Origin of the sequence: Amycolatopsis albidoflavus (assembly GCF_039525725.1) — a bacterium.
Taxonomy (GTDB): Bacteria; Actinomycetota; Actinomycetes; order Mycobacteriales; family Pseudonocardiaceae; genus Amycolatopsis; species Amycolatopsis albidoflava.
The window spans coordinates 53,362-108,420 of the sequence record NZ_BAAAHV010000021.1 but is presented as its reverse complement, the minus strand read 5'-3'; the positions used below and the strand labels follow the sequence as shown (position 1 = coordinate 108,420).

Genomic DNA, 55,059 nt, shown 5'->3' with positions numbered 1-55,059 from the left:
TTCCGCGATCCGCTCGGCCAGCTCCACCTGCGAGCGGATCAGGTACAGCGTCGAGGTGTGCAGGACGCCGGTGTCCAGCTGCTTGCGGACGGCGTCGCTGATCGCGGAGATGTCGTAGCCCATGGCGTTGGTGAGCACGCCGGCGAAGAAGTCGAGGTAGGTGCGGCCGGTGGAATCGGTGAGACGGCGATCCTGCGCGTGCACGATTTCGATCGGCTCGTCGTACAGCAGGGACATCCAGGACGGGAGCACCGCGCGGTGGCGCGAGAGCAGGTCGTCGGTCATGTGAGTTCCCTCCGCTCCGGGTTCTAGCGAGTATGGGGAGCGCGGGAAACGGGCGACAACGATCAGACTGTCGGGTTGTCTTCGGGGCGCCGCACAGTGTGTACGGGAAACCGCGTCGAAGTCCCGGCTGGCCTGCGACTACCCTTCGGTGCGTGATTGACCCCAGGACTCTGCGCGAAGACCCGGAAGCCGTGCGCGCGTCGCAGCGTGCCCGTGGCGAGGACGAGGGAGTGGTCGACAAGCTGCTCGACCTCGACACGCGCCGCCGCTCTGCGATCGCCACCGCCGACAAGCTGCGGGCCGAGCAGAAGTCCGTGTCCAAGCAGGTGCCGAAGGCCTCTCCCGAGGACAAGCCCGCCCTGCTCGCCCGCGCCAAGGACCTGTCGGCGCAGGTCAAGGCCGCCGAGGTCGAGCAGAACGAGGCTTCCGAAGAGTTCGACCAGCTGTTCCGCATCCTGCCGAACCTGGTGCACCCGGACGCGCCGATCGGCGGCGAGGACGACTTCGCGGTGCTGAAGACCGTCGGCGAGGTGCCGTCGTTCGACTTCGCCCCGCGCGATCACCTCGAGCTGATGGAAGGCCTCGGCGCGCTCGACATGGAGCGCGGCGCGAAGGTGTCGGGCTCGCGGTTCTACTTCCTGTCCGGCGTCGGCGCGCAGCTGCAGCTGGCGCTGCTGAACATGGCCGTGGCGCGCGCGATGGCGAACGGCTTCACACCGATGATCACGCCGTCGCTGGTCCGCCCGGAGATCATGGCCGGCACCGGCTTCCTCGGCGCGCACTCGTCGGAGGTGTACCGGCTGCGCGACGACGACCTGTACCTCGTCGGCACGTCGGAGGTTCCGCTCGCGGGCTACCACTCGGACGAGATCCTCGACCTCGGCGCCGGTCCGCGCCGCTACGCCGGCTGGTCGTCGTGCTACCGCCGCGAGGCCGGGTCGTACGGCAAGGACACCCGCGGCATCATCCGCGTGCACCAGTTCGACAAGGTCGAGATGTTCGTCTTCGCCAAGCCCGAGGACGCCGAGTCCGAGCACGAGCGGCTGCTGGGCTGGGAAGAGGACATGCTGGCCGCGATCGAGGTCCCGTACCGGGTCATCGACACCGCGACCGGCGACCTCGGCACGTCCGCCTACCGCAAGTACGACTGCGAGGCGTGGGTCCCGACGCAGGAGACCTACCGCGAGCTGACGTCGACGTCCAACTGCACCACGTTCCAGGCCCGCCGGCTGTCCGTCCGCTACCGCGACGACAACGGCAAACCGCAGACGGCCGCCACGCTGAACGGCACGCTGGCGACCACGCGCTGGATCGTCGCGATCGTGGAGAACCACCAGCAGCCCGACGGTTCGGTCCGGGTGCCGGTCGCTCTGCGTCCGTTCCTCGGCGGGCTTGAGGTGCTGGAGCCGGTCAAGCGCTGAACTTCGCGAAGGCGAGACAACCTCAGATGGAATCCCACAGAGCCCTGGTCCCCGCGCTGCGCAAGGCGGGTCCACTGGCCACAGTGGACTACGCCCTGGCTTTCGCGGTGCTCGCGACCGCGGGCTGGCTGCTCTTCACCGCGGAGAAGGGGACGCACGCGTCGTTCCGGTTCGGGCTGATCGCGATCGGCGGCGCGGCGTTCTGCCTCGTCGTCAACGGGGTCATGCTGGTGCGGGGGAGGGACCGGCGGCCGATGTTCCGGTCCGCGGACGCGCAGTTCCTCACGACGCTTCGCCAAGGCGCGCTGCGGATCTGGCTGTTCGGGCTGCTGCTCGCGGCGATCGGTTCCGGTGTCGTGCTGCTGGTGCCGAACTCGCATCCGCTCCGGCCGCAGGTGAGCGGAACCACGATGGCCGTCGCGATCGCCGCCGCCGCGGTGGCCGTGGTGGCGTCCGGGGTGTCCGCGCTCGTCGTGCGGCGCGCGGTGCCGAAGCCGCCGGGTTGATCCTTCGCGTTCCGCGGGTGCCGAACCGCGCTGGTCAGTAGGGTGCGGAGCGGAGGAGGCAGCTGATGAGGTTCAAAGGAGCGGCGCTCGCCCTGGCGGCGGTCGCGATGCTGCTCGCCGGGTGCACGCAGCAGGTGAGCGGCGTGGCTTCGCCGGTGCCGGGGCAGGGGCCGGTCACGCCGGTCGTCGACCCGTGCGCGCTGCTCGACGCGAAGCAGCTCGCCGGGCTCGGCTACAAGCCGCAGGGCAGGTCGGTGAAGGCCAGCAAGGCGCAGCGCGCGCCCGCGATGTGCCTGTGGACCGCGACGGACACCGAGCACACGATCGTCATGTCCGTCGGCTGGTCGGTGGACCTGAGCCTCGACGACTACCTCCAGGGCGCCATCAAGAAGGCCGACCCGGTGCAGCTCGGCGGTTTTCCGTGGACGCGCTACGCCGGGTTCATGGGCGGCAGCTGCGACCTGTACACCACGCTCGGGCCGAAGTCGTTCGCCTTCGTGAGTGTGTCCTTTTCGGACGAAGCGCAGGCGTGCGAGCGCGCGAAGCAGGTCATCCCGCAGGCGGCCGCGCATCTGCCGGGCGGGCAGCCCGCGCCGCCGATCGCGCCGAGCACCCCGCCGGAGGGCACCGCGCCGACCGGGCCGCTCGCGTCGGTCAACCCGTGCCAGCTGCTGAAGCCGGAACAGGCGCAGCAGCTGAAGATGGTGCCGAACGGCGAACTGGACAGCTCCAAGGTCATCTCGCCGAACGTGACCTACTGCCTGTGGAAAGACACCGACGGCGACGGCGGGCAGAAGCCGTTCGAGGTCTGGGTCGGCCCGGACGTGCCGCTGAAACGCTGGCCTGGCATGGATGTCGCGCCGACCGAGCAGATCGACGCGAACGGCCGGAAGTGGTCGCTGTTCCCGAACTTCAACGATTCCGGCGGCGTGATCTGCGCGGCCGGGCTCGCGGTTTCGGACACCGCCTCGATCCAGATCGTCAGCGGGCAGCTGGCGGACAAGAACAAGGCGTGCGACGTCATCAAGGCCGGAATCCCGATGGTGTCGGGGAATCTGCCTAGCTGAACCGTCTACATCGGACGGTTCAGTCGGTCACCTGGTCGGCGATGTACTTGGCGATCTCCAGCGCGCTCGTCGCCGCCGGGCTCGGCGCGTTGAGCACGTGCACCTGGTCCTTTGTGGACTCGATGAGGAAATCGTCCACCAGGGAACCGTCCGGTCGCAGTGCCTGCGCCCGCACGCCGGAGCCGTGGCGCACGATGTCGTCCTCGGTGACCGCGGGCACGAGCTGCGCGAGGCTGGCGGCGAAGCGCTTCTTCGAGAACGACCGCAGCACCTCTTCGAGGCCGGTCGGGTACGCGTACTTGCGCGCGAGCTTCCACGCGCCGGGGAAGCGGGCGACGTCGGCGAGGTCCTTCACCGACACGTCCGCCCAGCGGTAACCCTCGCGGCGCAGCGCGAGCACGGCGTTCGGGCCCGCGTGGACGCTGCCGTCGAGCATGCGGGTCAGGTGCACGCCCAGGAACGGCAGTGTCGGGTCCGGCACCGGGTAGATCAGGCCGCGCACGAGGTGGCGGCGCTCGGGCTTCAGCTCGTAGTACTCGCCGCGGAACGGCACGATGCGCGCGCTCGGCGTGAGGCCGGCCAGTTCGGCGACGCGGTCCGCGTGCAGGCCGGCGCAGTTGACCAGCGCGTCCGCGTGCAGCACCTCGGAGCCGGTGGCCACCTCGACGCCGCCGCCGCGAGCCGGGCGGATGCCCAGCGCGGGCGTGTTCAGCCGCAGGTCCGCGTCCGCCTCGTCGAGCAGCCGCACGAGCGCCGCGCACACCGCCGGGAAGTCGATGATCCCGGTCGACTCGACGCGCAGCGCGGCGACGCAGGACACCTCCGGCTCGTACTCGCGGGCCTCCGCGGGGGTGATCCGCTTGGCGGGCACGCCATTGGCCTCGGCGCGCTCGGCGAGCGTGTCCAGCGCGGGGATCTCCTCCTCCCGCGTGGCCACCACGAGCTTGCCGCACACCTCGACCGGCACCCCGTACTGCCGGGCGAAATCCACAATGGACCGGTTGCCGCCGACCGACATCCGCGCCTTGAACGAGCCCGGCTTGTAGTAGAGCCCGGCGTGCACGACATTGGAGTTGTGCCCGGTCTGGTGCGCAGCCCAGCGAGCTTCCTTTTCGAGCACCGTCACGTCCTGACCGCGCTGGGACAGTTCCCACGCGACCGACAGCCCGACGATTCCCCCACCGATCACAACTACGTTCCGCACGGCAGGGAAGGCTACGCGCTTCGGTGCGGCGCTGCGTACCCCCCGACGGCGTGGTACCCGTTCACTGAACCGGGGACAATCCGGCCAACGCGAGCCGCTGGGGCGGTTCGAGCTGCTTACCGGCGGTGTAAGCGGCGGCGAACGCGTCGGCTCCGAGCGCCTTCTCCGCGGCCGCGGTGACCTGCGCGACATCGTGCTGTCCGGGCACGGCGGCCCCGCGCACCGCGGCTGCCGCGCCGAGCAGCGTCGCGGCGTCGGCGAATCGGCCCTCCTCGGCGAAGACCCCGGCGACGCCCTCGAACGCGACGGCCAGTGACCCGTGGTCATGCCAGCGGTGCGCGGTCTCGACCCCCAGCCGCATCCGGCGGCGGGCGTCCTCCGGGCGGTGCTCGGCGACGTCGATCCAGCCGAGCGCGATCGACGCGAGTGCCCGCACCATGGCGGCCGAGAACGAGTCCGCCGTGCACTCGGCAAGCGCTTGCTCGGCGAGAGCCCGCGCGCCGGCCAGATCGCCGGAGCGGCGGGCGAGGCCGGACAAGCCGACGTGACCGCTGCCTCGCGTCTCGGGCATCCCGGTGCGGTGGGCCAGCTCGACGGTGCGCTCGTAGTCGGCCTTCGCGCCCTTGAGATCGCCGCGCAACGCCCGGCTGTCGCCGCGACGGCACAGCAGGTCCGCGTAGTCGTCGGTCGCGCCGAGCGTCTGCATCAGCGACAGGGACTCGGTCATCGCGGCGAGTGCTTCCTCATGACGGCCTCGTAAAACCAGCAGTTGCGACAGGTGGTCGAGCGCCATCGACAGCCCCCAGCGTTCGCCGAGCGCTCGGTAACGCGCCTCGCCCTCTCGCAGGCCGCGCTCGGCTTCGTCGAGTTCCCCGGCGAGCATCGAACGCAGCCCGTCGCCCATCGGCACGAGCGCGGTGAGCCATGGGTCGGGGTGGTTTTGAAGCCCGGACAGCCGAAGCCGCGCTTCGTCGTCCTCCGGCGGCCCCAGCACGACACCGGACAGCATGAGCATCATCGGATGCTCCGGGATCCAGGAACTGTCCACTAGGTACTGCTCCACATAGGACCGATAGTTCGCCGACTCGGCGGCTTCGGGGGCGCCGGCCATCGCGGTCAGCAGGCACATGAGGAATTGCTCGCGGTGTCCTTCCGGCGGTTCCGCTTGGCAGTGGCGCACGATTTCCATCGACAGCGCCGCGCCTTCGTAACGTCGTCCGCGCAGCCACCAATACATCGACAGCGCGGTGGCGATCCGCAAGGCAGTCGAGGGATCCGCCGCGGCCGACCAACGGAGCGCGGCCACGATGTTGTCGTACTCAGCGTCGATTTTCCGCAGCCAGTCCAGCTGTTCGGAGGTACGCAGCTTCGGGTCGGCTTCTTCGGCGAGCCGCAGGAACGCTCGTGCGTGCGCGTGCCGGAAGCGGTCGGTCTCGCCTGCGGCGTCGAGCTTTTCCGCGCAGAACGCGCGGATCGTCTCCAGCATTCGGTAACGCCCGAGCGAAGGCTCCACGAGCGACTTGTCGGCGAGTTCGGGGAGCAGGTCGACCGGGACGTCGCATACCTGCTCGGCGTACGCGATCGTCGCGCCGCCGGTGAAGACAGTCAGCCGACGGGCGAGGCGGCGTTCGTCGTCATCGAGGAGATCCCAGCTCCATTCCACGACGCCGCGGAGCGACCGGTGCCGTTCGTCCGCGGTGCGGCTGCCTCGGGCGAGGAGCTGGAAGCGGTCGTCGAGCCGTGCGGCGATGTCGGCGACGGGCAGCGTGCGCACTCGGGCGGCGGCCAGTTCCAGGGCGAGCGGGAGGCCGTCGAGCGCGGTGCAGATCCGTACGACGTCGGCCGCGGTTTCGTCGGTCAGCCGGAATGCGGGGTCGCTCGCCCGAGCGCGATCGAGGAACAGCCGGACCGCGGGATAGGTCTCGACGGCTGGATCACCGGGCGGCGGAACGGCCAGCCGGGGGATCGGCGCGAGCTGCTCGCCGGTGATACCGAGCGGTTCCCGGCTCGTCGCGAGGACGCGCAGCCCGGGGCAAGCGGGCAGCAGTTGAGCGACCAACCGTGCGGCTGCGGCGATGACGTGTTCGCAGTTGTCCAGCACCAGCAACGTCGCCTGGTCGCGCAGCGCCGACACAAGCCGTTCGACGGGATCCTGGCGACCGCGAGCCCCCTCGCGCAGGCCGAGCGCGGTGAGGACGGCCTGCGGGACGTCGTCGGCGACATGCGGGGCCAGCTCCACGAAGACGCACGGCCCCGCATCCGCCGCGGCCTCGATGGCCAGCCGGGTCTTCCCGGTCCCGCCCGGACCGAGCAGCGTGACGAGCCGAGCCTGCCGCAGGAGACCCGCGACCTGCTTCAGCTCGTTGTCCCGGCCGACGAAGCTCGTGAGCTGTGCGGGCAACGGCGTCGCGGCGTTCGCGGACTCGCCGCGCAGAGCGGCCAGATGCGCCTCGGTGAGGTCTGGACCAGGGTCCGCGCCCAGTTCGTCGGCGAGCGTTCGGCGGGCGTCCTCGAAGGCGGCCAGCGCCTCGGCGGTCCGGCCAGCCGCGTGCAGCGCGCGCACCAACTGGGCCTGCGACCGTTCGCGCAAGGGGTTCTCGGCGACGGCGGTGCGCAGCTCGTCGAGAACGTCGGCGGCGCGGCCGAGCGAGATCTCCGCGTCGACTCGGTCGGCTGCGGCCTCGGCTCGGAGCTCGCTCAGCCGGGTGGTCTGCACTTCAGCGGTCGGGACGTCCGCGAACGCCGGTCCGCGCCACAACGCCAGCGCTTCGCCGAGCAGATCGCTGGCCCGCGTCGGGTCGCCCGCGGCCAGTTCGCGACGGCCTTCGGTGGCCAGTCGTTCGAAGCGATGGGCGTCCACTTCGTCCGGTTCGATCCGGAGGCGGTACCCCGCCGAGGTGAGTTCGATCGGCAGTTTCAGCGCGCTGCGCAGCCGCGAGACCTGCGATTGGAGCGCGTTGGCCGCGCTGTCCGGCGGGTCCTCGCCGTAGAGCCCGTCGATGAGCCGCTCGGCGGACACGAACCGCCCGGCGTCCGCCGCGAGCAAGGCGAGCAGCGCCCGGCCTCGCGGGCCGCCCACGGCGACCGTCCCGCCCGCGCCGTCCCACGCGACGACGGCCCCCAGTACCCCGATCCGCATTCCGTGAGCCTATGCCCCAATCGGGTGTTTACCCGTGGGTTCTGTCCCCGAAACAGGCGTCGAGCGCGACTTCTATACACTTCGGCGCGACCCCGCGCAATGCGGGACACCCCGATGCACAGGAGATCTACAGTGGGCGAACCCGTCCTGCTCGGGAAGCCGACCGTCGGCGACGAAGAGCTCGCAGCCGTCGCCGAAGTGTTCCGTTCCGGCTGGCTGGCCGGCGCGGGCCCGGCGTGCCGTCGCTTCGAGGAGCGGTTCGCGCAGCTGACCGGCACCGCGCACGCTCTGACCACCAGCAACTGCGGCTCCGCCCTGTTCCTGGGCCTGAAGGTGCTCGGCGTCCAGCCCGGCGACGAGGTGATCGTCGGCGACTACACCTTCCCGGCGACCGGCCACGCCGTGCTGCAGGCCGGCGCGAAGCCGGTCTTCGCCGACATCCGCCCGGACATCTTCAGCGCCGACCCGGCCGCGATCGAAGCGCTCATCACGCCGCGCACGGTCGGCATCCTGGCCGTCGACGTCGCGGGCCAGCCCGGCGACTTCGACGAGTACCGCGCGATCGCCGACAAGCACGGCCTGTGGCTGTTCGAGGACGCCGCCTGCTCCGCGGGCGCGACCTACCGCAACCGCGCGGCAGGCAGCCTCGCCGACCTCGCCGCGTTCTCCTTCCACGGCCGCAAGGGCATCACCGCGGGCGAGGGCGGCGCGCTGGTCTCGAACCGCGAGGACCTGATCGCGCACGCGCGCAAGATCCACACCTACGGCATCGAGCCGGCGTTCACCCGCGAGGGCTCGCAGGAACTGCCGATCCCGACGTTCCACGAGCTCGGCTGGAACTTCCGGCTGTCGGACATCCAGGCCGCGATCATGGGCGTGCAGCTCGACCGGCTGCCGGACCTGCTCTCCGCCCGCCGCTCGGTGGCCAAGCGCTACCACGAGGCGTTCGAGGATGTCGACGCGCTGACCGTGCCGGTCGAGGCGCCCGACCGCGAGCACCCGTGGCAGGCATACTTGATGACGGTGGCTCCGGAGATCAGCCGCGACGCGCTGGCGCTGCGGATCCGCGAGCAGGGCGTGCAGTGCAACTTCGGCACCTACGCCTCCCACTTGCAGCCGGTGTACGGCGAGCAGCAGCCGCTGCCCGTCTCCGCCGACGCGTTCCGTCGCCAGCTGGCGATCCCGATGCACGCGGAACTCACCGACAGCGAAGTCGAGCGCGTGGTCGCCACCGTGCGCGAAGCCGTGTCCGCCCTTTCCTGACCCGCCGACCTTCCTGAGGAGAACCCATGTCCGACAAGAAAGTTTTCTTCACCGGCGCCGGCGGTTTCATCGCCTCGCACGTGATCCCGCTGCTGCTCGAGAAGGACTACACGGTCCGCATCTTCGACAACATGACCCGCGGCGACCGTGACCGCGTCAACGAGTTCGTCGCCACCGGCAAGGTCGAACTGGTCGAGAAGGACGTGCGTTACGGCGTCGGCGTCCGCGAGGCCATCCGCGGCTGCACGCACGCGATCCACTTCGCCACCGTGTCGATCAACAAGTCGGTCGCGGACCCGGGCGAGTCGATCGACATCAACATGGTCGGCAACAACAACGTCTTCGCGGCCGCGGCCGACGAGGGCGTCGAGCGCCTGGTGTTCGCCTCCAGCGCCTCGGTGTACGGCGAGCCGGAGCGGCTGCCGATGCACGAGGACGACAAGCTGAACCCGCTCACCCCGTACTGCATTTCGAAGCGCGCGGGCGAGGACCTGCTGGGCTTCTACGAGCGCACCAAGGGCCTTTCCTGGAACGCGCTGCGCTTCTTCAACGTGTACGGCCCGGGCCAGAAGATCGAGGCGTACTACACCTCGGTCATCAACCACTTCATCCAGCGCCTGCGCGCCGGCCAGCCGCCGATCATCGACGGCGCGGGCGACCAGTCGATGGACTTCGTGCACGTGACCGACCTCGCCAAGGGTGTCGTCGCGGCGCTGGAGTCGGAGCAGTCGAACCTGCCGATCAACATCGGCACCGGCATCGACACCTCGATCGCCACGCTGGCGAAGATCCTGATCGAGGCCGTCGGCGTCGACGTCGAGCCGGTCTTCAACAAGCGCGACGTCCTCGTCTCCCGCCGCGCCGCGGACATCACCCGCGCCCGCGAGGTGCTCGGCTGGGAGCCGACCATCACCGTCGAAGAGGGCATGCGCGCTTTGGTGCGGGACTCCGAGTGAGTACTTCCGTCGGCGCGTCTTCCGAGGGGAATGCGTAATGAGCACTGCGGGCCCGGCAGAAGGAAAGCCCATGCGGATCGTGGTGGTGAACAACTTCTTCCCGCCGCGAGTGGGCGGAAGCGCGCACATGTCGGCTTCGCTGGCCGCGGAGTACGCGGCCGCCGGGAACGAAGTGCTGGCGATCACCGCTGCCTACGGTGACGCGCCGGCGGAAGAGGAGCGCGACGGATACCGCGTCGTGCGCCTGCCCGCGGTGAAAATGCCGCAGCTCGGCCTGTCGATCGACTTCGACATGACGTTCGCGTCGATGCGGCCGGGCAACTGGCGGCGGCTGTGGAAGCTGCTGAACGAGTTCAAACCGGACGCGGTGCACCTGCACGGGCAGTTCTTCGACCTGTCCTGGATGGTCGGCATCTACGCGCGCCGGCACAAGCTGCCCGTTCTGCTGACCATCCACACGCTGCTGATCAGCGAGAACAAGATGTACGGCCGGGTTTTCCGCGCGCTCGACGCGCTGCTGGTCAACCCGGTGCTGAAGTACCTGCGCCCGCGCTACATCATCCTCGACAAGCAGGGCGTGGACTACTGCGTCCAGCGCTACGGCACGAGCGACGACAACTCCGAGTACTTCCCGATCGCGGTGGACACCGGGCATTTCGCGAAGCCGGTGACCAAGGACGTGCGCGCGGAACTGGAAATCGGGGACGCGCCGCTGATCGTGTCGCTCGGGCACGTGATCCCGCTGCGCGACCGGCTGCCGCTGATCGAGGCGCTGCCCGCGATCCTGGAGCGGCACCCCGGGCTGCGCGTGGTGGTCGTCGGGCGGGTGTATCACGACGCTTTCCAGCAGCGGGCCAAGGAACTGGGCGTTTCCGACGCACTGATCGTCACCGGCGCGGTGCCGAAGGCGGACGTGCCCGCGTACTTCGCGGCCGCGGACATCGTCACGCACGACCTCAACGGCGGCTGCGGCACCGCGTCGCTGGAGGCGATGCTGTCCGGCACCGCGACCATCGCGTCGGTCACCGAGGACAACTACCCGGGCATCGAACTGCACAACGGCGAGAACATCCTGCTGGTGCGCCCCAACGATTCCGAGGCGGTCGCCACCACGGTGCTGTCCCTTTTGGACGATCCGAAGGAACGCGCGCGGATCGCCGAGCGGGAGGCGTCGATGGTCCGGGACAACTTCGGACTGGACGTAGTGACCGAGGAACACCTGCGGGTGCTCACGAAACTGGTGGCGGACAACTGATGTTCTTCGACGACGAGCGCAGCAACCGGCTGCGCCCGATGATCCTGAACGACCTCGTCACGCAGTACATGAACGACGCCGAGCGGGCCAAGTTTTTCGGCCTGCCGGAGTCGTGCCGCGTGCGGGAACGCGCCAAGATCGTCAGCCCGGACAACCTCGCGATGGGCGAACACTGCTGGGTCGGCGAGGGCGCGGTCCTCGACGCGAGCGGCGGGCTGGAAATCGGCGAACACACCAGCATCGGGCTGAATACCTTGGTGTTCACGCATTCGAGCTGGCTCGCGAACATGGCACTGGAAAACCATTCCGGCAGTGATCTGATCGAACGCAAGCCGGTGAAAATCGGCAAGGGCTGTTTCATCGGCGGCCTCGTGGTGATCATGCCCGGCGTCACGATCGGTGACTTCGCGACGGTGCAGCCGAACTCGGTGGTCGCGAAGGACGTCCCGGCGCGCTCGCTGGTAGCGGGCAACCCGGCGCGGGTGTTCCAGCGTTATGACGAGGAATACATCGAGTCGGAGGTCAAGCGGGTCCGCGAGGAAAACGCTCGCCGCCGCGCTTTGTCGGACGACCCGTCCGGCTGGGGCTCCCCGTCGGGTGACTTCAGCGGGAAGTGATTCGGACCTTGAATGGCCTCACCGTCTCCTGACCCTTGACGACTGGGCGGACCTTCCGGCGCACCCGGAGGTGCGGGTCGAGGTCGTTGACGGGGTTCTTGTCCCGTCGCCGCGTCCGATGTGGTTTCACCTGCGGTCAGTGACGCGGTTGGCGTTTCTACTCGACGAGCAGCTCTGCCCGGAGATGAGCGCCGGTGCCGAGGCGGAGCTGCTCCTGTGCGAGAGCCCGTTGACGATCCGCGTCCCGGATGTCGTCGTGACGGCATCTGAGGTCGCGGAAGCCAACCCGGCGCGCATCGCGGCAGCCGATGCCGAGTTGGTGATCGAGGTGCTCTCGCCGGGCACTAAGCATGTCGACCAGGGCGCGAAGCTGTTCGAGTATGCCGATGCGGGTATTGAGCATTACTGGATCGTCGATTTGGACCCACCGGTCAGCATGATCGCGTACCGGCTCATCGACGGCGATTACGAGAATTTCGGCGAGTACTCCGGCAGCGTCGAACTGGAAGTCGCGGGCGCGCCGGTGAAACTCGACCTCGCCGCACTCATCGACCCGCGAGCCCAAGGCTGACCCCGAGCACCTCCCCGAACACCATGCGTCGCCATTGAGACAAGACTGACCAGCCATTACATCGACGCACGTCTCCCGCCCCCGTAACCTGGACAGTGACGCCGAGACCGGGAAACAGGGGTGGGATGGTGCGCGGGGACGACGAGTTCGCCGACTTCGTGCGGTCCTGTTCTGCCCGGCTCACGCACGCCGCTTACCTGCTCACCGGCGATCGCCACCAGGCCGAGGACGCCGCGCAGACCGCCTTCACCCGCACGTACGCGGCCTGGCCTCGAGTCCGGCGGAAGAATCCCTACGCCTACGCTCGCCGCGTGCTGGCCAATCACGTCATCGACATCTGGCGCCGGCCGATCCGCGAATACGCCACCGAGGAGATGCCGGAACCGCCGAAGGTGCCGGACATCTCGCACGCCGTCGCGGATCGGGAATGGCTTTCCGACGCATTGGCCCGGCTCACCGCCCGGGAGCGCGCCGTCGTCGTGCTTCGGCATTTCTTCGATTTGCCGGAACATCAAGTCGCCGAGGAATTGGGCGTGTCCGTCGGCACGGTCAAGAGCACCAATTCTCGCGCGCTGGCGAAGTTGCGCGTCGACGGGGACGCGCTGGTCGGGGAGGTGAGCGCGTGACTGACGAACTCGACCGGTTGCGCGCCGCGCTCCAGGAAGCGCCCGCGGAACCCTTTGCTGAGCCCGATCTCGACCGCATCATCAAAGAAGGCGGCCGGATTCGGCGCAGGCGGCGGTTTCTGACTTCCTCCGGTGCGGCGGTGGCTGTGGTCGCCGTGGTGTTCGGTGCGACCTGGCTGCGTTCGCCGGGCAGTGCGCCGGAACAGGTGCACGCGGCGTTGGCACCACCGCCGATCGTGACGAGTGTGGCTTCGTCGACACCGGTCCCGGCGCCGACATCCGCGGAGAAGCCGCTCGGCGAAGTGATCTCCACCGGCACCTACACCGACGGCGCGGAACTTGTCTTCTACGCAACGGAAATCGATGACCCGGACAACCTGCCGACTGTCCAATTCGGACTGATGGCCAGCCTGTCCGAGCCGGACGGAAACCTGCGTCCGCTCTACCTCGCCAACGAATCCGACGGCAAGGACCGCTCGTTCGGCTTCCACGCGACGTCAGGCGGCACGACCGTCGCGGACATCTGGGTGCCGGTGTACGGCTATTTCAGCGGACCGGCCGCTCGCATCGAGACCACAGTGGACGGTCGCACGATTCCGGCGCACACGGCGCGCTGGAGCGAGGATCCGGGAGTGGTCGTGTTCTGGTTCGACCAGGACGACGTGCCGTCCGCCGAGCGGGCGACTCCGCTGGTCGCCTACTCCGCGGACGGCAAACGCCTCACCAAATAAATCAGGCGGCCTCAGTCAAAACCTGCGCGACAACCTCGTGCGACGGCAGGATCAGCGCGCGCTCGGCATCAGCGTCGACCTTGCCCTCAAGCAGATCCACGAACCGGTCCAGCTGGGTCGCCAGCGGTTCGCGCGCGGTGACCAGTTCCGGGATCTCGATGACGGTCTGCTGCCGGTAGCCGAGACCGTCGGGAGTGACCGAATCGTGCGAGACGTGCCGGTAGATCGTCACGTCGCGGCGCAGCAGGTCGATCTCCACCATGCGGTCCAGTTCGGACACCATCAGCGACCGGACCTTGCGCTGCGCCAGCCGCGAAGCCGACACCGTGGCCAGCCCGCTCGGGAACGACAGCACCGTCTCGATGGTGTCCTCGGCCCCGGTGACCGACTGCGGGTGGAAGTACCCCGCGCTGGAGGTGACCCGGCCCGGCGTGGCCCCGCCGAAGAACTGGATCGCCAGGTCGACGTCGTGCACCAGCAGGTCCCACGCGACCCCGGTCTTGATCCGCGGCGCGTACGGGCCGTGCCGGCGCGCCATCAGGTGCACCGGCTCGTTCACCAGCGCCCGCGCGGTCATCACGGCCGGGTTGTAGCGCTCCAGGAGCCCGCACATCAGCGGGACGTCCTTTTTCGCCGACAGGGCAACGATTTCCTGCGAGAACTCGAGGCTGTTGCACACCGGCTTCTCGACCAGCATCGGCTTGCCCTGGCCGAGAATCTCCTGTGCCAGTTCGTAATGCACCTCGGTGGCCGAGGCGAGCACCACAGCGTCCACATCGGACAGTGAGCCGATTTCCGGCGTCCACTGGGTTTCGTAGCGGTCGGCGACCGCGCGGCCCGCTTCCTCGCGCGGGTCGATGACGCGGGCCAGGTCCACCCGGTCGTTCTGCGACAGGACGCGCGCGTGCAGCGAGCCCATGTTGCCGGTGCCGACGAGTGCGATGCGGTGCGTCATGCGCCGAGTACCTCGCGAACAGTCTCGATGATCTGGTCAAGCTCGGACTCGGTCAGGTGCGGGTGCACCGGCAGCGAAAGCGCTTGCGCGGCAACGGCGCCCGCCACCGGGAAGTCCTCGACCCGGGCGTCCGGGATCAGCGGGTGCCCGCGGTAGCACTCGTAGTCGAAGACGATCTTCGGGTAGTAGATCCCGTTGCCGATGCCGCGTTCGGTCAGCGCGGAGGCGAACTCCTCGCGCGAGAGCATCGCGTGCGGGCCGACCAGCACGGTGTACTGGTGCCACACGTGTTCGCGGCCGGGCAGCACCTGCGGCACCTCGAGGCCCGGCGTTCCGGCGAGACCCTCGGACAGCCGCTTCGCGTTCGCCTGCCGGGCCGCGGTGAGCTGGTCGAGCTTCTCCAGCTGCGGGATGCCGACGGCGGCGTGCAGGTCGGTCATCCGGTAGTTGTGGCCGGCCATCTCGTACTGGTAGCGGGCCTTCATGCCCTGGTTGCGCATCACGCGCAGCTTGTCGGCGAGCGCGTCGTCGTCCGTGGTGATCACGCCGCCCTCGGCGGTGGTCACGTTCTTCGTCGCGTACAGCGAGAAGCAGCCGATGCCGTACGAGCCGGCCTTGCGGCCCTCGAACGAAGCGCCGACGGCCTGCGCGGAATCCTCGACCACGTGCAGCCCGTGCTCCGCGGCCAGCGGCGCGAGCTTGCCCATGTCGGCGGTCTGCCCGTAGAGGTGCACCGGCATGAGCACCTTGGTGCGCGGGCCGACGGCGGCCGCGACGGCGTCCGGGTCGATCGCGAAATCGTCGCGGCGGATGTCGGCGAACCGCACGGTCGCGCCGGCTTCCAGGATCGCGTTCAGCGTCGCGACGAAGGTGAACGGCGAGGTCACGACCTCGTCTCCGGGCTGCAGGTCGAGTGCCTGCAGGGACGCGACCAGCGCGGTCGTCCCGTTGTTCACGGCGATGGCGTGTTTCGTTCCGGAGACGTGTGCGAACGCGTCCTCGAAACGCTTTACCATCGGGCCCTGGGCGATAGCGCCGGATCGCAGCACTTCGACGACCAGGTCCTCCGCAGCACGGACGTCGACCACGGTAATGGGGATCATCTGCAGTCTCTCGCTCTCGGCGGGCACTTTCGGCGCGTCCGGTACAGTCTTGCCTCGGCATGGCACGAGCCCCGAGTTCGGTGCAGTCAGCACAGACGCGGGCGTCACGATACTCGCCGACCACAAGTGGGCTTCCGGCTACCGTCCCGGCTCCGGCGGGAACTGAACAGGTAAGGCTGAGAACACGCGAATGAGCAGCGCACGCATCCTCATCACCGGCGCCGGCGGATCCGCCGCCTACAACTTCCGGGACGCGCTCGCGGTCGCCGGAAACGACTACGAGGTCGTCGGCACTGACGTGAAGCCCTTCCACCTCGAACTCCTCGACGTCGAGGCCAAATACCTGGTCCCGCCGGTCAGCGACCCCGGGTACGCCGACGCGATCAACCGCGTCATCGAAGCCGAGCGCATCGATTTCGTGCACCCGCAGCCGGACGTCGAGGTCGGCTACCTCGCGGAGAACCGCGACAAGCTGAACGCGCCGACGTTCCTGCCGGACGCGCGCGCGATCGCGTTGTGCCACGACAAGATGGCGTTCAACGCGCACATGAAGGCGAACGGCGTCTCGGTGCCCGAAGCCATCAAGATCGACTCGCCGGACGACCTCAAGGGCGGGCTCGAGGAGCTGCTGAAGATCAACCCGCGGGTCTGGCTGCGCGCCATCCGCGGCGCCGGCTCCCGGGGCAGCCTCCCGATCAACTCCTTCTACCAGGGCGACGCCTGGATCGACTACTGGCGCGGCTTCCGCGGCCTCGACTACGGCGACTTCATGGCCAGCGAATACCTGCCGGGCGAGGAGTTCGCGTGGCAGAGCCTGTGGCACGAGGGCGAGCTGATCACCTCGCAGGCGCGCTCCCGCATCGAATACATCTTCGGCAACCTGACCCCGAGCGGGCAGAGCTCGTCGCCGTCGGTGGCCAAGACGGTCAACCGCGACGACGTGAACAAGATCGGCGAGTCCGCGGTGCGCGCGGTGTCCGACAAGCCGCACGGCGTGTTCTGCGTGGACATGAAGGAGAACGCCGCCGGGGTGCCGATGGTCACCGAGATCAACGTCGGCCGCTTCTTCACCACCAGCAACTTCTTCGCGCACGCCGGGCTGAACATGCCTGACATGTACATCCAGCTCGGCCTCGGCAACGAGCTGCCCGAGCGGCCCGAGGTCTACAACCCGCTGCCCGACGACCTGTACTGGGTCCGCATGATCGACATGGGCTATCGCTTGGTCAAGGAAGGCGAATGGGCGTCGAAGCGGATCTGACCGGGCGGAAGGTGCTGGCCTTCGACTTCGACGGCACGTTGTTCCGGCTGCCGGTCGACTTCGGGGGCCTGCGCGCCGAGCTGGGACTGTCCGCTGAGGACAAGCTCGGCGAGCTGTTCCAGCGCTGGCTCGACGAAGGCGACACCGCCCGGCTCGACGTCGTGACACGGTTCGAACGCGCCTCCGTGGCGCAGGGCGCATTCACCGACGGCGCGCGCGAACTGCTGGCGGAGCTGCCTTCCAGCTACCAGCTCGCGGTGGTGACGAGGAACTCACGGCTGTGCGTCGAGGACGCGCTGGGCAACCTCGCCCGGGGCCTGCACGTCATAGGGCGGGAGGACGTCCGCCGGCTCAAGCCGGATCCCGAGGGCGTGACCGCGGTGCTCCGGCACTTCGGCGCGGCTCCGGAGGAGGCGGTGCTCGTCGGCGACACCTTCCACGACGTGGAAGCCGCGCACGGCGCGGGCGTGCTCAGCGTGGTCGTGCGCAACGACTCGCTGAAGTTCCGTCCCGAGGGCGCGGACCATTACGTCGAGACGCTGCGTGAACTGCTGCCCGCACGCGCGGGCTGAAATCCCACGGTTGGTACCGTCGATAGTGGTCACCAGCCCCATTCGAGAAGGAAGTGCCGGGTAGACATGGCTGTGCAGGACAAGCTGAAGGAAGTCTTCATCGACGCTCTCCAGCTCGACGACGGGGTCGACGTCGAGAACCTGAAGTACCGCGACATCGAGGCGTGGGACTCGGTCGGGCACATGGCGCTGATCGCGGCCATCGAGGACGAGTTCGAGATCGAGTTCGACACCGACCAGGTCATCGACATGAGCAGCTTCAAGGTGGCCGTGGACATGGTCAAGGAGCTGCAGGAGAAGGCGTGAGCACGTTCGAGGGCAAGGTCGCCCTGGTCACCGGTGGTACCAGGGGCATCGGCCTGGCCACCGTCCGCGCGCTCGCCGAGGCCGGGGCCACCGTGGTGCTCACCGGCCGCGACGAGACCGCCGCCAAGGAGGCCGCCGCTTCGGTGGGGCCGCAGGTCAGCGGACGCGCGCTCGACATCACGGACGCGAAAGCCGTCGCCGCGCTGGTCAAGGAAGTGACCAAGGAGCACGGCAAGCTGGACGTCGCGGTCGCGAATGCCGGGATCATGGAGGGCGGCCTGCTCGGCATGATCCGCCCGGACGACGTCGACCGGACGCTGTCCACGAACGTCGCCGGCACGCTGCACACCGTGCAGGCGGCCGCGCGAGCCATGATGCGCAAGAAGACCGGCGCGATCGTGGTGCTGGCCTCGGTGGTCGGCGAATACGGCAGCGCGGGCCAGACGGTCTACGCGGCCTCGAAGGCGGCGGTGGCGAACATCGCGCGCTCGGCGGCGAAGGAACTCGGCCGCTCCGGCATCCGGGTCAACGCGGTCGCCCCCGGCGTGATCGAAACCGCGCTGACCGAAAGCCTGAGCGAGGACGCCCGCGCCTCGAACGTCGCCAAGACCCCGCTCGGCCGTCTCGGCCAGGCCGCGGAGGTCGCGGCGGTGATCCGGTTCCTGGCGAGCGACGAGGCGTCGTTCGTGACCGGGCAGGTATTGGGGATCGACGGAGGCTTGGTGCTGTGACTCTGGTGGGTGCGGGTTCCCGGCTGATCGACGTGGCCGGGGGCCGCACGCTGGACGACGCGGAACTGTCCGCGGAGATCGGCCGGAAGACGGACGCGCTGGCCTCGCTGCCGGTGGGCGTCGTTTTCGCGCGGATGTCGGTCGACCTCGACAGCGTGCTGACCTACCTCGGCGCGTTCGAGGGCCGCCGCGCGATCGCGCTGATCGACCCGGCGTTGGACGCCGACGTGCTGACCGGGCTGGTCGAGCGGTTCCGTCCGGCCGCCGTGCTCGCCGCGTCCGGCGACGCTCCGTCCGGGTACACCACCCGCGGTACCGACTGGGTGCGCGACTCCGCCGACGGCGTCGAGCCGCATCCTGACCTGGCGGTATTGCTGCCGACCAGCGGATCCACCGGGAATCCGAAGCTCGTCCGGCTGTCTCGCGAAGGGCTGCTGGCCAACGCCGAAGCCATCGCGCAGGTGCTGGAGATCGACGCGGACGAGGTCGCGCCGACCTGTCTGCCGCTGCATTACAGCTACGGCCTTTCGGTGCTGAATTCGCACCTTTTGCGCGGCGCGACTGTGGTTATCGAGCCTTCTGGCGTTTTGGGTCGCGGATTCTGGGACGCGGTGAAGGAACACGGCGTGACGTCGCTGTCCGGCGTGCCCTATCACTACGAAATGCTGCGCCGGCTCAAGTTCGATCCGGCGAAGTATCCGACCCTGCGCACTCTCACCCAGGCGGGCGGGAAACTGCGGGACGAACTGGTCGCGGAATTCAACGACAAGATGCTCGCGGTCGGCGGCCGGATGTACGTCATGTACGGCCAGACCGAGGCGTCCCCGCGGATGGCCACGGTGCCCGCCGAACGGCTCGCGGACAAGATCGGCTCGGCCGGTCCGGCGCTGCCCGGCGGCGCGTTCGCCATCCGCCGCGACGACGGCGAGGAAACCACGCATCCCAAAATTGTCGGTGAGGTCCTTTACCGTGGACCCAACGTGATGATGGGTTATGCCGAGGACGAAGCCGGGCTGAGCGCGGGCGACGAATACGGCGGAACGCTGGCCACCGGGGATCTCGGGTATCTCGACGACGAGGGGTACCTGTACATCACCGGCAGGCTCAAGCGGATCGGCAAGGTGTTCGGCAACCGGGTCAGCCTGGACGACCTGGAGCAGGCCGTGCGCACGGCCGCGGTGGGCATCGACGTGGTGGCCGCGGTGGCGGCGGGCGACAAGGTCGTGCTGTTCGCCGAACTGCCCGAGGGCGACGGCGCGAAGGCGATCTGCAAGGACGCGTCCCGGGCGCTGGCGGAGCGGCTGCACCTGCACGCCAGCGGATTCGACGTGCGTCCGATCGACACCGTGCCGCTGCTGGCCAGCGGCAAGATCGACTACCGGTCGCTGGAAGGACGGGTATGAGTGTGTTCACGCGCTCGCAGGCGGAGCGAGAGGCGGCGCTGCTTCCCGAGCTCGCGGAGCTGACCGCGCACCACCGGGCGAACTCCGCCGGGTACGAGCGCATCCTGTCCTCGCTCGGTTTCGCGCCGGACGCGTCGTTCGCGACGATCGCCGACCTGCCGTGGCTGCCGGTGCGGATGTTCAAAACGCACGACCTGAAGTCCATTCCGGACGACGAGGTCTTCAAAACCCTCACGTCCTCGGGAACGACCGGGGCCGGCGCGTCGCGGATCTACCTGGACAAGGAAGCGGCGGCCGCGCAGACGAAGCAGCTCGGCGCCACCCTGCAGGAGGTGCTGGGCGGCGAGCGGCTGCCGATGCTGATGGTCGACACCATCGGCATCATCAAGAACCGCCGGTCGTTCTCCGCGCGCGGCGCGGGCGTGCTCGGCATGGCGAATTTCGGCCGCAAGCACACCTACGTGCTGGACGAGAACGACAAGCCGGACGTCGAGGCCGTGCGGAAGTTCCTCGCCGAGTACGGGGACCGGCCGTTCCTGATCTTCGGCTTCACCTTCATGGTGTGGCAGTACCTGTACGAGGTCGCCCGCGAGCACAAGCTCGACCTGTCGAACGGCATCCTCATCCACTCCGGCGGCTGGAAGAAGCTGATCGACCGCGCGGTCGACAACAGCGAGTTCCGCCGCCGGTTCGCCGAGGACACCGGGCTCACCCGGATCCACAACTACTACGGGATGATCGAGCAGATCGGCACCGTGTTCCTCGAAGGCCCGTCCGGGAACTCGTTGTACTGCCCCGATTTCGCCGACGTCGTGATCCGCGACCCGGAGACCTGGGAAGAGCAGCCGGTCGGCAAGCCGGGCGTCATCGAGGTGGTGAGCACGCTGCCGCGGTCGTACCCGGGACACGTGCTGCTCACCGAGGATCTGGGTGTCTACAACGGAATCGACGACGGCGACTGGCCGGGCAAGCACTTCTCCGTGCTGGGCAGGCTGCCGAAGGCCGAGGCCCGCGGGTGCTCGGACACGTTCACCGGAGCGGCCGCGTGAGTGCGTTGGAACAGCGTTTTCCGCTGGGCGACTCGGTTTCGGCCGACGCGCTGCTGGACGAACTGCGCGAGGAACCGGCAGGCGGCAGGCTGACCGTCGGCGATCCGCGGGTGATCGAGTTCGTCACCAAGTTCGCGCGCAAGCTGCTCGCGCCCGCGCTGGCGCGTCGTTTCCCGGAGCTGGCCTCGCTGGGTTTCTTCCTGCGCAAGGGAGAACTCGCGAAGTCACTGTCCGCTTTGGAAACGAACGGTGATTCGCTGCGGTTCCCGCGCGGGCTCGTTTTCCACGTGCCGCCGGCCAATGTGGACACCATTTTCGTGTACTCATGGGCGCTGTCGGCGTTGGCGGGCAACAGCAACGTCGTGCGCGTGTCCTCGCGCTCGGCCGGTGCCGCCGAGGCCGTGCTGGAAGCGCTGAACGCGGCGCTCGAAGACGTGTCGCCGGAAACCGCGGCCGCCATCCGGGCCACCCAGCGCATGGTCACCTACGACCGCAGCGACGAGGTCAGCGGCGCGTTGTCGCTGGCCGCGGACCTGCGAGTGATCTGGGGCGGCGACGCTTCCGTGGCCGCGCTGCGGAAGTACCCGCTGGCCCCGCACGCGCGCGACCTCACGTTCCCGGACCGCTCGTCGTTCGCGATCGCGTCGGTGCGCGGCTGGCAGGAGGCCGCGCCGGAGCAGCGCCGGGCCGCCGCCGAGGGTTTCTACAACGACTCGTACTGGTTCGACCAGGCCGCCTGCTCATCGCCGCGCGCGATGTTCTGGGTCGGCGACGCGTCGGGCGCGCAGGCCGCCGGGAGTGAGTTCCGCGAGCTGCTCGCCCAGGTGCTGATGGCGAAACAGCACGTCACCGAGCCGGCGATGGCCGTGCAGAAGCGAGTGTCGGCGTACGGCGCGGCGGTCGACGGGCTGGTGTCGTCGATCCGCTTCGACGGCAACGCGCTGGCGACGCTCGAGCTGGCCGACGCCAAGGTGATGCCGCGCGAATGGCTGGGCGCGGGTACGTTCGCGAACGCCTCGGTGGCGTCGCTGGACGAATTGGTGCCGATCGTGGCGCGCAAAGACCAGACGGTGAGCCAGTTCGGGTTCACCCGCGAGGAACTGACCGGATTCGTGACGGCGCTCGCCGGACGCGGGGTGGACCGGGTCGTGCCCTTCGGGTCGGCCCTCACCTTCGCCGGGGTCTGGGACGGCTACGATCTGCTGTCCGAGTTCAGCCGGCTGGTCACGGTGCAGGCCTGAGGAGCTGAGAGGCAGTGACGACCGTTCGTACGCAGAGCCCGGGGGACGACGCCCCGTCCACTGAGGACGCCCCGACCACCGGAAAAGCCCGCAAGTCCACCAAGGCGCGGGTGCTCGACGTCGTGCGCTGGGTCGCCATCCTGTTGGTGATCGGCTTCGCGGCGAAGAGCCTGGCGTCCAACTGGGACGAGTTCTGGCGCACGCTGGACGACGTCGCCTGGCAGTCGTCGGTGCTCAGCCTCGTGGCGCTGATGGTGTCGATCCTCGTGTCCGTGTGGGGCTGGCAGATCCTGGTCGACCACCTCGGCGACAAACCGGTCGGCTACGCCCGCGGCGCGCAGATCTGCCTGGTCGGCTCGCTCGGGAAGTACGTCCCCGGTTCGGTGTGGGCGTACCTGCTGCAGATGGAGCTGGGCCGCAAGGCGGGCCTGGCCCGAGCCCGGATCTTCACCGGCTCGCTGATCCAGCTCGGCCTGGGCGTGGTGTCCGCGCTGGTCGTGTCGCTGCTGGCGGCCCCGGCGCTGTTCAGCAACAGCCCGCGCGCGATGTGGCTGTTCGTGCTGATCCCGGTCGGCCTCGCGCTGCTGCACCCGCGCATCCTGACCTGGGGCACGTCGCTGGTCCTGAAGATCCTCCGCCGCCCGCCACTGGCCGAACCGCTCGGCTGGGGAGTGGTGCTGAAGGCATTCGGCGCGTCCATGGGCGCCTGGGTGTTCCAGGGCGTGCACCTGTGGCTGCTGGCGAACTCGGTCGGCGCCCCCGGCTTCAACGGCCTGATCCTGTGCATCGGCGCGATGGCCGTCGCGATGACGGTCGGCACTTTCGCGTTCATCCTGCCCAGCGGCGTCGGTGTACGCGAGGTAGCCCAGGTCGCGGTGTTGACGGCGAGCGGCTTGACCGTCGGCCAGGCGACAGCGTTCGCGGTGGCTTCGCGGGTGATGTTCACGGTGGCCGACCTGCTGACAGCCGGATTCGCGGCGCTGGCGGCTAAGGTGGCGGCTCGGCGTACGGAAGCTGTTGACGCGGCCTGACTTCGGCTTGGCCTGACGAGGCCGCCCGGCTCAAGAGCCGGGCGGCCTTTGTCTATCGCATGGCCGCGTGCGGAGACAGCTGGGCAGCTCCGCACGCGACTCGTCAGGGAGCCAGTTGGCAGGAGTCCGGCGCTGCGGCGACGTGGATCTCGGTGTTCCAGCCGCTGCCTACGGGAACTCCGCCGCCGTCAGCGGCGGACGGCGCCCATGAGTCAGTGTTGGCCGAGTAGCGATACCAACGCAGGACCGGGCCGACCTGGCCGTCGAACGGGCTGTGCCCATAGGAACCGCGGCCGTAGAGAATGTCGGCGCCGGGCGAGAAGATTTCGCTGAACAGTTGCCAGCCGGTGCCGACGAGCTTGTCACGCTGAACCCACCGTGCCGACGCGAAGTCGTACTGGAAGCGATACAGGTTCCCGTCGGGCGTGCGAGCGTAGAGCACTCCATCGAGGCAAGCTCATTGATCATGAGACGGGATTTGCGGTGACCGATCCTTTTCGCTTTTACCGAGAGCAGCATCTGCACGACGGCCCGGTCTACCACGCGCCGAAAGACGCTGTGGCGAGTTGGCTGGAGCTCGCCGAGCAGGTGCGGGAAGAGCTCACCAGGATGGGATTCACCGCGCGTCCGTAGTTGCGGATGGCGATCCGCATGGGCTGCCGTTCGGGGCGCGGATCTGGGTGAATGCGATCGAGCCGTTCGGGGTCACTCTCGACTGGTCGCCTCCGGTGACGAAAATCCCCGAATACCGGGAAAAGGTGCTGAATCAGTCCTCCGGGTATTGAGCAGCGTGCTTCAGGAGGCGGGCTTCCGCGTTCTGGCCGACCACGTCGGTGGTGACGCCTACAATTACCGCGTCCTCGAGGCATCGCGGGTGGTCGGGGGTTGACGTACGTCAATGGCTTCAGAGTTTTTTGAGGCTAGGTGGTAAGAAAGATTGACGGCCGCCGCTCTGTCCGGCCTTCAGTTCACGGAACAGCCGGCACGAGTCCGGTGCCGCGGCGGGTACGTTGTCCATAGACTGAATGGCGCAATTTCGGCGACTGTGTCGATGCTGGCTTCCCCCTCGAAGTCGTCCGCGCGGGCCAATCCTTTTCGATTGACCGGACTGACTATCGATGGCTATGCGCAGGCATTACCCGGAAGAACCGTGACGCGGAACACTGTGCCGGTCAGCGGGAAATAAACAGCGGCAGGATTCCGAAAAACCCTGCCGCTGGAATCAAATAGCCTCAGCGATTCACCTGATAAATAACCGCATCCTCATTACGATAGACCTCTTTCAGGAACGGCAGCCCATCCAGCCCAATCAGCCCTTCATTCGCATACGCGGGCTTCGGCGGCGCCGCTGGGCGGCCCAGGATCACCCAGTGGACGTTGAGCCGCTCCACCGTGGCGCGGACTGCCGGGTTCGTTTCGTAGTCGCGGAAGTGCGCGGCGAGCAGCACCGCGTCCGATGGCGGGTTGGAGCCGTCGTCGTGGGCGGCGACGGTGCGGACACCGCTGAGCGCGTAGGTCCACGGCGTGCCGTCGTAGCGGTCGTTCATCGCCCATTGGCCGGGCTTCGCCAGCTTGCCCAGCTCGACCATCGCGCGTTCCTCGCCGGGCGTGATGTTCTGGTCGCGCGGGTCGGGGCTGTGGTAACCGCCCGCCACTATTTCGCTGTTGGTCCGGGTGTACAGGCCCTTCGTGACCCCTACGAACGCGAGCAGCACCACCGCGGCGAGCGCGGCTGGCGGCACGCGCGAGGGCAGCCGTTCCTTCAGCCATTCGTGCAGCGCCGCGACGCCGTGGCCCGCGATGAACGACAGCGGCACGATCGCCATCGTGATGAACCGGTACGGGTCGTCCCACCACGGCCGCGACAGGGCCATGACCAGTGGCGAGTCCGAGGACGCTACCGCCATGTAGAACAGGCCGGTGATCAGCGCGGTCAGCCCGATCCAGCGCAGGCCGCCGAGCCTGCGGAAGAAGATGAAGCCAACGAACAGCGCCGCCGACAGCCAGATCTGCGGATGCGGTTCGAAGTGCTGGAACCCGAGCAGCGCTCCGAGCGCCGTCGTCGCTCGCCATTCGCTCGGCCAGCCGAGGTAGCCCCAGCTGCTTGCCTGCCCCAGCGCGCCGAAGAGCTGCATCGACGCCACGAGCACCGACACCGCCGCGATCGGCAGCAGCGCCAGCAGGTCCTTGCCGATCGAACGCCACCGCTCGATCCAGCGCTGCACCAGCAGCGGCCCGGCGAACAGGATCGCGCCGAACAACGCGGACGAGTGGACGCACAGCAGGCCGATCGCCCCGAGCATCAGCACGAAACCGGTGTCCAGCGCGACCCGGTCGAGGTAGCGGCGCAGCACCACGGCGGCCAGCGGGGTGAGCGCGATGCCCACCAGGAACGGGAACAGCGGCCCGCGGTTCATCGACTCGTACAGGCCCATCACCGGCGCGGCCGACGCGAGCGCGACAGCGCCGGCCAGCACGGCGCGGCCGCGGAACGCCCGCACCATCACCGCGAGCGAAAGCGCCAGCAGACCCGGCAGCAGCGCGGTGTTCACGTCGAGGGTCAGCGGGATCGAACCGCCGCTGAGCGTGTACTGCACGGAGGCGAGCAGGTGGTAGGCGTTGGGGTAGAAGGGCGGTGAACCGTCGCCGTACCAGTTCAGCTTGCTCATGCCGAAGAGGCTGCCGTCGCCGCTTTCGGCGATGTAGCGGATGCCGTTGGCCGCGTACGGCGCGTCGCCGCCCTGGGCGATCGCGCCGAGGTGGCCCATGCCGTGAACCGCGGTGTAGAACCCGATCGCGGTCGCGAGGACGACACACGCGCCGACCGCCCAGTTCGCCCGCGGCTCCCAGGCCCGCGGTTCCGGCTCGTGCGGCCACCGGCGCACGGTCAGCCGCCGGAGTCCGAACGCGACAGCCGCGAAGATCACCGTGGTCAGTGCCAAGGTCCAAGCGTTGAACGGCAGCCCGATCGCCGCCGTCCACGGACCCGCGAGGCCGGCGATGGCGTAGCTCAGCAGCGGCGTCAGACCGGCCAGCAGCCAGCCGCGCAGACCGGCGGCGACACCGGTGATGAGCCCGGGAATTCCGAGCACGAGCAGACAGCAGGCAATGCTGACTGCCACGGACAGCAGGGTGGGTTCGCTCGGCACAGTCTTCCTCAGGTCACGGGACATCCGCCGGCCCCCGCCGTGGCGGATTGGAATCAAGCCCCAGACTAGCGGTCACCCATATACACCCGAACGGCTGATGTCGGCGGAGCGCGGCCGCGCGCTTGACTGGAACTGGTGAGGAGCGGTCCGCCAGGGGTCGGCCGGACGGGTGAGGGGCGCGGGAGGCTGGGGGCGCGTGGTTTACGCGGTCGTGGGGGGATGGCTGGCGCTGGCCGCGCTGGTCGTCGCCGCTTGGCGGCGGATCGGACACGACCGGCGGTGGCGCGTCGGAGTTCTTCTTCTCGTTCTCGCGTTTTCGCTCTTGCACCAGCTGTTGTTCGCCACTGCCACTGAAGACGCGTACGTCAGTTTCCGGTACGCGCAGAACATCGCTGACGGTATTGGACCGGTTTTCAACACTGGCGATCGCAGCGAGACGTACGCGAATTTCCTCTGGCTTGTGGTCATCGCATTGCCGCGCGGCGCATTCGGTGCGGAAGTGCCGTCCGCGGCCGTTGTATTGAGCGGCGCGGCCGCGTTGGGATGCGTGGTGCTGGCGTATTTCCTCGCCAATCGCATTGCCGCGCTCGCGTTGCCGGACGGGGTCGAGCCCCGGCGAGCGGCCGGGGTCGCGGCGGCGTTGCTGACCGCGGGGGCGAACGGGCTCGCGGTGTACGGGCTTTCGGGCACTGAGCTGCCGATGTTCGCGTTGCTCGTGCTCTGTGTCTCGTACGCGCTGGTGGCGGGCCGTCCGTTGGTCGCCGGGGTGCTCGTGGCCAGTGCGGTGATGACGCGGCCGGAAGGGCTCGTGCTCGCTGTCGTCGGCACGGGGTGGCTCGTTTTCGCGGCGGCGCGCGGGCGGCACACCTGGTGGGCGCCGGTCGGGTTTGTGCTGGGCGCGCTGGTGTTCCTGGCTCCGTGGACGGCTTGGCGCGTGACCTACTACGACCGTTTCGTGCCCGACGCGAGCCTGCCGCCCGGTCCCGATTGGTCCTACCTTGGCGGCTTCGCCTTGGCGCACTTGGGTTTTCTCGTCCCGGCCGTGGTCGTGGCGGGATTGGTGGCGAACCGGGGACGTGCGGCCGAAGCCCGGCCCGCGTTGTGGCTGCTGCTAGCGCTCGCCGTCGGGCACACCGCGTTCGTGGTGCTCTTCGAGGAGGATCCGGGGCTTTCGTGGCGGCTGCTCGTCCCGGTGCCGCCGTTGCTCGCGGTCGCCGCCGTGGCCGGATGCGGCGTGCTCACCTCGGTGCCGAGGCCGCGTGCGGCGTCCCGGGCAGTTCCGGCGGCCACCGCGGCGCTCACCGGGGTCGCGGTGGCGGTCTCCGTGCTCAGCCCCGAGGTGCTGGAGCGCGTGCAGGCCTGGAGTACACAGGGGGCGCAGCTGGCCGAGGTCGGCGACTGGCTCGCTCGTTACCTGCCGCCGGGGTCCGTCGTGAGCGCCGGATCGCCGGGGCTGCTCGCGAGCCGCGCCGGTTCGCAGGTGCTGGTGGTCGGGCTGGACGCGGAACGGTCGACGCTCGCCGTGCCCGGCCGTTCGGGGTACGCCAGCCGCCAGGATTGTGCCGACGACCTGCCCGCCTGGTACCGCGTCGCGACCTTCCGGCGCACCGGGACGCCGTTCTGGATCTCGGTCTACCCGCGCGCCGACGACGCGAGCCGGCTCGTCGACGAACTCGACCGCGCCCCGGACTTCCACTACGTGTCCTGCCCCTGAAGTGTGGCGGAGCCGACCCGCGCGACCTACCGGCGGGAAACCTACGGTCCCGTAGCCTTGGCGCATGGCTGACTTCGTGTACCCGCCCGTCCTGGTTGCCGCGCGGCTGATGTTCCGGCTGCTCGACAACCGCCTCCGGGTGACCGGGGCCGAGCACGTGCCCGCCCGCGGCGGTGCGGTGCTCGCCTGCACGCACGTCAGCTACCTGGACTTCATCTACTGCGGCCTCGGCGCCCGTCCGGCCAAGCGGCTGGTGCGGTTCATGGCCAAGCAGGAGATCTTCGGCAACCCGGTCGCCGGTCCGCTGATGCGCGGCATGCACCACATCCCGGTGGACCGCGCCGCCGGGCAGGCGTCCTACGACGAGGCGGTGGACCGGCTGCGCGCGGGCGAGGTCGTCGGCGTCTTCCCGGAGGCCACGATCAGCCGCTCGTTCACCGTGAAGGACATCAAGACCGGCGCGGTCCGGATGGCCGCTGAGGCGGGTGTCCCGGTGATCCCGATGGCGCTGTGGGGAACGCAGCGGCTGTGGACGAAGGGCCGTCCGAAGGACCTCACCCACCGGCACGTGCCGATTTCGGTGGTGATCGGCGAGCCGATGACCCCCGGCCCGGACGACTCGTGCGAGGCGCAGACGACGGACCTGCGCGCCCGGATGTCGGAGCTGCTGGAGAAGGCGCAGGCGGAGTACCCGGAGGCCCCGGAGAGCGACGCCGAGCGCTGGTGGATGCCCGCGCACCTCGGCGGCAGCGCTCCGACGCCGGAGGAAGCCGCCGCGCTCGACCGCCGAGCCTGAGCACCGCTCGCGCTCCGACGCTGCGCTTAGAACCAGCGCTCCAGCACCTGCGCCACCCCGTCCTCCGCGGCCGGCCCGGTCACCTCGTCCGCGACGGCCAGCACCTTCGGGTGGCCGTTGGCCATCGCGACGCCGTGTCCGGCCCACTGCAGCATCTCGACGTCGTTGGGCATGTCGCCGAAGGCGATCACCGACGACTGGGGCACGTCGAAGCGTTCGGCGACGTCCGCGAGCCCGGTCGCCTTCGTCACGCCGTGCGCGGACAGTTCGATCAGCCCGCCGGTGGACGAGTACGTGACGTCCACCGCGCCGTCGAGCACCGCGTTCACCGCCTCGGCCATCTCGCCCGACGTCATCCCGCGCCGGCTGACCAGCAGCTTGATCGCGGTTTTCCCGAGCACCTCGGCGCGCGGCGCGATCCGGCTCTCCTCGTCGCCCCACGGGTTGTGGTACTCCGGCTCGATCACGAAATTGCGCAGGTCGTGGTCCACCGACCCGGTGCCGATCCGTTCCGCGGCCAGCCGGCAGCCGGGCAGGGCCTTGTCGAGCGCGGAGGCCAGGTCGTGCAGCAGGACCGGCTCGAGTTCGCCGTGCACCGCGACCACCGCATCGGCTCCGATGTCGAGCAGCACGGCTCCGATGTCGAGCAGCACGGCTCCGTTGGCGCACACCGCGTACCCGGTCAGCCCGAGCGGCCCGGCGATCGGCGCGATCCAGCGCGGCGGGCGGCCGGTGGACAGCACGAACGGCACGCCGTCGGCTAGGACCCGCTGGACGACCGCCACCGTGCGCGGCGTCACTTTTTCACTGGGGCCGAGCAGGGTTCCGTCGACATCGGACGCGATCAACCGGGGTTTCTCCACGCGTCCCATTCTCCCGGTCGCCGCCCGTTCGAGCGAATGTCAGTGCTGGACGTTACGGTCGGCCTCGTGCGAGCAGGCATCGTAATTCTTCCTGAAGACCGCTGGTGGGCGGCCGAGCCGAAATGGCGCGCGGCCGAGGAGTACGGCTTCGACCACGCGTGGACCTACGACCATCTCGGCTGGCGATCGCTGGTCGACGGCCCGTGGTTCTCCGCCGTGCCCACCCTCACCGCGGCGGCCATGGTCACCTCCACGATCCGGCTGGGCACCTTCGTCGCCTCGCCGGTCGCGCGGCATCCCGTGCCGTTCGCGCGCGAGCTGATCACCCTGGACGACGTGTCCGACGGGCGCTTCGTGCTGGGCGTCGGCGCGGGTGTGGACAGTTCGCGTTACGACGCGCAGGTGCTCGCCGCACCGGAGCTGACCGCGCGGCAGCGGGTCGACCGCTTCACCGAGTTCGTCGAAGCGCTCGACGGGCTGCTGATGACCGACAACTTCGACTTCTCCGGCGAGTACTACTCGGCGCGCGGCGCGCGGAACCTGCCCGGCACGGTGCAGCGCCCGCGGCTGCCGTTCCTGGTCGCGGCCAACGGCCCGCGCACCATGACGCTGGCCGCGCGGTTCGGGGCGGGCTGGGTCACCACCGGTCGCGGCGGGGCCACCCTCGACGAATGGTGGACCGGCATCGAGGAGCTGGTCCGCACGTTCGACCAGCGGCTCGAAGCGGCCGGTCGCGAGCCGGCGGGCATCCAGCGGCACCTGAGCCTCGACGCGGCGCCGGTGTTCTCGCTCAGCAGCGTCGCGGTGTTCCGCGAGGCCACCGAACGGGCCCGTGAGCTGGGCTTCACCGACGTCATCGCGCACTGGCCGCGTTCGAGCGGGCCGTACGAGGGGCACGAGTCGGTGCTGGAAAAGGTCGTCGAAGAAGTGCTCCCGGGCCTCAAGGCCGAGTAATGCCTCGTGACCGCGGCGGGGAGGCCGCGGTCACGAGTTTCACTTGATGATCGTGTAGATCTGCGCGCCGGGATTGTCGTACACGAGGCGCAGGAAATCGCGGCCCCGGAGGTCGCGCAGGCCAGGGGAGAGCGGCGCGTCCTTGGCGATCGAGCCGCTGCCGACCAGCACGTGGTGCACCTTCAGCCGCTGCACCGCCTCGCGAACGCGCAGGTCAAGGTCGTAATCGCGGAAGTGCAGCGCCAGGTACGCCGCGTCCGGCGAAATCGGGCCGCCGCCGTCGTAGTGGCCCGCCACCGGGTGCACGCCGGTCAGCGCGTACATCCACGCGGTGCCGTCCAGCCGGTCGTTCAGCACCTTCTGATCCGCCGGGATGCCCATCCGGCCGAGGAAGTCCATCGCCGCGATCTCGTCCGGGCTGACCGGCGGCGTGACCTCGCCCTCCGGCCCGTTGTAGTACAGGAACGACACCGCGGTGGCGTTCGCGGTGCGGTAGAAACCGCCGGTGAACACCGCAGTCAGGGCCACGACGACCGCCGCCGCCGCGACGCCGAGCCGAGACACCACCTTCGGCCGCGCCTTCGCCCAGCTGACCGAGCGGATCAGCTGCGCGATCCAGCGCTGCAGCTCCGCCATGCCGTGCCCGGCGAGCAGGCACAGCGGGATCGCGGCCAGCGCCATCAGCCGGAACCGGTCGTTCCACCACGGCCGCGACAGCGAGATCACCAGCGGCGACGCGCCGTAGGACGTGACCAGCACGAACAGCCCGGACAGCCCGATCGCGGACACCATCAGCCAGCGGAGCCTGCCGAGCGCGCGGAAGCTCAGCACGCCGACCACGAGCAGCACGGTGAGCCAGAGCTGCGGTTTGTGCAGCACCTGCTGGAACGTGGCGAGCATGTTCAGCGCCGACATGACCGGAAGGTCCGAATTCCACGGCTGGTACGGGTACGCGCCGTTGGTGAAGCCGATCGCGCCCAGGATCTGCAGCGCGGCGAGCCCGAGCGCGATCACCATGACCGGCACTGTGCGCACGATGTCGCCGCCGATCACGCGCAGCCCGTTGCGTCCTTCGGGCACACCGTCCACTTGAAGTCCGCGAAGCGACCGATACCAGCGCTGCAGCACCAGTGGTGCCGCGAAGAGCGTGCCACCGAATAGTGCGCTCGAATGCGCGACAAGCAAGCCGTCCACGGTGAGTGCGAGCACGATGCCGGTGTCGACGCCCGGACGTACGAGGAAGCGTTGCAGCGAGACCACCATGAGCGGTGTCAGAACCACGCCCAGCGCGTACGGCAGCAGGCCGCTCGACACCGACTCGTACGCGCCCGTGGTGGCAGCGGCGGCGATGAGAGCCGCGCAGCCCGCGAAGACCGCACGGCCGCCCATCTGGCGGACCAAGGCGACCATCGACAGCGCGAAAATGCCCGCGACCGGCATGGTCACGGCGTTCAGCGTGACCGGGATGCTCGTGCCGGAGATCTGGTAAACCAGCGCGGCGACCAGGTGATAGCCGTTCGGGTAGAACGAGCCGTCCGGGTACCAGTTGATCTTGCTCATGCCGATGAGCGAGCCGTCGCCAGTGTCGGCGATGTAGCGGATGCCGTTCGCGTGATAGACGGTGTCCCAGCGCTGGAAGACCGCCGTCGTCCCGCCGCGCGCGGACAGCACCACGGCGATCGACAGCGCCGTCGCCACCACGACGCACGCGGCGACCGACCAGTGCGCGCGAGTGCTCCAGACGACCGGGGGCTCCTCCGCGCCGGGCTTGATCCAGCCGCGGACGAGGCACAGTCTGCGGATCCCCCACGCGATCCCGGCCAGCAGCACAGTGCAGGCCGCGGCGGTGAGGACGTTGTAGCGGAGGCCGACGGCCGCCAGCCACGGCCCGCCAAGGCCGGTGACGGCGTAGCTGAGCAGCGGCGCTAGTCCGGCCAGGGCCCAGCCGCGCACTCCCGCGGCCCTCCCGATGATGCCGCCCGGGACCATCAGCACGGCCAGGTAAGTGGCGACCGCGCCGAAATAAGTCCAGAAGGTGTCTGGTGCAGGCATGCTTCTCACTTGTGTAGTGCGGGTAAAACCCGGCGGGATGCCGAGGTCGGTTCGGGAGGCGGTCGCGCGACTGCGTACCCTGAGCGCCCGTGAGCGAGCACACGAACTCCGCCAAGATTACTGAAGACGACTTTCGCGGTTACGACCTCGTCGTCGTCGGGTCCGGTTTCTTCGGCCTGACCATCGCCGAACGGGCCGCGGCCGAGCTGGGCAAGAAGGTCCTGGTCCTCGAGCGCCGCCACCACCTCGGGGGCAACGCCTACTCCGAGGTCGAGCCCGAAACGGGCATCGAGGTGCACCGCTACGGCGCGCACCTCTTCCACACGTCCAACAAGCGGGTGTGGGACTACGTCAACCGCTTCACCGAGTTCACCGGCTACCAGCACCGGGTCTTCGCCAAGGTCAAGGACCAGGTCTACTCGTTCCCGATGAACCTCGGCCTGATCAACCAGTTCTTCGGCAAGTCGCACACGCCGGACGAGGCGCGCGAGCTGATCGCCAAGCAGGCTGCCGAGTTCCGGACCGAGGACGCGCAGAACGTCGAGGAAAAGGCGATCTCGCTGATCGGCCGCCCCCTCTACGAGGCGTTCATCCGCGGGTACACCGCGAAGCAGTGGGAAAACGACCCGAAGAACCTCGGCGCGAACATCATCACCCGCCTGCCGGTCCGCTACACCTTCGACAACCGGTACTTCAACGACACGTACGAGGGTCTGCCGGTCAACGGCTACACCGCGTGGCTCGAGAAGATGGCCGAGCACGAGAACATCGAGATCCGGCTGAACGTCGACTACTTCGACGTCCGCCAGCACATCCCGGCCGGCACCCCGACCGTCTACACCGGTCCGCTGGACCGCTACTTCGACTACTCGGCGGGCCGGTTCACCTGGCGCACCGTCGACTTCGAGTCCGAGGTCGCGCAGACCGGCGACTTCCAGGGCACCTCCGTCGTGAACTACAACGACGAAGAGGTCCCCTACACCCGCATCATCGAGTTCCGCCACTTCCACCCGGAGCGGGACTACCCGAAGGACAAGACGGTCATCTTCCGCGAATTCTCGCGTTTCGCGAAGGAAGACGACGAGCCTTATTACCCGATCAACACGCCGGAGAACCGCGAGAAGCTGGAAAGCTACCGCGAGCTGGCGAAGACCGAGGCCCGCGAGAAGAACGTGCTGTTCGGCGGACGGCTGGGCACGTACAAGTACCTCGACATGCACATGGCGATCGGGTCGGCGCTGTCGGCGTTCGACAACAAGATCGCCCCGCACCTGACCGACGGTGCGCCGATCGACGGGTCGATCGATGCTTGAGAAAGACACCCCGCGCGGTGAAGTGGCTGTGCTCTCCCGCACCCAAAAGGTGCTGAAGAAGCCGGGCACGGTGCAGGTCGCGCGGGGAATGTCGCTGTTCGGGGAGCACAGCGCGGGATGGTTCGCGCTGGGCTTGCTCGGAGCGGCGGTGGACCGTGACCGGCGCAAAGACTGGCTGGTCGCGTCGGCCGGAGTGGTGGGCGCGCACGCCGCGTCGATCGCCGTGAAGCGCGTCGTGCGGCGCCGCCGTCCGGACCATCCCAGCGTGGAGGTTCTGGTCGGCACGCCGAGCAAGCTGAGCTTCCCGTCGTCGCACGCGACGTCGACGACAGCGGCGGCGGTGCTCTACTCCGGATTGACCGGGCGTAACCTGGTCCCCGCCCTGGTACCGCCGATGCTCGCCTCGAGGCTGCTGCTCGGCGTTCACTATCCGACAGACGTTCTGGCCGGAGCCGCCCTGGGAGGCGTCGTCGGCGGTCTGATCCGACGGAAGCTGACCAAGAAGCGATGAGCGAAACGACCGACGAGCGAACCGAAAACGCGTCCGGTACGGCCGAATCCGCGCAAGCGACGGAGCCGGCTGCCGAAAAGACCGACGTGGCCGAAGAAGCCACCGACCAGGCCGAGAAGCCCGAGGCTCCGGCCTCGACCCCGGCCGCCCCGGCCCCGTCCTCCGGCCCGAGCCCAGTGGGTCTCGTGCTGGGGGTGATCAAAACCGCGCGGCCGAAGCAGTGGGTGAAGAACGTCCTCGTCTTCGCGGCGCCGTTCTTCGCCTTCTCCAAGGCGACGAACCGGACCGAGCTGGTCGTCGACGCGCTGATCGCGTTCGTGGCGTTCTCGCTCACCGCCTCGTCGGTCTACCTGATCAACGACGCCGTCGACGTCGAGGCCGACCGGGCCCACCCGACGAAGCGCAACCGCCCGATCGCGGCGGGCATCGTCCCGGTCCCGGTGGCCTACGCCTCGGCCGTGGTGTTCTTCCTGGCCGGTCTGGCGGTGTCGTTCGCGGCGGACTGGCGCCTCGCCATCGTGCTGGCGGTCTACGAAGCCGTGCAGCTCGGCTACTGCTTCGGGCTGAAGCACCAGCCGGTGGTGGACCTGGCGATCGTCGGCTCGGGCTTCCTGATGCGCTCGGTGGCCGGCGGCGTCGCGGGCGGCATCGCGATGTCGCAGTGGTTCCTGCTGGTCACGGCGTTCGGCTCGCTGTTCATGGTGGCGGGCAAGCGCTACGCGGAGATCATGCTGTTCGAGCGCACCGGGGCGAAGATCCGGTCCTCGCTGAAGAAGTACTCGGCGAGCTACCTGCGCTTCGTGTGGGCGACGTCCGCGGCGATCCTGATCATGTCCTACTGCCTGTGGGCGTTCGAGATCCGCCAGGCCGAGCACAACTCGGTGTGGGCGGTCGTGTCGATGGTCCCGTTCGTGATCGCGGTGCTCCGCTACGCGGTCGACGTGGACGGCGGCAACGCCGGCGCGCCCGACGAGATCGCCTTGAAGGACCGCGTGCTGCAGGTGCTCGGCGCGACCTGGGTCGTGACCCTGTTCCTGTCGTTCTACCTGTGAACGGCGCGCGGATTTAAACAGCTGGGATTCAGCTTCTCCACAGCATCGACGGTCACCCTCAGGGGTGGGAGCCGGGACACCCCGCCTCCCACCCGCTCAGCCCGGAGGACCGACGATGAACGACAACGAGAACCCCTCGCCCGGCGAGCGCGCCGGGCAGGAGCCGACTGAGCAGTTCGGCCGGACCGGGGACCTGGGCGGAGCTTCTGCTGATTCGGGCTCGGCGGCTGGTTCGGCCGGTCAGCCGGGGTCGGCTGAGGGAGCCGCTCAGCCTGGTCAGCCGGTGCCGCCTGCCGAGCAGGCAGGCCAACCCGGGCAGGCGGCGGAGCAGGCAGGCCAAGCCGCATCGTCCGCCGAGCAGACCAGCCAGCTGAGCCAACCCGGGCCGTCCGCCGAGCAGGCAGGTCAACCGGCGTCGCCTGCCGAACAGACGGCTCAAGCGGGTCAGCAGCCCGGTCCCGCCGCCCAGCAGCCTCCTCAGCCCGGCGCCTTCGCCCAACCCGGTCCGTGGGGCATGCCGCTGCCGCCGCCGAAGCAGAGCGGTTTCCGCCGGTTCGTGGCCCATCGGGCGACGCAGCTGGTCGCGGTGGGTGTCCTGGGCTTGGCCGTGGGCGGCGGAATCGTCGGCGGCGTCATGGCCGCGACGCACCATCCCGGCCGCCCCGGCATGAGCCAGCACCAGGGCGGCCACCGCTTCAACGACGGCGGTCCCGGCCAGCGTCACCGCGTCCCGAACGGCCAGAACGGCGGCAACCAGAACAACGGCAACCAGAACAACGGCCCCGGGTTCGGCAACGGGAATGGCGGCAACACCGGCTCTGGGAATTGATCGAGCCTTTCGCGCAGAATCCCTGCCCTCAGGACCTCATTCGCCCAGCAGCGCCGGGTACAAAACCGTCGGATGCGCGGACAGCGCGGCTTTCGCGGTCGCGCTGTCCGCGTCCGCGATGATCTCGATTTCCCCCGCTTCCAGGCCGTCCAGCGCGAGCCGGACGACCTCGGCCGGGTCGTTCTTGGGGATGTCGAAGCCCGCCATCATGTCGGTGTCCGTGCTGGCCATGACCAGGCCGCTGACCAGCGTGCGCTGCGCCAGGAGTTCCAGCCGCACCGAGTTGGTCAGGCTCCACGCCGCGGATTTCGACGCCGCGTATCCCGCCGAGCCCTGGTAGGTCGCCCAGGAAAGCGCGGACAGCACGTTCAGAACCGCGCCATCCTTCAGTCCTGGCGCGAATGCGCGAATCATCTGGAGCGGGCCGAAGAAATTCGTCTCCATTTCGCGGCGAATCGCGGCCAGGTCGCCGGTCACCAGGTCGGTGAAGCTGGCGATTCCGGCATTGTTGATCAGCAGGTTGACGTCCGGGGCGGCGGCCGCGGCGGCGGTGATCGAACCCGGATCAGTGACGTCCAACTGAAGCGACACAGCACCGTCGAGGTCGACGGGGCCGCGAGCGGTGGCGTAGACCTTTGCCGCGCCGCGGTCCAGCAGGGCACGGACGAAGTGGGTGCCGAGTCCGCGTGCGGCACCGGTGACCAGTGCGGTTGAGCCTGCGATCTGCATGAGGGTTCTCCTGGGAAAAGCCGTCGGAAGGGGACAACCGCTATCCTGGATCCTGACGTCGGTGTCAGGTTCACGTGTTTGTTGTGCGGATCACGGCGGAGGCTTGCTAATGCGGATCGGAGAGGTGGCGGAGCGCGCCGGGGTCAGCGTGCGTTCGCTGCGCTATTACGAGCAACAGGGGCTGCTGGAGTCGACGCGCACGTCCGGCGGGCAGCGCCGGTACGGCGAGGACGCGGTGTCCTGGGTGGGGCTGATCCAGCAGCTTTACGCGGCGGGGCTGTCCAGCGCGACGATCCGCGAGTTGATGCCGTGTCTGCACGCGGGGGTCGGCACGCCGGAGTCACGCGATCGGCTGCGCGGGGAGAAAGCCCGGCTGGACGAGTACATCTCCGGTCTCGAACGCACGCGGGAGCGACTGGAGGCGATGATCGAATTGGCGGAGACGCCGAATCCGCATTGCCCGGTCGTGCTGGGTTAAAGCGCGGCGAAGGTGTCGTTCAGGATCTTCACGATCGCGCGCGGGGTGCCGGGGATGAGCTCGGTCCGGCCGCCGGTCGTCTGGTAGGCGAGAATTCGGCCGGATTTCACGTCGGCGGCGAGGATCGGGCCGCCGGTGAGGTGTCGTCCGTTCGCGCGGCGCGCGACGTAGAGCTCGTGCGTCGCTTCCGCCGGTTGATTCAGGGTCGAGACAAGGTATTCGTGGCTGTTGGTCTCGTCGAACGGGTCCGGGGCCGAGTCGGCCGCGGGCGTGACCGAAACGGATCGGACCGGCGCGCCGGGGATTTGCGGAAGCTTGTCGAAAAGCGTCGTGGCCAGCCGGGTCGGGGCGGCTGGCTGGATTTCGACCAGGCCGTCCTGTGCGGATACCAGAATCGCGGCTTCTTCCCGTTGCGCGACTATGACGGTTCGCTGGATTCCGCCGCGCAATGCCGACCAGGCGAAGTACTCGCGTTCGGCCTCGGCGAGCACTCGCAGGGTGGCGCGCAAATACGCGGACGGCGCGTCGTTGTCCGCGAGGCCGAGCCGGACGAGAAGATTGACGGTGGCGGCGTGAAGTTCGCGGTGTGCGCCGGTTTTCACCCAGACTCGGTTCGCGCGCAGCATCGGATGCTGGTCGCCGAGGTCGAGCATGTCCCAGACGGCCGAGAGCGCTTCGACGGGCAGGGTCACCGCTTGCCTGACGTCCTCCCGCACCCGCGCCCCCTTCTCGCAATCGCCGTTAGCACGGTAGCCGATTGATTACCCGCGCGTGGTGGTGTCTGCAATTGAGAACAGGTAGTAATTGCGGAAAAGCCGCTTCCGGCTAGACGCAGACGCTATAGGCATAAATGCTCTGATGATTCCTGCTCTGGTCTTGGCGGCGGTAGACGTGTGTGATTAACCGACGATGGCCAAGCCTCCGCTCTCCGCCGCGACTCGCACCATTGGCGAACGCGTGCGCGAATTCCGCAACGACGCGGGGCTGAGCCAAGAACAGTTGGCCGAACTGGCCGGAGTGCACTGGACGTTCGTGAGCCAGGTCGAACGCGGGCTGCGCAACATCAATCTGCACAACCTGCTCAAGTTCGCCGACGGTCTCGGAGTGAATCCGGCCCGGCTGGTGGACGGGCTGCGGCCGCCGTCCGGCGACTAGTCCACTGTGGATGGTCGCAGCACCTGACGGAGCGTGCCCTCGCGGAGCAGCAGAATCTGCGTGATCACCTGCAGTCCGACGAAGAACGCGATCGACAGCCCGGCGTCGAGTGCGGGGACGTCGTCGACCGGCAGGGTGTACGCCATCCCGATGCTTAGTCCACTGTGGACCAAACTGCCGACGCCCCACGCCACGGTGAGCGCCCGCCACGCCCGGCGGAACGACGGCCGCTCCTCCCACGCCGCGTCCAACAGGGAGCCACGGCCGGGCAGGAGAGCGCGAGCCGCTTGATACGTCGTCGGATACTGGCCGACGACCAGGCTGGCGAGCAGCCAAACCCCGGCCAGCGTGCTGAACCAGGCTCCGCGCACGAGCATCAGCCGGGCGTCGCCGGTCATCAGCGTGGTGGCCAACCCGACGGCCAGGAACATCAGGACGAGCAGGCCGATCCCGTCCACGCGACGCCGGGTGACCAGCGTGTACAGCACGCGCAGCGCGGGCGGCAGGCCGCTGAGCAGTAGCGCCCACACCGGCGGGACGTCGAAGGCGCGAAGCAGGTAATAGCCGCCGACTGGCGCGCCGAGGTCGATCAGCAGCGCGGCCAGCGACGAGCGGAATTCGTTCCCCATGCCCTGAGTTTCGGCGCGGTGGGCACCTCAGGACATCGTCGAGCTGGTCAGCCCGGCATCCACCGAATGGTGGAGGCCGGGCCGGGAAAACGTCAGACCGGGAGCTTGCGGAAGATCGGCCGCGGCACGTGCCGCAGGATCGACATCACCAGCCGGAACTCCGACGGCGACCAGACGAGGTCCTTGCCCTTGCGCGCGGCCTCGACCGCGACGTCGGCGACCTGCTCGGCGGTCCGGGTCAGCGGAGCGTCCTTCATTCCGGCGGTCATCTTGGTCTTGACCTGGCCCGACCGGACGACGGTCACCTGCACGCCGTGCGGCGCGAGCGCCTCGCCGAGACCGAGGTAGAAGCCGTCGAAACCGGCCTTGGTCGAGCCGTACACGAAGTTGGACCGGCGAACCCGCTCGCCCGCAACCGACGACAGCGCGATGACCTTGCCGTGGCCTTGGGTCTTCAGCTTCTCCGACAGCGCGACGCCGACCGACACCGCGGCGGTGTAGTTGACCGTCGCCAGCTCAACGGCCTTGTCGTGGTCCTGCCACAGCTCCTCGGCCTCGCCGAGCAGACCGAACGCGACCACCGCGACGTCGATGTCGCCGCCGGCGAACGCCTCGTCCAGCACCTTCGGGTGCGACGCCAGGTCCTTCGCGTCAAAGGCCACAGTGGACACTTCGGCGCCGAGATCCTTCAGCCGCTGCGCGGCTTCCTCCAGCCGCGGGGAAGGACGAGCGGCCAGCACGACCCGCAGCGGCTTCTCCGCGAGGTACTTCTCCGCGATCGCCAGCGCGATGTCGGACGTGCCGCCGAGCAGCAGCAGGGACTGGGGGTTACCGACCGCGTCGATCACAGTGCGAGCCTCCGGCTCATGTCAGAGGCGAAAACGCCTTCGGGGTCAACGGAAGCGCGCACCTTGCGCCACTCCTCCAGCCGGGGGTACATCTTCGCGAACGTCTCGGGCGAGGTGCGCGAGTCCTTCGCGGTGTACAGGCGGCCGTTCGCGTCAAGGACCATCTCGTCCATCTCCTCGCAAAACCGGCTGAGCCCGTTCTTGATCGGGAAATCGACGCTCAGCATCCAGCCCGGCGCGGGCCAGGACATCGGAGCCGGGTTCGAGTCGCCCATCCGCTTGAACACGTTCAGGAACGAGTAGTGCCCGGACCGGGAGATCGCCCGGCAGATGCCCTTGAGCTGGTCTTCCGCGCCGAACGGCACGGAGAACTGGTACTGCAGGAAGCCCTTGTTGCCGTACGCGCGGTTCCACTCGCTCAGCATGTCGAGGGGGTGATAGAACTGCGTGAGGTTCTGGATCTTGCCGCGCGCGCCCTTCTTGGGCACCGTCTTCTGCCACAGCTCGTTGATCAAGCCGAAGGTGAGCTTGTTGCCGAGCCCGTTGGGGAACACGTCCGGCAGCGTCAGCAGTTGCGGTGCGTCGAATTTCAACGGGTTGCTGCGCAGCTTCGGCGGCAGCTGGTCGAGCTTCGCGAGCGAACCGCGGGAGAACGTCGCCCGGCCGAGGCGGCTGTCGGACGAGATCAGGTCCGGCACCGACATCGAGTAGTCGTAGTTGAGGTCCGAACCATCGGTGAAGAGCCCGAGGGTCTCGTCGAGGTTCGAGGTGCGGTCGGCGTCCACGTAAAAGTACGCCGTTTCCGTCTTCTTCATCCGCACGGTGGCGCGGACGATGATCCCGGTGAGCCCGATTCCCGCCACCGTCGCCCAGAACAGCTCCGAATCCGGGCCCTCCGGGGTGAGCGTGCGCACGGATCCGTCGGCGGTGAGCAGGTCCATCGACACCACGTGGTTGCCGAAGCTGCCCGCCGAGTGGTGGTTCTTGCCGTGGATGTCGTTGGCGATCGCGCCGCCGATCGTCACCTGGCGGGTGCCCGGCAGGACCGGGACCCACAGGCCGTACGGCAGTGCCTCGCGCATCAGCTTGTCGAGGCTGACGCCGGCGTCGAGGTCGACGAGGCCGGAATCCGGGTCGATCGAGTGGATGCGGTCGAGCACGGTCATGTCGACGACCAGGCCGCCCGCGTTCTGCGCCGGGTCGCCGTAGGACCGGCCGAGGCCGCGGGCGATGACCCCGCGCGGGCCTGCGGAGGCGACGGCGCGGGCGATAGCTTCGACGTCGCGCGTGCTCAGCACGTCGGCGACGGTCCCGGCGGTGCGGCCCCAGCCGGTGAGCGTGCGGCGCTGTGTCTCGGGTGCTTGGGTCACGCGGACCAGGGTAGCCACGCCGAACACCGCCCGGAACGTGACCCTGAAGTGCCCGCTTCTACACTTTGCGCATCAAGGCACAAGCGTCCGAGCGTCGAAGTGGGTAATACGGACACTGACGCAATAGGCCGAGAAGGTATTCCAAGTGGTGGCTACAGAACCGCAGAGTGACCAAGCGCAGCAGGCGCCCGGGGGCCCCGGACTGCTGGGCCAGCTGATCCGCTTCGCCGCGATCGGCGGCTTCTGCGCCCTGCTCGACCTGGGCACGTATTCGCTGCTGCGTGCGGTCGGCATGGATGCCACGCCGTGGGTGGACATCGCGCGCGCGATCAGCTTCATCGTGGGCACGACCACCGCGTTCTTCCTGAACCGCCGCTTCACCTTCGCCGCGGGCAAGCGCGAGGGGAACGCCCAGATCGGCGGGTTCGTTCTGCTGTACGCGGTGACCTTCCTCGTGACGATCGGCGTGAATCGGCTCATGCTGAACGTGCTGCCGGAGATGGCGTGGAAGGCCACCCTCGCCTGGGTCGTGTCCCAGGGGACGGCCACCGTGATCAATTTCGTGATGCTCAAGTGGGTCGTGTTCCGTGTACGGCCGGTAAAGGAGAACTGAGTTCGATGCCCGGTAAAGCAGCCCCGGTCGCGGAGGCGGCCCCCGCAGGCCAGACGCGGTTCGCCGAACACGCCCCCGAAGGCAGGCTCACGGCCCAGCGCGGGCTGTACGCCGGGCCGGCTCCCATCGTCAGCAAGGACATGTACGCCGAGGTCCTGCAGGGCAACGCCCAGCGCGATCGCGGCTCCGTGACGCTGGAGCCGTCCGCGAAGGTCACCGGCAACACCTACTTCGGCCGCTTCCCGGCGAGCTACTGGCAGCGCTGGACCACCGCGACCGAGGTGAAGCTCGAAGCGGTCGTCACCGGCGACGGGCTGCTGTCGCTCGGCGCTTCCGACATGCTCGGCGACCCGCGCGTGGTCGACGCGAAGCAGGTCGCCGGCGCGAAGAGCGCCAAGGTCGAGCTGACCGGCAAGCTGGACAAGTTCTACGACGGCGGCGCGCTGTGGCTCGACCTCGAGACCGAGGGCGGCCAGACGCTGCGGGTCGAGCAGGTCCGCTGGACCGTCGACGCGCCGGAGACGATCCGTCCGACCGCCGTCACCATCTGCACGATGAACCGCGCCGACGACTGCCTGAAGAACCTCCAGGCGCTCGCCGCCGACGTGTCCTCGCTGGACACCCTCGACGCCATTTACGTCGCCGACCAGGGCACGGACCTGGTCGAATCGCGCGAGGGCTTCGAGCAGGTCGCGAAGGACCTCGGCGAGAAGCTGCACTACATCAAGCAGCCGAACCTCGGCGGCGCGGGCGGCTTCACCCGCGGCCTGTACGAGGTGGCCGGGCACACCGCGACCGAACACGCGAACGTGCTGTTCATGGACGACGACGTGCTGCTCGAGCCGGACCTCGTCGTGCGCATGACCGCCTTCTCCAACCGCTCGGCCAACCCGATCATCGTCGGCGGCCAGATGCTCAACCTGCTGCACCCGAACCAGTTGCACGTCGGCGCGGAGTACGCCCGGCTGAACACGCTGGAGCCGGGGCAGCCGGTGCAGCACTCGCTGTCCACCGCGGACCTGCTCGGCGTCGACGAGGACGGCAACCCGAACCGCCAGGAACGCCGCCTCGACGCCGGGTACAACGGCTGGTGGTCGTGCCTGATCCCGTACGAGGTCGTCAAGGCCATCGGCTACCCGCTGCCCTTCTTCTTCCAGTGGGACGACGCGGAGTACTCCTACCGCGCCCGCGAATACGGCTTCCCCACGGTGACCCTTCCCGGCGCCGGCGTGTGGCACGCGGACTTCCACTGGAAGGACTGGGACGAGTGGCACCGGTACTTCAACCTGCGCAACTCGATCATCACCGCCGCGCTGCACTCGCCGTTCAACCTGAACCTGCTCTCGCGCGTGCTGATGGCGCAGCTGGTGCGCTACCTGCTCGGCATGCAGTACGGCCTCTCCGCGACGCTCATCAAGGCGGTCGAGGACTTCCTGGAGGGCCCGGAGGTCCTGCGCGACGGCGGCGTCGAGGCGATGAAGGAGATCCGCCGGATCCGCGACGCGTACCCGGAGACCAAGCGGCACAAGGCCACTGACGTGCCGGGCATCGCGTCCAACGACATCGGCATCATCAACAGCGCGCCGCGGCCGAGCATGCAGCGGCTGGTGCTGATCAAGCGCATCCTCGACAAGGTGCTCGGCCGCAGCCGCTTCGGGCTCGGCGCGGTGCCGATCGACGAGGCGCACTGGTGGCACATCGCGCTGTTCGACACCGCCGTGGTCACCGACGCGTCGCAGGAAGGCGTGCGCGTGCGCAGCTACGACAAGGTCAAGATGTTCGACCTGGCCAAGCGCGGCGCGAAGGTGCTCAACCGGCTGCGCAAGGAAGGCGCGGGCGTGCAGGAGCAGTACAAGCGCGCCATGCCGGAACTGACCTCGCGCGACAACTGGAAGCGGCTCTACGAGCTGTGACGGGCTGAGCTGGTCTGAAAAGGGCGTCTCGCGTTCGGCGAGACGCCCTTTTTGTCTTTTTGGGTAGCTTGGTTTCATGGCCGACCTGGTTTCCCGTGCGCGCGCTCTCGCCGACGACCTGTTGTTCCCCGCGGCCGCCGAGGTGGACCGCCAGGGCGTGGTGCCGCGGTCGCATTTCGACGCGCTCGCCGAGGAAGGTTTCTACGGCCTCGCCGCGCCCGATTCCGGGGTTGAGCTGGACCAGCTGGTCGGCGTGCTCGAAGCGCTGGCCGGCGGGTGTCTGAGCACCGCGTTCACCTGGCTGCAGCACCACGGTCTCGTCGCCGGGCTGGCCGCGACAGACCGGGAGGACCTGCGAGAGCGGTACCTGCCGGACTTGATCAGCGGGAGGCTGCGCGCGGGCGTCGCGTACGCGGGCGTGATCCCGACGCCGCCGCGAGTGCGGGTCCAGCGCGTCGACGGCGGCTATCGGTTCGATGGTGAAGCGCCGTTTGTGAGCGGCTGGGATGCGATCGATCTGTTGCAACTGTCCGGCCGCGACGGCGACACAGTGATCAATGCTTTGGTGTCGCCGATCGTCGGACACAGCCTGGTCGCCGAGCCGTTGACGCTCATGGCCGCGCAAGGCACCGCGACGGTGCGGCTGAAGCTCGACAACCACTTCATTCCCGACGAATCGGTTTTCGCCCAGGTCAGTTATGACAAATTCGTGGCTGGCAATACGTTCGCGTCCCGGCTCAACGGATGCGCGCCGCTCGGGTTGGCCGAGCGCTGCGCCAGTTTGATCGAGTCCGCCGGCGACGAGGAGACGGCGACGGCGTTGCGGTCCGAGCAGGACGAAATCCGGCGTCGTCTCGACGCAGGTCTCGCCGACCCGGCCACGCTCCCGGCTGCCCGCGCGGCCGGTGCCGACCTGGCGTACCGGTCAGCGGGCGCGCTCGCCGCCGCGACGGGAAGCCGCGCGGTGCTGCCCGGGGCACACGCTGGCCGTCTGGTGCGCGAGGCGACGTTCCTGCTCGTGGCCGCGAGCAGACCGGAGATCCGCGCCGGGCTGCTCGAACTCGCCCGCCGCTAAACGGACAGGCCGAATTTGCCCTTTCGGCTCAGATCGTCGACATAAGCGGCTGCCACGTGGACGAAATTCACCGAAACAGTGTTGCCGTCCCGGGTTTCGAGCGAGTGAACGCCGCCGTGTTTGAGTAGGTCGGGGAGCTTTTCCTGGACTGTCTCGGAACTGTCGGCGGTGAGCGGGAAGATCAGCGGCTCGCCGCCTGCCGAGAGGTGCAGGACCAGTGCTGGTTTGGGATCTGCCATGCCTCCATGGCAGCAGCGGGTGATCATCGGCGGCAAGAGCGGTTCGCCGACAGCGGATCCGCTCACAGCGGAAGCGCGCTAGACGGTTTCGGCGAGGCGGTCCGCGATCGCGCGGGGCTCGCGACCGAGAAGCTCGGCCAGCAGCGGGCCCGATTCGGCGAAATACCCGGCCCGAGTGGCCTGGTACCAGGTGAGCATGAACCGGGCCGCCTGCTCCGGGACGCCGTTCGCGATCTGTTCGGCAACCCATTGTTCGTCGTCCAGGACGACGCGAGTGATGGTGCGACCGGTGAGGTCGGAAGCGATTTCGGCGAAATCGTCGAAAGCGACGGCGTTCGGAGCGGCGAGGGTGACGGGGCCGTCGACGGAACGGTCGCCGGCGAGCAGCGCCGCGGTGGCTGCGGCGATGTCCGCACGGTCGGTGTACGGGACGGGGCCGTCTGCCGGCTGAGCGATCTCGCCGGTCCGCTGCCACGGGCCGAGCACCTGGTCGAGCGGGCCGTAAGCACCGTTGCGCAGCGCGGTCCAGGCGACTCCGGAATCGCCGAGGATCGCCTCGGTGGCGAGGTGGAGATCCGACGGCTGGTACGGGTTGCCGGGGGCAGCGCCGTGCTGGCTTGTGTAGAGGATCCGCCGGACACCGGCCGCGACGGCTGAGTCGATGGCGCGTCGGTGCAGGCTGACAAGGTCTGCGGCGGGGTCGTTGCCGGAGATCAGCAGGACCTGCTCGGCACCGGCGAACGAGTCGCCCGGATCCTCGTAGGAGCCCTGCCGGACGCGGACGCCGCGGTCGGCGAAGTGCCGCGCCTTGGCGGGATCGCGGACGCTGACGCCGATCTGGCCTGCGGGTACGCGCTTGAGGAGGTGCTCGACGGTGGCACTGCCCAGCCCGCCGGTAGCGCCGGTGACAACGATCATTTCCCCTGGTCTCTTCCTCGGGAGCCTAAGTTGACTACCTAGGTCAACTTCTTCCGCCGTCGACTTTAGGTAAGCTGACCGAGGTAGTCAACTTACGCTGAGAGACGAGGTCGCGGTGCCCGCGGAATCCCGGCTGCGCGCCGACGCCAGACGCAACTCCGAGCAGATCCGAACCGCTGCGATCGGCGCCTTCCAGGGACGGGGCCTGACGGTCCCGCTGGAGGAGGTCGCCAAGGCGGCGGGGGTCAGCAAGGCGACGATCTTCAACCGGTTCGGCGGCCGGATCGGCCTTATCGAGGCGGTTGTCGAAGAGGTCGTCGCGACGGAGTTGTTCGCGGTCATCGACCGCATGCGGACCGTCGTCGACATCGGCGAGCGGGTCGGCTGCTACGTCACCGCGCTGCGCGATCTCCAGTACCGCCAGCCCTCCGTCAACGACGTCCTGCTGCAGACCTATCCGAACTCCCCGCAGCTCATGGAGATCTGCCGGGTCGGGGGCGAGGCCAACGAAGAACTGGTCGCGGCGGCGCGGGCCGCCGGTGCGGTGCGGCCGGAGTTCACGGCGGGCGACCTGCACGCCTTCGTCGTCGAGACCGCCCTCGCCCTCAAACACGGCGAGCGGCCTCCCCGGGACGCCTACGACCGGCGCACCGTCTATTTCCTGAACGGAATCCGAACATCGCGCTCCGGATGACGCGCCCTTGGTGCCGATGGCCGCGACCGTGCGGAGTGGACTACGGTTTCGCCCGGGGAGTGACCGGATTTAGGGGTGGGTCGTGCCGTACACGTTGACGCTGTCACCGGCAGCGGTGGATCTCCTGCTGGCGGAACTCGGCCTCGGCCGGGCACCGATGCCGTTCGTGGTGCCGCACATCGGCATCACCGGCGAGGAACGCGCCGCGGTGCGCGACGCCGTCTTCCGCGACCTCGACAACCGCGGCCTGCTGCGGCGCGGGACGATCGACGACGACGTCGAGATCGCGCTTGCCACGTTCGCCAGGCCCGGCCTCGCGGTGTCCGCGGCGGCCAAGATCGGCGACGAGCAGCTGTTCGCGCGGGTGGCGTCCAACGGCCAGTTCGCGGTGCTCGTCTGCCAGCGGGACGGGATGTTCACCTTCGAGGAGGTCCGCCCGACCGGCATCGTCCCGGCGATCGTCGACCTGCTGCCGCTCACGCCCGCCGCGGCGGGGCAGTCGGTGACCGTCGCGCGGCCGTCGAAGCAGCCGGTGCGGGGCGACGCCTACGACCCGTTCGCCGGAGTCAGCGGCCCGCGCACGCACAATCCGCAGCTCAGGGCCGTCCAGCGGATCTTCGAGAAGCCGCGGCTGGCGGTCGGCCAGTTCACGCCGTACGTGAGCGACGGCAATGGCCACGAGCGCGCGCTGCCGTCGCTCGCGTGGTTCGACACCGAACTCGGCCGCTACCTGCTCAGCACGCGCGATTCCAGCGACGGCAACCGCTGGCTCACCTACGCGCCGGCAGACAATGCCCGTCTGGCCCAACAACTGTTCACCCAGCTTGAAGGCTATTCGGCAAACGCCTGACCGGAGCGGCTCGCGTCGGTAAACTCCGGCGCATGAGCACTGATCCGCTGGCGGCAGGCGGGCTGAACGCCAAGGGCATCGCCGAAGCCGCGGCCGAAACGCACAAGCTGGCCGGGACCGCGAAAGCCGGCGGGTTCAGCATCGACGGCGACGCACTCGGTGACCTGCGCAAAGCGCTCACCGACATGGTCACGCGCCTCGAACGGCTCAAGCCGCAGACCCAAGCGCTGACGACCGCGCCGAAGCTCGGCAGCCACCCGTACGGGCACACCGTGGCCGAGCACGACCGCAAGAGCGGCTCCGACGCCCCTGGCGCGGCCCTCGACGTGCTGGACCAGTTCGGCCGGATCCTGAAGGAGGCCGACGAGGCCCTCGCGCGCGCCGGCGGGGTCTACACCGAGAACGAGAGCCAGGCCATCGACTCCCACCGCACCGTGAAGGGCAGCACCGAATGAGCACGCCGCAGCCGGGGCTCGCGCCGTCGGACGCCGACTACCTCGGGCACCCGCACCAGCAGCTGAAGTCGTACGTCGAGACGAATCTCGACGTGGAGCAGGTTTCCTCGGTCTCGCACGCGTACACCGAGGTGCAGAAAGCGTTCGAGGAGTTCGCGACGCAGCTGGGCGAGGCCGTGAAGAAGGCCGCACACGCGTGGAGCGGCGAGGCCGCGGCCGGTGCGCAGGCGTATTTCGTGAGCCTCGCCGAATGGGCCGAGGCGAATGGCCAGAATGCGAAACTGGCCGCGCAGATCGTCGAGGAACAGGCGTCCGCCGCGCAGGTGGCGAAGCACTCGATGCCGGACGCCGTCCCGTTCGACTGGTCTGAAGAATTCGACAAATGGTCGCACGCCAGTCCGCTCGAAATGAGCAATGAGATCGACGCGACGCTGAAGAAGCAGCAGGACAGCCGTTCCGCGCACGAACAGGCCGCGGAGACGATGTCGAAGTACGACGCTTCGCTGCACGAGACCGGTTCGAAGCAGCCGGCTTTCGCGCACCCGCCGAAGTTCGGCGTCGCGGCTGGTGGCGGTGCCGCGGTGGCGATGCCGACCGGTCCTGAACACCACGACGCCGCTCCCGCTCCGGCCAGCCCCGCGCCTGCTCCCGCTCCTGCCGCGGCTGACGCTGGTTCGGTCTCGGCGGGCGGCGGCGGTGCCGCGGCCGGACACTCGGCCAGCGCCCCGACGGTCAGCGGCCCGAGCCAGTTCACCGGAGCCGTGCACCAGCAGATGCCGGACCCCAGCACGACGGCGGCGGGCACCGCGCCTGCCGCGGCGCAGGCCGCCCCGAGCGGTGGCAGCGGCGGTGCGTCCGGGGCGGGTATGGGCGCCATGCCGATGGGTGGCATGCCGATGGGCGGTGGCGGCGGAGGTTTCGGCGCCGACGAGGAACACCAGAGCAAGGTCGGCCGCGGCGGTGGCTCGTTCGGCCCCGGCGACGGCGCGATGGAGCCGGGAGCGGCCGACGTCGCGGCCGGAGGAATGGGCGGCGCTCCGGCTCGCCCCGGCATGGGCTTCGGCGCCCGGCCGTACGACGACAGCCTCAACCAGCCCGCGTTCGTGATGGAACTCGAGGACGACGACGAGGTGTTCGGCAGCGGACATCGTTCCGCGCCGCCGGTGATCGGGGAATAGCTCGGGAGTCCGTTGTGGACGGTGGGGTCAGCGCATTGTCCACAACGGACTGACCGGTTCAGTACCGGTAAAACTTCTCCGCGCGGCCCTGCCGGACCAGCTTCAGCCACTGCAGGAACGCCTTCGGGTCCCGCTTCACGCCCACGAAATACAGGCCGAAGCGCAGCACTTCCAGCGCCCCGATCTTGCGCATTCCCGGCTGCGACAGCAAATACCCGCGGTTGCGGTACGTGTAATACCGCTTGACCTCGTTCTCCGGGTCCTGCGCGTGGAATTTCCCGCCCAGCATCGGCTTGAACTCGTCCGAACCGTCGGGGTGCAGGTAGGTCGTGCGCAGCGACGTGCCGAACGGCAGGCCGGACCGCACGAGGCGGCGGTGCAGTTCCACCTCGTCGCCGCGGAAGAACAGGCGCAGGTCGGGCACGCCGGTGACGTCCAAAGTGGACGAACGGAACAGCGCGCCGTTCATCAGGGACGCGATGCCGGGCAGGAAGTCCGTGCCCAGTTCGGCCGACGAGCGCTTCCAGGTGAGGCCGCGGCGCAGCGGGAACGCCAGCTTCGCCGGGGCGTCGATGTTGGCCACCACCGGGGAAATCTCGGCGAGGCCGCGCTTTTCGGCTTCCTCCAGCAGAATCTCGAGCACGTGCTCGTCCGCGGGACGGCCGTCGTCGTCGGCGAGCCAGACCCAGTCCGCGCCGAGCGACAGCGCGTGCAGCATGCCGAGCGCGAACCCGCCCGCGCCGCCGAGGTTCCGGTGCGACGGCAGGTACGTGTACGGCAGCGGGTAGGCCTCGACCACGTCCCGCGCGGACTTGTCCGGTCCGTTGTCGACCACCACGAGGTGGTCGACCGGCCGGGTCTGGGCGGCGATGATTTTCAGCGAGTCCGCGAGCAGCTCGCGCCGGTGCCGCGTGACCACCACGCCGACGACGGCGCCCTCGGGCAGCTCTCGCGTCTCGCCGGTCATCATTCCCCGCCGTTCGTCGTGGTCGCGGGCTCGATGCCGAGGCGCTCGAGACCTTCCTGGCTCATGTTCTCGAACGGGTCGCGGCCCTTGTACTCGGTGAGCACCTCGCGCAGCGAACCCTGCTTCTTGACGTGGCCCTCGTCCATCCAGATCGCGGTGTCGCACAGCTCCATCAGGAACTCGTCGGAGTGGTTCGCGAACACCAGGATGCCGGAGCGTTTGACCAGGTCCTTGAGCCGGTCGCGGGCTTTGTTGAGGAACGCCGCGTCGACCGCGCCGATGCCCTCGTCGAGGATCAGGATCTCCGGGTCGATCGAGGTCACGACGCCGAGCGCGAGCCGCACCCGCATGCCGGTGGAGTACGTCCGCAGCGGCATCTGCAGGTAGTCGCCGAGTTCGGTGAACTCCGCGATGTCGTCGACCCGCTTCTCCATTTCCTTGGCGCTCATGCCGAGGAACAGGCCGCGGATCAGGATGTTCTCGACGCCGGAGATCTCCGGGTCCATGCCGATCCCGAGGTCGAACACCGGCGCGATCCGGCCGACGATCCGCGACGATCCGCGGGTCGGCTCGTAGATCCCGGCGAGCAGCCGCAGCAGCGTTGACTTGCCCGCGCCGTTGTGCCCGACGAGACCGACCCGGTCGCCCTCGCGGAGGCTGATCGACACGTCGTGCAGCGCCTCGATGATCGGCACCTTCTGGTCGGAACTGATCTTGCCGCCGACCTTGCCGAGCACGCGCTTTTTCATCGAACGCGTCTTCGCGTCGAAAATCGGGAAGTCCACGTACGCGTTGTGGACGTCAATGCTGACCATCTGTCACACCCAATACGAGACGCGAGACCGGTAATTGCGCATGGCGACGAGGGCGAGCGCCCACCCGACCACGGTGAGCCCGCCGACCACGACCCAGCTGGTCCAGCTCACCGCCTGCCCGATGAGCGGCGACCGCACCACCTGCATGTAGTGGTAAAGCGGGTTGAGCTTGATGATCGGCAGCGCCCACGACGCACCGTCCCGCGCGCCGCCGGACAGCAGCTGGTCGACCGGCCAGACGATCGGGGTGCCGTAGAACATCAGCTGGATCAGCGAGTTGATCAGCTGCGGAATGTCGCGGAAACGCGTCGAGATGATGCCGAGCAGCAGCGCCGCCCAGCCCGCGGTGAGCGCGAGCAGCACGAACCCGGGAATGGCGAGGAAAATGTTCCAGCTCAGCCCGGGGTGGCAGAACTTGTCCGGTACGCACACGCCGTCTTTCGACCCGAGCGAATACGGGGAATCGAGCGCCGAGAAGAAAATGATCAGCAGCACGACGTAGACGATCATGTTGTGCGCCAGCAGCAGCGTCTGCCGCCAGATCGTGCGCAGCACGTACACGCTGATCGGCGCGGGGACCTGTTTGATCAGCCCCTCGTTCGCGATGAACGTTTCCATGCCTTCGGTGAGGCAGCCCTGGATGAAGCCCCAGATGATGAAGCCGGTGGAGAGGTAGGGCAGGAACACCTCGATCGGCGTGCGGAACAGCTGCGAGTACAGCAGGCCGAGACCAAGCGCGATGACACCCTGGCTGATGGTGATCCAGAACGGCCCGATGATGGACCGCCGGTACCGCTGCTTGATGTCCTGCCAGCCGAGATGGGTCCACAGCTCGCGAGAGGCCAAACCGGTCTTGATGTCGTCGATCGCACGCCCGAACGTCTTGCTGTCCGACGACGGTGGAACCGGAGTCGAGACATCGGGTTCGGCTGCGTGAACCGTGCTGGTGGCATGCACGTGGACGAGGGTACCGATGGGACACACCGGCCTCGGCTCGCCCCGGCCCGACCGCACGGCGGCCCCGGTGCGGATACCGGCGATACGAGCGGGTGTCTCCTGGTGTCCTGGTAGTTTCTTCCCTTATGACTGCTGCTCTCGGTGCGGCGAGCCTCATGGTCGACCTCCTTTCGGCGTACGCGGACCGGCCGGACCCGCGTTCGGTCGCCGTGGTCGGCAACCAGCCGCTGGAGCCGGACCCGGCTCGCGCCAAGGCGGTTGACGACTGTGACCTGGTCATTCGGGTCAACGGGTTCGTTGTCGACGAACCGGACGGACCGGACATCACCGGCCGCAAGGTGCACACGGTCGTCTTCAACCGGGCCGTGCGCGCCACCCGGCACGTGTTCCGCGACTACCGCTCCCGGCTGTATCTGCTGGTCGAGCCGGGTCGCCTGCACTGGGAGCCGGAGACGCTGCCCGGCTGGTGGCCCTCGGACCTCGGGTTCGTCCCGGTGTCGAACCGCGACGTCGTGCTGCCCCTGTCGGACGCGCTCGGCCTGCCGACGCGCGCCGAACCGACCTGGTCGACCACGGGTACGCTCGCGGCCTGGATCGCCCGCACCTCGTTCCCCGAGGCGCAGCTGGTGCTCACCGGGTTCTCGTTCATCGACAACCCGGAGCAGACCTCGTGGGAGCACGCTGCCGGGGATTCGTGCATCGTGGGACCGGAGCACCAGATCGCCGCCGAAGGCAGGCTGCTGGAGTCGTGGACCCGCACCGGCACCACCACCTTGCTCCGCTGAAGCCCGCTGGCACTCGTCGAAGGAACTCCCGTCATGCCCTTCCAGATGTTCAGAAACCTGTTCGGCTCCCGGATCGCCCGCATCGTCGATTACCGCCTCGATGAGCGGACGCGCGGCGTGCTCCAGGACTTCGAGACTCGCATCGACGAGCTCGAGCACTGCACGGTCGACCACCGTCGCCGGCTCGCCGAGACCGACGAGAAGCTGGACACCGCGCTCGGCGACCTCCGCTGGATCCGCGGCGAGCTGGACCGGATGATCCCGCACGTCGCCGCGCAGGAGGAGCAGCTGGAGACGCTCCGGGAGAAGCTCGCGATGACGCCGCGCACGGACGACGCCGGGGCTCTCGAAGCGCGTTCGCTGGTCGAGGAGATCCAGCGGCAGCACGCGCAGATCCGCGTCCGGCTGGCCGGGATGGCCCGGTACGAGGAGCGGTTGAGCCGTCTCGAGGACGCGAAACTCACGCCTGCGCAGTGACGTCCGTCATCGCCCGCGACGCGACCGAGGCCGACGCCGAGCTGTTGCTGGCCTGGCGCAACGACCCGGCGACCAGGCAAGCGTCGCGGTCCACCGGCGTGATCGATCTGGCCAGTCACCTGCGCTGGCTGCGCGGCGTGCTCGCGGCACCCGGCCGGATCCTGCTCGTGCTGGAGGAAGCCGGGAAGCCGGTGGGCACGGTGCGATTCGACGACGAGGGCGACGGCGCGTGGGAGGTAAGCATCACGCTCGCGCCGGAAAGCCGTGGCCGCGGGTTGTCGCGGCCGGTGCTCGAAGCGGGTGAGCAGGCGTTGGCGGCTCGGACGGACGCGGTGGCCGTGCTGGCCGCGGTGCACGAGGAGAACGCGGCTTCGGCGGCGTTGTTCGAGCGGGCTGGTTATCTGGAGGTCGCGCCCCCCGCCGACGGCTTCCGCCGGCTGCGCAAGACTCTGCACTGACCCCCACCGGAAGGACGCCACCCATGTCCGAAGTCCGCATCGGCAAGCACCTGCTCGGCCCGGCGCGGCCGCCGTTCGTGATCGCGGAGATGTCCGGCAACCACAACGGCGACCTGGACCGCGCGCTGGCCATCGTGGACGCGATCGCGGACTCCGGCGCGCACGCGGTGAAACTGCAGACTTACCGTCCGGACACGATCACCGTCGACGTCGACGGCCCGGCGTTCCGGATCGGCGACGGACATTCCCTGTGGGGCGGGGAAAATCTGTACAAACTGTACGAAAAGGCGCACACCCCTTGGGAATGGCACGAGCCGATCTTCGCTCGCGCCCGCGAACGCGGCCTGGAAGTGTTCTCCAGCCCGTTCGACCCGACCGCGGTGGAACTGCTGGAATCGCTGGACGCTCCGGCGTACAAGATCGCCTCGTCGGAAATCGTCGACCTGCCCCTGATCGAACTGTGCGCGCGCACCGGCAAACCGCTGGTGATTTCGACCGGAATGGCGAACGTCGCGGAGATCGACGCGGCCGTGCGCACGGCCCGTGCGGCAGGCAACGACCAGCTGATCGTGCTCGGTTGCACGGCGAGTTACCCGGCGTCGCCGACGGAAAGCAATCTGCGCGGGTTGCCGTTGCTGGCCGGGCTCACCGGGACGCTGGTCGGATTGTCGGACCACACGCCGGGTCTCGGCGCGCCGGTCGCCGCGGTCGCATTGGGTGCGGTGGCGATCGAGAAGCACGTGACGCTCGCGCGCAGCGACGGCGGGGTCGACTCGGAGTTTTCGCTGGAGCCAGCGGAATTGGCCGCGTTGGTGACGGAGACCCACCGGGCGTGGGAAGCGCTCGGTTCGCCAGTGCTGGGTCCGCGCGAGAGCGAGAAGGAAGGGCTGCGGCTCCGGCGTTCGCTGTACGTGGTGGAGGACGTCCGGG

Annotated in this window: 58 protein-coding genes (2 of these 58 cut by a window edge); 39 read left to right on the top strand and 19 right to left on the bottom strand. The window is 68.8% G+C overall.

Features of this window, described 5'->3' with window-relative positions; translation table 11 throughout:
- Positions 1-285 carry the 5' end (the start) of an aspartate aminotransferase family protein gene (locus ABD156_RS31105; protein ID WP_344281841.1) on the bottom strand. Its footprint begins 996 nt before the window's first position, so 285 of the gene's 1,281 nt are visible here — the first part of the coding sequence; the start codon lies at positions 283-285; its stop codon lies off the left edge, out of view.
- A gap of 152 nt (positions 286-437) precedes the next feature.
- Here ABD156_RS31105 and serS point away from each other — a divergent pair, with 152 nt between their 5' ends.
- The 3 genes from serS (at position 438) to ABD156_RS31090 (ending at position 3,279) form a co-directional block, all read left to right on the top strand.
- The gene (gene serS / locus ABD156_RS31100) at positions 438-1,706 is read left to right on the top strand and encodes a serine--tRNA ligase (protein WP_344281838.1); all 1,269 of its coding nucleotides are present in this window, start codon (positions 438-440) and stop codon (positions 1,704-1,706) included.
- Positions 1,707-1,732: 26 nt separating this feature from the next.
- Positions 1,733-2,212 (top strand): hypothetical protein, encoded by a 480-nt coding sequence (locus ABD156_RS31095; protein ID WP_344281835.1) that lies wholly within the window; start codon positions 1,733-1,735, stop codon positions 2,210-2,212.
- A 65-nt stretch (positions 2,213-2,277) separates the two neighbouring features.
- Complete coding sequence (locus ABD156_RS31090) at positions 2,278-3,279, top strand: DUF3558 family protein (protein WP_344281832.1); 1,002 nt, start codon at positions 2,278-2,280, stop codon at positions 3,277-3,279.
- 19 nt (positions 3,280-3,298) lie between these two features.
- On the opposite strand, the gene lhgO is transcribed toward ABD156_RS31090, so the two are convergent.
- Both lhgO and ABD156_RS31080 read right to left on the bottom strand, forming a co-directional pair.
- Complete coding sequence (gene lhgO / locus ABD156_RS31085) at positions 3,299-4,483, bottom strand: L-2-hydroxyglutarate oxidase (RefSeq protein ID WP_344281829.1); 1,185 nt, start codon at positions 4,481-4,483, stop codon at positions 3,299-3,301.
- A 61-nt stretch (positions 4,484-4,544) separates the two neighbouring features.
- Positions 4,545-7,622, bottom strand: a complete 3,078-nt coding sequence (locus ABD156_RS31080; RefSeq protein ID WP_344281826.1) for an AfsR/SARP family transcriptional regulator — start codon at positions 7,620-7,622, stop codon at positions 4,545-4,547.
- A gap of 114 nt (positions 7,623-7,736) precedes the next feature.
- Here ABD156_RS31080 and ABD156_RS31075 point away from each other — a divergent pair, with 114 nt between their 5' ends.
- The 7 genes from ABD156_RS31075 (at position 7,737) to ABD156_RS31045 (ending at position 13,641) form a co-directional block, all read left to right on the top strand.
- Positions 7,737-8,885, top strand: coding sequence for a DegT/DnrJ/EryC1/StrS family aminotransferase (locus ABD156_RS31075; protein ID WP_350539760.1), 1,149 nt, complete (start codon positions 7,737-7,739; stop codon positions 8,883-8,885).
- 26 nt (positions 8,886-8,911) lie between these two features.
- Positions 8,912-9,841, top strand: coding sequence for an NAD-dependent epimerase/dehydratase family protein (locus ABD156_RS31070; protein WP_344281820.1), 930 nt, complete (start codon positions 8,912-8,914; stop codon positions 9,839-9,841).
- A gap of 70 nt (positions 9,842-9,911) precedes the next feature.
- A complete protein-coding gene (locus ABD156_RS31065) occupies positions 9,912-11,096 on the top strand; it encodes a glycosyltransferase family 4 protein (protein WP_344281817.1) in 1,185 nt (394 codons plus the stop codon).
- Positions 11,096-11,713, top strand: a complete 618-nt coding sequence (locus tag ABD156_RS31060; protein WP_344281814.1) for an acyltransferase — start codon at positions 11,096-11,098, stop codon at positions 11,711-11,713. The genes ABD156_RS31065 and ABD156_RS31060 overlap by 1 nt, the downstream gene beginning before the upstream one ends.
- The gene (locus ABD156_RS31055; protein ID WP_344281811.1) at positions 11,694-12,284 is read left to right on the top strand and encodes a Uma2 family endonuclease; all 591 of its coding nucleotides are present in this window, start codon (positions 11,694-11,696) and stop codon (positions 12,282-12,284) included. Before ABD156_RS31060 ends, ABD156_RS31055 begins: the two co-directional genes overlap by 20 nt.
- A 125-nt stretch (positions 12,285-12,409) precedes the next feature.
- Positions 12,410-12,910: a SigE family RNA polymerase sigma factor gene (locus ABD156_RS31050; protein WP_344281808.1), complete on the top strand. Its 501-nt coding sequence runs from the start codon at positions 12,410-12,412 to the stop codon at positions 12,908-12,910.
- On the top strand, positions 12,907-13,641 hold the full coding sequence (locus ABD156_RS31045) for a hypothetical protein (protein WP_344281805.1): 735 nt from the start codon (positions 12,907-12,909) through the stop codon (positions 13,639-13,641). The genes ABD156_RS31050 and ABD156_RS31045 overlap by 4 nt, the downstream gene beginning before the upstream one ends.
- Before the next feature lies 1 nt (position 13,642).
- Here the strand turns inward: ABD156_RS31045 and ABD156_RS31040 are convergent, their stop codons facing one another.
- A complete protein-coding gene (locus ABD156_RS31040; RefSeq protein ID WP_344281802.1) occupies positions 13,643-14,596 on the bottom strand; it encodes a Gfo/Idh/MocA family protein in 954 nt (317 codons plus the stop codon).
- Positions 14,593-15,699 carry a DegT/DnrJ/EryC1/StrS family aminotransferase gene (locus ABD156_RS31035; protein ID WP_344281799.1) on the bottom strand — a complete coding sequence of 369 codons (1,107 nt, stop codon included), beginning with the start codon at positions 15,697-15,699 and terminating at the stop codon, positions 14,593-14,595. Before ABD156_RS31035 ends, ABD156_RS31040 begins: the two co-directional genes overlap by 4 nt.
- A 190-nt stretch (positions 15,700-15,889) precedes the next feature.
- On the opposite strand from ABD156_RS31035, the gene ABD156_RS31030 reads away from it, so the two are divergent.
- The 8 genes from ABD156_RS31030 to ABD156_RS30995 all read left to right on the top strand — a co-directional run bounded on the left by ABD156_RS31030 (position 15,890) and on the right by ABD156_RS30995 (position 23,293).
- Positions 15,890-16,960 (top strand): ATP-grasp domain-containing protein, encoded by a 1,071-nt coding sequence (locus tag ABD156_RS31030; protein ID WP_344281796.1) that lies wholly within the window; start codon positions 15,890-15,892, stop codon positions 16,958-16,960.
- Entirely contained in the window at positions 16,939-17,532 is a 594-nt protein-coding gene (locus ABD156_RS31025; protein ID WP_344281793.1) for an HAD family hydrolase, read from the top strand. The genes ABD156_RS31030 and ABD156_RS31025 overlap by 22 nt, the downstream gene beginning before the upstream one ends.
- A 66-nt stretch (positions 17,533-17,598) precedes the next feature.
- Positions 17,599-17,838, top strand: coding sequence for an acyl carrier protein (locus ABD156_RS31020; protein ID WP_344281790.1), 240 nt, complete (start codon positions 17,599-17,601; stop codon positions 17,836-17,838).
- Positions 17,835-18,569 (top strand): SDR family NAD(P)-dependent oxidoreductase, encoded by a 735-nt coding sequence (locus tag ABD156_RS31015; RefSeq protein WP_344281787.1) that lies wholly within the window; start codon positions 17,835-17,837, stop codon positions 18,567-18,569. Before ABD156_RS31020 ends, ABD156_RS31015 begins: the two co-directional genes overlap by 4 nt.
- Positions 18,566-19,972, top strand: coding sequence for an AMP-binding protein (locus tag ABD156_RS31010; protein ID WP_344281784.1), 1,407 nt, complete (start codon positions 18,566-18,568; stop codon positions 19,970-19,972). Before ABD156_RS31015 ends, ABD156_RS31010 begins: the two co-directional genes overlap by 4 nt.
- Entirely contained in the window at positions 19,969-21,021 is a 1,053-nt protein-coding gene (locus ABD156_RS31005) for a LuxE/PaaK family acyltransferase (RefSeq protein ID WP_344281781.1), read from the top strand. Before ABD156_RS31010 ends, ABD156_RS31005 begins: the two co-directional genes overlap by 4 nt.
- A complete protein-coding gene (locus ABD156_RS31000) occupies positions 21,018-22,262 on the top strand; it encodes an acyl-CoA reductase (RefSeq protein ID WP_344281778.1) in 1,245 nt (414 codons plus the stop codon). Before ABD156_RS31005 ends, ABD156_RS31000 begins: the two co-directional genes overlap by 4 nt.
- Before the next feature lie 14 nt (positions 22,263-22,276).
- Positions 22,277-23,293, top strand: a complete 1,017-nt coding sequence (locus ABD156_RS30995; protein WP_344281775.1) for a lysylphosphatidylglycerol synthase transmembrane domain-containing protein — start codon at positions 22,277-22,279, stop codon at positions 23,291-23,293.
- Positions 23,294-23,396: 103 nt separating this feature from the next.
- Here ABD156_RS30995 and ABD156_RS30990 read toward each other — a convergent pair whose 3' ends face one another.
- Entirely contained in the window at positions 23,397-23,735 is a 339-nt protein-coding gene (locus ABD156_RS30990) for a tachylectin-related carbohydrate-binding protein (RefSeq protein WP_344281773.1), read from the bottom strand.
- 41 nt (positions 23,736-23,776) lie between these two features.
- Between ABD156_RS30990 and ABD156_RS30985 the strand changes: the two genes are divergently transcribed.
- Positions 23,777-23,926 (top strand): hypothetical protein, encoded by a 150-nt coding sequence (locus ABD156_RS30985; RefSeq protein ID WP_344281770.1) that lies wholly within the window; start codon positions 23,777-23,779, stop codon positions 23,924-23,926.
- A gap of 599 nt (positions 23,927-24,525) precedes the next feature.
- On the opposite strand, the gene ABD156_RS30980 is transcribed toward ABD156_RS30985, so the two are convergent.
- Positions 24,526-26,415: a DUF6541 family protein gene (locus tag ABD156_RS30980; protein ID WP_344281767.1), complete on the bottom strand. Its 1,890-nt coding sequence runs from the start codon at positions 26,413-26,415 to the stop codon at positions 24,526-24,528.
- A gap of 223 nt (positions 26,416-26,638) precedes the next feature.
- On the opposite strand from ABD156_RS30980, the gene ABD156_RS30975 reads away from it, so the two are divergent.
- Both ABD156_RS30975 and ABD156_RS30970 read left to right on the top strand, forming a co-directional pair.
- Positions 26,639-28,156: a hypothetical protein gene (locus ABD156_RS30975; protein WP_344281764.1), complete on the top strand. Its 1,518-nt coding sequence runs from the start codon at positions 26,639-26,641 to the stop codon at positions 28,154-28,156.
- A gap of 64 nt (positions 28,157-28,220) precedes the next feature.
- On the top strand, positions 28,221-28,952 hold the full coding sequence (locus tag ABD156_RS30970) for a lysophospholipid acyltransferase family protein (protein ID WP_344281761.1): 732 nt from the start codon (positions 28,221-28,223) through the stop codon (positions 28,950-28,952).
- 26 nt (positions 28,953-28,978) lie between these two features.
- Here ABD156_RS30970 and ABD156_RS30965 read toward each other — a convergent pair whose 3' ends face one another.
- The gene (locus ABD156_RS30965; protein WP_344281758.1) at positions 28,979-29,824 is read right to left on the bottom strand and encodes an HAD family hydrolase; all 846 of its coding nucleotides are present in this window, start codon (positions 29,822-29,824) and stop codon (positions 28,979-28,981) included.
- A gap of 57 nt (positions 29,825-29,881) precedes the next feature.
- On the opposite strand from ABD156_RS30965, the gene ABD156_RS30960 reads away from it, so the two are divergent.
- Positions 29,882-30,769, top strand: a complete 888-nt coding sequence (locus ABD156_RS30960; protein WP_344281755.1) for an LLM class flavin-dependent oxidoreductase — start codon at positions 29,882-29,884, stop codon at positions 30,767-30,769.
- Between the two features lie 39 nt (positions 30,770-30,808).
- Here ABD156_RS30960 and ABD156_RS30955 read toward each other — a convergent pair whose 3' ends face one another.
- Positions 30,809-32,821, bottom strand: coding sequence for a DUF6541 family protein (locus tag ABD156_RS30955; protein ID WP_344281752.1), 2,013 nt, complete (start codon positions 32,819-32,821; stop codon positions 30,809-30,811).
- 89 nt (positions 32,822-32,910) lie between these two features.
- On the opposite strand from ABD156_RS30955, the gene glf reads away from it, so the two are divergent.
- The 4 genes from glf (at position 32,911) to ABD156_RS30935 (ending at position 36,526) form a co-directional block, all read left to right on the top strand.
- Positions 32,911-34,134 (top strand): UDP-galactopyranose mutase, encoded by a 1,224-nt coding sequence (gene glf, locus ABD156_RS30950; protein ID WP_344281749.1) that lies wholly within the window; start codon positions 32,911-32,913, stop codon positions 34,132-34,134.
- Positions 34,127-34,645: a phosphatase PAP2 family protein gene (locus tag ABD156_RS30945; RefSeq protein WP_344281746.1), complete on the top strand. Its 519-nt coding sequence runs from the start codon at positions 34,127-34,129 to the stop codon at positions 34,643-34,645. The genes glf and ABD156_RS30945 overlap by 8 nt, the downstream gene beginning before the upstream one ends.
- Positions 34,642-35,697: a decaprenyl-phosphate phosphoribosyltransferase gene (locus ABD156_RS30940; RefSeq protein WP_344281743.1), complete on the top strand. Its 1,056-nt coding sequence runs from the start codon at positions 34,642-34,644 to the stop codon at positions 35,695-35,697. Before ABD156_RS30945 ends, ABD156_RS30940 begins: the two co-directional genes overlap by 4 nt.
- Before the next feature lie 115 nt (positions 35,698-35,812).
- Positions 35,813-36,526: a hypothetical protein gene (locus tag ABD156_RS30935; RefSeq protein WP_344281740.1), complete on the top strand. Its 714-nt coding sequence runs from the start codon at positions 35,813-35,815 to the stop codon at positions 36,524-36,526.
- A 36-nt stretch (positions 36,527-36,562) separates the two neighbouring features.
- Here the strand turns inward: ABD156_RS30935 and ABD156_RS30930 are convergent, their stop codons facing one another.
- Positions 36,563-37,255, bottom strand: a complete 693-nt coding sequence (locus ABD156_RS30930) for an SDR family oxidoreductase (RefSeq protein ID WP_344281737.1) — start codon at positions 37,253-37,255, stop codon at positions 36,563-36,565.
- Between the two features lie 109 nt (positions 37,256-37,364).
- On the opposite strand from ABD156_RS30930, the gene ABD156_RS30925 reads away from it, so the two are divergent.
- The gene (locus ABD156_RS30925; protein WP_344281734.1) at positions 37,365-37,733 is read left to right on the top strand and encodes a MerR family transcriptional regulator; all 369 of its coding nucleotides are present in this window, start codon (positions 37,365-37,367) and stop codon (positions 37,731-37,733) included.
- On the opposite strand, the gene ABD156_RS30920 is transcribed toward ABD156_RS30925, so the two are convergent.
- The gene (locus tag ABD156_RS30920; RefSeq protein WP_344281731.1) at positions 37,730-38,449 is read right to left on the bottom strand and encodes an ESX secretion-associated protein EspG; all 720 of its coding nucleotides are present in this window, start codon (positions 38,447-38,449) and stop codon (positions 37,730-37,732) included. The two genes, ABD156_RS30925 and ABD156_RS30920, sit on opposite strands and share 4 nt — an antisense overlap.
- A 193-nt stretch (positions 38,450-38,642) precedes the next feature.
- On the opposite strand from ABD156_RS30920, the gene ABD156_RS30915 reads away from it, so the two are divergent.
- Positions 38,643-38,888, top strand: coding sequence for a helix-turn-helix domain-containing protein (locus ABD156_RS30915; protein ID WP_101436515.1), 246 nt, complete (start codon positions 38,643-38,645; stop codon positions 38,886-38,888).
- Here the strand turns inward: ABD156_RS30915 and ABD156_RS30910 are convergent.
- From ABD156_RS30910 to dprE1, 3 genes are all read right to left on the bottom strand, one after another.
- Complete coding sequence (locus ABD156_RS30910; RefSeq protein WP_344281724.1) at positions 38,885-39,517, bottom strand: VC0807 family protein; 633 nt, start codon at positions 39,515-39,517, stop codon at positions 38,885-38,887. The two genes, ABD156_RS30915 and ABD156_RS30910, sit on opposite strands and share 4 nt — an antisense overlap.
- Positions 39,518-39,609: 92 nt before the next feature.
- Positions 39,610-40,365: a decaprenylphospho-beta-D-erythro-pentofuranosid-2-ulose 2-reductase gene (dprE2, locus tag ABD156_RS30905; RefSeq protein WP_344281721.1), complete on the bottom strand. Its 756-nt coding sequence runs from the start codon at positions 40,363-40,365 to the stop codon at positions 39,610-39,612.
- Entirely contained in the window at positions 40,362-41,735 is a 1,374-nt protein-coding gene (dprE1, locus tag ABD156_RS30900) for a decaprenylphosphoryl-beta-D-ribose oxidase (RefSeq protein ID WP_344281718.1), read from the bottom strand. The genes dprE2 and dprE1 overlap by 4 nt, the downstream gene beginning before the upstream one ends.
- 145 nt (positions 41,736-41,880) lie before the next feature.
- Here dprE1 and ABD156_RS30895 point away from each other — a divergent pair, with 145 nt between their 5' ends.
- From ABD156_RS30895 to ABD156_RS30885, 3 genes are all read left to right on the top strand, one after another.
- Positions 41,881-42,348 carry a GtrA family protein gene (locus tag ABD156_RS30895; protein ID WP_344281715.1) on the top strand — a complete coding sequence of 156 codons (468 nt, stop codon included), beginning with the start codon at positions 41,881-41,883 and terminating at the stop codon, positions 42,346-42,348.
- Positions 42,349-42,353: 5 nt separating this feature from the next.
- Positions 42,354-44,261, top strand: coding sequence for a glycosyltransferase (locus tag ABD156_RS30890; protein WP_344281712.1), 1,908 nt, complete (start codon positions 42,354-42,356; stop codon positions 44,259-44,261).
- A 76-nt stretch (positions 44,262-44,337) separates the two neighbouring features.
- Complete coding sequence (locus tag ABD156_RS30885; RefSeq protein ID WP_344281709.1) at positions 44,338-45,336, top strand: acyl-CoA dehydrogenase family protein; 999 nt, start codon at positions 44,338-44,340, stop codon at positions 45,334-45,336.
- Here the strand turns inward: ABD156_RS30885 and ABD156_RS30880 are convergent.
- Positions 45,333-45,575 (bottom strand): hypothetical protein, encoded by a 243-nt coding sequence (locus ABD156_RS30880; protein WP_344282872.1) that lies wholly within the window; start codon positions 45,573-45,575, stop codon positions 45,333-45,335. The genes ABD156_RS30885 and ABD156_RS30880 overlap by 4 nt on opposite strands.
- A 78-nt stretch (positions 45,576-45,653) precedes the next feature.
- The gene (locus ABD156_RS30875) at positions 45,654-46,493 is read right to left on the bottom strand and encodes an NAD(P)H-binding protein (RefSeq protein WP_344281706.1); all 840 of its coding nucleotides are present in this window, start codon (positions 46,491-46,493) and stop codon (positions 45,654-45,656) included.
- A gap of 115 nt (positions 46,494-46,608) precedes the next feature.
- On the opposite strand from ABD156_RS30875, the gene ABD156_RS30870 reads away from it, so the two are divergent.
- The 4 genes from ABD156_RS30870 to ABD156_RS30855 all read left to right on the top strand — a co-directional run bounded on the left by ABD156_RS30870 (position 46,609) and on the right by ABD156_RS30855 (position 49,670).
- On the top strand, positions 46,609-47,187 hold the full coding sequence (locus tag ABD156_RS30870; RefSeq protein WP_344281703.1) for a TetR/AcrR family transcriptional regulator: 579 nt from the start codon (positions 46,609-46,611) through the stop codon (positions 47,185-47,187).
- 82 nt (positions 47,188-47,269) lie between these two features.
- Positions 47,270-48,037: an ESX secretion-associated protein EspG gene (locus ABD156_RS30865; protein WP_344281700.1), complete on the top strand. Its 768-nt coding sequence runs from the start codon at positions 47,270-47,272 to the stop codon at positions 48,035-48,037.
- A gap of 32 nt (positions 48,038-48,069) precedes the next feature.
- Complete coding sequence (locus ABD156_RS30860; protein ID WP_344281697.1) at positions 48,070-48,492, top strand: hypothetical protein; 423 nt, start codon at positions 48,070-48,072, stop codon at positions 48,490-48,492.
- Positions 48,489-49,670 (top strand): hypothetical protein, encoded by a 1,182-nt coding sequence (locus tag ABD156_RS30855; RefSeq protein WP_344281694.1) that lies wholly within the window; start codon positions 48,489-48,491, stop codon positions 49,668-49,670. Before ABD156_RS30860 ends, ABD156_RS30855 begins: the two co-directional genes overlap by 4 nt.
- A gap of 58 nt (positions 49,671-49,728) precedes the next feature.
- On the opposite strand, the gene glfT1 is transcribed toward ABD156_RS30855, so the two are convergent.
- From glfT1 to wzm, 3 genes are read right to left on the bottom strand one after another with little or no spacing between them, the layout of a single operon-like run.
- The gene (gene glfT1 / locus ABD156_RS30850) at positions 49,729-50,637 is read right to left on the bottom strand and encodes a galactofuranosyltransferase GlfT1 (RefSeq protein WP_344281691.1); all 909 of its coding nucleotides are present in this window, start codon (positions 50,635-50,637) and stop codon (positions 49,729-49,731) included.
- Entirely contained in the window at positions 50,637-51,452 is an 816-nt protein-coding gene (wzt, locus tag ABD156_RS30845; protein WP_344281688.1) for a galactan export ABC transporter ATP-binding subunit Wzt/RfbE, read from the bottom strand. Before wzt ends, glfT1 begins: the two co-directional genes overlap by 1 nt.
- Positions 51,453-51,455: 3 nt before the next feature.
- Positions 51,456-52,409: a galactan export ABC transporter permease subunit Wzm/RfbD gene (gene wzm / locus ABD156_RS30840; RefSeq protein ID WP_344281686.1), complete on the bottom strand. Its 954-nt coding sequence runs from the start codon at positions 52,407-52,409 to the stop codon at positions 51,456-51,458.
- Between the two features lie 155 nt (positions 52,410-52,564).
- Here wzm and ABD156_RS30835 point away from each other — a divergent pair, with 155 nt between their 5' ends.
- The 4 genes in view from ABD156_RS30835 to pseI are tightly spaced (at most 33 nt apart) and all read left to right on the top strand, a layout consistent with a single transcriptional unit that may run on beyond the window.
- Positions 52,565-53,194 (top strand): hypothetical protein, encoded by a 630-nt coding sequence (locus ABD156_RS30835; RefSeq protein WP_344282869.1) that lies wholly within the window; start codon positions 52,565-52,567, stop codon positions 53,192-53,194.
- A 33-nt stretch (positions 53,195-53,227) separates the two neighbouring features.
- On the top strand, positions 53,228-53,671 hold the full coding sequence (locus tag ABD156_RS30830; RefSeq protein WP_344281683.1) for a hypothetical protein: 444 nt from the start codon (positions 53,228-53,230) through the stop codon (positions 53,669-53,671).
- Positions 53,668-54,129, top strand: a complete 462-nt coding sequence (locus tag ABD156_RS30825; RefSeq protein WP_344281680.1) for a GNAT family N-acetyltransferase — start codon at positions 53,668-53,670, stop codon at positions 54,127-54,129. The genes ABD156_RS30830 and ABD156_RS30825 overlap by 4 nt, the downstream gene beginning before the upstream one ends.
- 23 nt (positions 54,130-54,152) lie before the next feature.
- Positions 54,153-55,059, top strand: partial view of a pseudaminic acid synthase gene (gene pseI / locus ABD156_RS30820; protein ID WP_344281677.1) — the 5' portion only. Its footprint extends 143 nt past the window's final position; 907 of the gene's 1,050 nt are visible here — the first part of the coding sequence; the start codon lies at positions 54,153-54,155; the stop codon falls past the right edge of the window.

Coding starts and splice junctions, on each gene's coding strand:
- ABD156_RS31095 (WP_344281835.1), top strand. CDS start 1,733: ATGGAATCCCACAGAGCCCTGGTCCCCGCGCTGCGCAAGGCGGGTCCA.
- ABD156_RS31090 (WP_344281832.1), top strand. CDS start 2,278: ATGAGGTTCAAAGGAGCGGCGCTCGCCCTGGCGGCGGTCGCGATGCTG.
- ABD156_RS31080 (WP_344281826.1), bottom strand. CDS start 7,622: ATGCGGATCGGGGTACTGGGGGCCGTCGTCGCGTGGGACGGCGCGGGC.
- ABD156_RS31075 (WP_350539760.1), top strand. CDS start 7,737: ATGCACAGGAGATCTACAGTGGGCGAACCCGTCCTGCTCGGGAAGCCG.
- ABD156_RS31070 (WP_344281820.1), top strand. CDS start 8,912: ATGTCCGACAAGAAAGTTTTCTTCACCGGCGCCGGCGGTTTCATCGCC.
- ABD156_RS31065 (WP_344281817.1), top strand. CDS start 9,912: ATGCGGATCGTGGTGGTGAACAACTTCTTCCCGCCGCGAGTGGGCGGA.
- ABD156_RS31060 (WP_344281814.1), top strand. CDS start 11,096: ATGTTCTTCGACGACGAGCGCAGCAACCGGCTGCGCCCGATGATCCTG.
- ABD156_RS31050 (WP_344281808.1), top strand. CDS start 12,410: ATGGTGCGCGGGGACGACGAGTTCGCCGACTTCGTGCGGTCCTGTTCT.
- ABD156_RS31040 (WP_344281802.1), bottom strand. CDS start 14,596: ATGACGCACCGCATCGCACTCGTCGGCACCGGCAACATGGGCTCGCTG.
- ABD156_RS31035 (WP_344281799.1), bottom strand. CDS start 15,699: ATGATCCCCATTACCGTGGTCGACGTCCGTGCTGCGGAGGACCTGGTC.
- ABD156_RS31030 (WP_344281796.1), top strand. CDS start 15,890: ATGAGCAGCGCACGCATCCTCATCACCGGCGCCGGCGGATCCGCCGCC.
- ABD156_RS31025 (WP_344281793.1), top strand. CDS start 16,939: ATGGGCGTCGAAGCGGATCTGACCGGGCGGAAGGTGCTGGCCTTCGAC.
- ABD156_RS31020 (WP_344281790.1), top strand. CDS start 17,599: ATGGCTGTGCAGGACAAGCTGAAGGAAGTCTTCATCGACGCTCTCCAG.
- ABD156_RS31005 (WP_344281781.1), top strand. CDS start 19,969: ATGAGTGTGTTCACGCGCTCGCAGGCGGAGCGAGAGGCGGCGCTGCTT.
- ABD156_RS30970 (WP_344281761.1), top strand. CDS start 28,221: ATGGCTGACTTCGTGTACCCGCCCGTCCTGGTTGCCGCGCGGCTGATG.
- ABD156_RS30965 (WP_344281758.1), bottom strand. CDS start 29,824: ATGGGACGCGTGGAGAAACCCCGGTTGATCGCGTCCGATGTCGACGGA.
- ABD156_RS30955 (WP_344281752.1), bottom strand. CDS start 32,821: ATGCCTGCACCAGACACCTTCTGGACTTATTTCGGCGCGGTCGCCACT.
- ABD156_RS30945 (WP_344281746.1), top strand. CDS start 34,127: ATGCTTGAGAAAGACACCCCGCGCGGTGAAGTGGCTGTGCTCTCCCGC.
- ABD156_RS30940 (WP_344281743.1), top strand. CDS start 34,642: ATGAGCGAAACGACCGACGAGCGAACCGAAAACGCGTCCGGTACGGCC.
- ABD156_RS30935 (WP_344281740.1), top strand. CDS start 35,813: ATGAACGACAACGAGAACCCCTCGCCCGGCGAGCGCGCCGGGCAGGAG.
- ABD156_RS30930 (WP_344281737.1), bottom strand. CDS start 37,255: ATGCAGATCGCAGGCTCAACCGCACTGGTCACCGGTGCCGCACGCGGA.
- ABD156_RS30925 (WP_344281734.1), top strand. CDS start 37,365: ATGCGGATCGGAGAGGTGGCGGAGCGCGCCGGGGTCAGCGTGCGTTCG.
- ABD156_RS30915 (WP_101436515.1), top strand. CDS start 38,643: ATGGCCAAGCCTCCGCTCTCCGCCGCGACTCGCACCATTGGCGAACGC.
- ABD156_RS30910 (WP_344281724.1), bottom strand. CDS start 39,517: ATGGGGAACGAATTCCGCTCGTCGCTGGCCGCGCTGCTGATCGACCTC.
- ABD156_RS30890 (WP_344281712.1), top strand. CDS start 42,354: ATGCCCGGTAAAGCAGCCCCGGTCGCGGAGGCGGCCCCCGCAGGCCAG.
- ABD156_RS30885 (WP_344281709.1), top strand. CDS start 44,338: ATGGCCGACCTGGTTTCCCGTGCGCGCGCTCTCGCCGACGACCTGTTG.
- ABD156_RS30880 (WP_344282872.1), bottom strand. CDS start 45,575: ATGGCAGATCCCAAACCAGCACTGGTCCTGCACCTCTCGGCAGGCGGC.
- ABD156_RS30875 (WP_344281706.1), bottom strand. CDS start 46,493: ATGATCGTTGTCACCGGCGCTACCGGCGGGCTGGGCAGTGCCACCGTC.
- ABD156_RS30860 (WP_344281697.1), top strand. CDS start 48,070: ATGAGCACTGATCCGCTGGCGGCAGGCGGGCTGAACGCCAAGGGCATC.
- ABD156_RS30855 (WP_344281694.1), top strand. CDS start 48,489: ATGAGCACGCCGCAGCCGGGGCTCGCGCCGTCGGACGCCGACTACCTC.
- glfT1 (WP_344281691.1), bottom strand. CDS start 50,637: ATGACCGGCGAGACGCGAGAGCTGCCCGAGGGCGCCGTCGTCGGCGTG.
- wzt (WP_344281688.1), bottom strand. CDS start 51,452: ATGGTCAGCATTGACGTCCACAACGCGTACGTGGACTTCCCGATTTTC.
- ABD156_RS30835 (WP_344282869.1), top strand. CDS start 52,565: ATGGTCGACCTCCTTTCGGCGTACGCGGACCGGCCGGACCCGCGTTCG.
- ABD156_RS30830 (WP_344281683.1), top strand. CDS start 53,228: ATGCCCTTCCAGATGTTCAGAAACCTGTTCGGCTCCCGGATCGCCCGC.